Origin of the sequence: Staphylococcus sp. FSL W8-1270, assembly GCF_038007165.1 — a bacterium.
GTDB classification, from domain to species: domain Bacteria; phylum Bacillota; class Bacilli; order Staphylococcales; family Staphylococcaceae; genus Staphylococcus; species Staphylococcus hominis.
Map to the genome: position 1 here is coordinate 403,701 of NZ_JBBOWQ010000001.1, position 57,671 is coordinate 461,371.

The 57,671-nt window shown below is 32.8% G+C and carries 53 protein-coding genes and 1 riboswitch (2 of these 54 cut by a window edge); of the genes, 34 read left to right on the plus strand and 19 right to left on the minus strand.

The annotated features are described in order from the left end of the window. From NSU06_RS01865 to NSU06_RS01900, 8 genes are all read left to right on the plus strand, one after another. Positions 1 to 6, plus strand: partial view of a hypothetical protein gene (locus NSU06_RS01865; protein ID WP_002488200.1) — the end only. 156 nt of this gene lie to the left of the window's left edge; only the last 6 of its 162 coding nucleotides appear in the window; its start codon lies beyond the left edge, outside the window; it ends in the stop codon at positions 4 to 6. Between the two features lies 1 nt (position 7). After that, positions 8 to 1,606: a gamma-glutamyltransferase gene (locus NSU06_RS01870; RefSeq protein WP_017175059.1), complete on the plus strand. Its 1,599-nt coding sequence runs from the start codon at positions 8 to 10 to the stop codon at positions 1,604 to 1,606. Positions 1,607 to 1,796: 190 nt separating this feature from the next. Beyond that, entirely contained in the window at positions 1,797 to 3,278 is a 1,482-nt protein-coding gene (xylB, locus tag NSU06_RS01875; protein ID WP_049420455.1) for a xylulokinase, read from the plus strand. Positions 3,279 to 3,521: 243 nt separating this feature from the next. Next, the gene (locus tag NSU06_RS01880) at positions 3,522 to 3,815 is read left to right on the plus strand and encodes a hypothetical protein (protein ID WP_049420454.1); all 294 of its coding nucleotides are present in this window, start codon (positions 3,522 to 3,524) and stop codon (positions 3,813 to 3,815) included. A gap of 388 nt (positions 3,816 to 4,203) precedes the next feature. Next, complete coding sequence (locus NSU06_RS01885; RefSeq protein WP_019835130.1) at positions 4,204 to 5,247, plus strand: PTS sugar transporter subunit IIC; 1,044 nt, start codon at positions 4,204 to 4,206, stop codon at positions 5,245 to 5,247. A gap of 2 nt (positions 5,248 to 5,249) precedes the next feature. Next, positions 5,250 to 5,936, plus strand: coding sequence for a serine dehydratase beta chain (locus tag NSU06_RS01890; protein ID WP_017175055.1), 687 nt, complete (start codon positions 5,250 to 5,252; stop codon positions 5,934 to 5,936). A gap of 13 nt (positions 5,937 to 5,949) precedes the next feature. Beyond that, entirely contained in the window at positions 5,950 to 6,852 is a 903-nt protein-coding gene (gene sdaAA / locus NSU06_RS01895; protein ID WP_019835129.1) for an L-serine ammonia-lyase, iron-sulfur-dependent, subunit alpha, read from the plus strand. Between the two features lie 140 nt (positions 6,853 to 6,992). Continuing rightward, positions 6,993 to 7,196 carry a hypothetical protein gene (locus NSU06_RS01900; protein ID WP_017175053.1) on the plus strand — a complete coding sequence of 68 codons (204 nt, stop codon included), beginning with the start codon at positions 6,993 to 6,995 and terminating at the stop codon, positions 7,194 to 7,196. A 53-nt stretch (positions 7,197 to 7,249) separates the two neighbouring features. On the opposite strand, the gene NSU06_RS01905 is transcribed toward NSU06_RS01900, so the two are convergent. Further along, positions 7,250 to 7,747: a GNAT family N-acetyltransferase gene (locus NSU06_RS01905; protein WP_049414301.1), complete on the minus strand. Its 498-nt coding sequence runs from the start codon at positions 7,745 to 7,747 to the stop codon at positions 7,250 to 7,252. 148 nt (positions 7,748 to 7,895) lie between these two features. Between NSU06_RS01905 and srtA the strand changes: the two genes are divergently transcribed. Both srtA and NSU06_RS01915 read left to right on the plus strand, forming a co-directional pair. After that, the gene (srtA, locus tag NSU06_RS01910) at positions 7,896 to 8,501 is read left to right on the plus strand and encodes a class A sortase SrtA (protein ID WP_049382421.1); all 606 of its coding nucleotides are present in this window, start codon (positions 7,896 to 7,898) and stop codon (positions 8,499 to 8,501) included. A gap of 177 nt (positions 8,502 to 8,678) precedes the next feature. After that, on the plus strand, positions 8,679 to 9,488 hold the full coding sequence (locus NSU06_RS01915; RefSeq protein WP_049420452.1) for a Cof-type HAD-IIB family hydrolase: 810 nt from the start codon (positions 8,679 to 8,681) through the stop codon (positions 9,486 to 9,488). Between the two features lie 89 nt (positions 9,489 to 9,577). Here NSU06_RS01915 and NSU06_RS01920 read toward each other — a convergent pair whose 3' ends face one another. Beyond that, positions 9,578 to 10,570 (minus strand): D-lactate dehydrogenase, encoded by a 993-nt coding sequence (locus NSU06_RS01920; RefSeq protein WP_048679920.1) that lies wholly within the window; start codon positions 10,568 to 10,570, stop codon positions 9,578 to 9,580. A gap of 317 nt (positions 10,571 to 10,887) precedes the next feature. Here NSU06_RS01920 and NSU06_RS01925 point away from each other — a divergent pair, with 317 nt between their 5' ends. The 3 genes from NSU06_RS01925 to NSU06_RS01935 all read left to right on the plus strand — a co-directional run bounded on the left by NSU06_RS01925 (position 10,888) and on the right by NSU06_RS01935 (position 14,420). Then, on the plus strand, positions 10,888 to 11,556 hold the full coding sequence (locus NSU06_RS01925; protein ID WP_079335305.1) for an NAD(P)H-dependent oxidoreductase: 669 nt from the start codon (positions 10,888 to 10,890) through the stop codon (positions 11,554 to 11,556). Positions 11,557 to 11,686: 130 nt separating this feature from the next. Next, a complete protein-coding gene (locus NSU06_RS01930; RefSeq protein WP_049420450.1) occupies positions 11,687 to 13,180 on the plus strand; it encodes an aldehyde dehydrogenase family protein in 1,494 nt (497 codons plus the stop codon). A 331-nt stretch (positions 13,181 to 13,511) separates the two neighbouring features. Beyond that, entirely contained in the window at positions 13,512 to 14,420 is a 909-nt protein-coding gene (locus NSU06_RS01935; RefSeq protein ID WP_049420449.1) for a phosphate/phosphite/phosphonate ABC transporter substrate-binding protein, read from the plus strand. A gap of 64 nt (positions 14,421 to 14,484) precedes the next feature. On the opposite strand, the gene NSU06_RS01940 is transcribed toward NSU06_RS01935, so the two are convergent. The 3 genes from NSU06_RS01940 to NSU06_RS01950 all read right to left on the minus strand — a co-directional run bounded on the left by NSU06_RS01940 (position 14,485) and on the right by NSU06_RS01950 (position 16,946). Next, a protein-coding gene (locus NSU06_RS01940; RefSeq protein WP_131566158.1) for an IS3 family transposase occupies positions 14,485 to 15,626 on the minus strand; the annotation gives its coding sequence in 2 pieces (ribosomal slippage) (positions 14,485 to 15,356 and positions 15,356 to 15,626; 1,143 coding nt in all). Positions 15,627 to 15,729: 103 nt separating this feature from the next. Then, entirely contained in the window at positions 15,730 to 16,536 is an 807-nt protein-coding gene (locus NSU06_RS01945) for a VOC family protein (RefSeq protein ID WP_049420749.1), read from the minus strand. Between the two features lie 128 nt (positions 16,537 to 16,664). Next, positions 16,665 to 16,946, minus strand: coding sequence for a GNAT family N-acetyltransferase (locus NSU06_RS01950; RefSeq protein WP_019834964.1), 282 nt, complete (start codon positions 16,944 to 16,946; stop codon positions 16,665 to 16,667). A gap of 181 nt (positions 16,947 to 17,127) precedes the next feature. On the opposite strand from NSU06_RS01950, the gene NSU06_RS01955 reads away from it, so the two are divergent. After that, positions 17,128 to 18,084 carry a metal ABC transporter solute-binding protein, Zn/Mn family gene (locus NSU06_RS01955; protein WP_049420752.1) on the plus strand — a complete coding sequence of 319 codons (957 nt, stop codon included), beginning with the start codon at positions 17,128 to 17,130 and terminating at the stop codon, positions 18,082 to 18,084. Between the two features lie 60 nt (positions 18,085 to 18,144). Here the strand turns inward: NSU06_RS01955 and aldA are convergent, their stop codons facing one another. Beyond that, positions 18,145 to 19,569, minus strand: a complete 1,425-nt coding sequence (gene aldA / locus NSU06_RS01960; RefSeq protein ID WP_049418988.1) for an aldehyde dehydrogenase — start codon at positions 19,567 to 19,569, stop codon at positions 18,145 to 18,147. Between the two features lie 75 nt (positions 19,570 to 19,644). Continuing rightward, positions 19,645 to 20,730, minus strand: coding sequence for a YkvI family membrane protein (locus tag NSU06_RS01965; protein ID WP_017175041.1), 1,086 nt, complete (start codon positions 20,728 to 20,730; stop codon positions 19,645 to 19,647). A gap of 281 nt (positions 20,731 to 21,011) precedes the next feature. On the opposite strand from NSU06_RS01965, the gene NSU06_RS01970 reads away from it, so the two are divergent. Continuing rightward, on the plus strand, positions 21,012 to 22,796 hold the full coding sequence (locus NSU06_RS01970; RefSeq protein WP_019834968.1) for a cation:proton antiporter: 1,785 nt from the start codon (positions 21,012 to 21,014) through the stop codon (positions 22,794 to 22,796). A 53-nt stretch (positions 22,797 to 22,849) separates the two neighbouring features. On the opposite strand, the gene NSU06_RS01975 is transcribed toward NSU06_RS01970, so the two are convergent. From NSU06_RS01975 to NSU06_RS02005, 7 genes are all read right to left on the minus strand, one after another. After that, the gene (locus NSU06_RS01975) at positions 22,850 to 24,814 is read right to left on the minus strand and encodes a fructose-bisphosphatase class III (RefSeq protein WP_048762230.1); all 1,965 of its coding nucleotides are present in this window, start codon (positions 24,812 to 24,814) and stop codon (positions 22,850 to 22,852) included. A gap of 145 nt (positions 24,815 to 24,959) precedes the next feature. Continuing rightward, positions 24,960 to 25,571: a DedA family protein gene (locus NSU06_RS01980; RefSeq protein WP_002448460.1), complete on the minus strand. Its 612-nt coding sequence runs from the start codon at positions 25,569 to 25,571 to the stop codon at positions 24,960 to 24,962. 117 nt (positions 25,572 to 25,688) lie between these two features. Further along, entirely contained in the window at positions 25,689 to 26,687 is a 999-nt protein-coding gene (locus tag NSU06_RS01985; protein WP_019834970.1) for a HesA/MoeB/ThiF family protein, read from the minus strand. Next, on the minus strand, positions 26,687 to 27,454 hold the full coding sequence (locus NSU06_RS01990; RefSeq protein WP_019834971.1) for a thiazole synthase: 768 nt from the start codon (positions 27,452 to 27,454) through the stop codon (positions 26,687 to 26,689). The genes NSU06_RS01985 and NSU06_RS01990 overlap by 1 nt, the downstream gene beginning before the upstream one ends. 1 nt (position 27,455) lies before the next feature. Further along, on the minus strand, positions 27,456 to 27,656 hold the full coding sequence (gene thiS, locus NSU06_RS01995) for a sulfur carrier protein ThiS (protein ID WP_017175036.1): 201 nt from the start codon (positions 27,654 to 27,656) through the stop codon (positions 27,456 to 27,458). Next, positions 27,640 to 28,755 (minus strand): glycine oxidase ThiO, encoded by a 1,116-nt coding sequence (thiO, locus tag NSU06_RS02000; RefSeq protein WP_049382419.1) that lies wholly within the window; start codon positions 28,753 to 28,755, stop codon positions 27,640 to 27,642. The genes thiS and thiO overlap by 17 nt, the downstream gene beginning before the upstream one ends. Then, the gene (locus tag NSU06_RS02005; RefSeq protein WP_048679547.1) at positions 28,748 to 29,338 is read right to left on the minus strand and encodes a thiamine phosphate synthase; all 591 of its coding nucleotides are present in this window, start codon (positions 29,336 to 29,338) and stop codon (positions 28,748 to 28,750) included. Before NSU06_RS02005 ends, thiO begins: the two co-directional genes overlap by 8 nt. Positions 29,339 to 29,405: 67 nt before the next feature. Beyond that, a riboswitch (TPP riboswitch) is annotated at positions 29,406 to 29,515 on the minus strand. A gap of 347 nt (positions 29,516 to 29,862) precedes the next feature. On the opposite strand from NSU06_RS02005, the gene NSU06_RS02010 reads away from it, so the two are divergent. The 14 genes from NSU06_RS02010 (at position 29,863) to NSU06_RS02075 (ending at position 45,772) form a co-directional block, all read left to right on the plus strand. Continuing rightward, on the plus strand, positions 29,863 to 31,143 hold the full coding sequence (locus NSU06_RS02010; RefSeq protein ID WP_017175033.1) for an MFS transporter: 1,281 nt from the start codon (positions 29,863 to 29,865) through the stop codon (positions 31,141 to 31,143). Between the two features lie 177 nt (positions 31,144 to 31,320). Further along, positions 31,321 to 31,605: a putative quinol monooxygenase gene (locus tag NSU06_RS02015; protein ID WP_048679552.1), complete on the plus strand. Its 285-nt coding sequence runs from the start codon at positions 31,321 to 31,323 to the stop codon at positions 31,603 to 31,605. Positions 31,606 to 31,700: 95 nt separating this feature from the next. Beyond that, on the plus strand, positions 31,701 to 33,638 hold the full coding sequence (locus NSU06_RS02020) for an FUSC family protein (RefSeq protein ID WP_171991281.1): 1,938 nt from the start codon (positions 31,701 to 31,703) through the stop codon (positions 33,636 to 33,638). A gap of 72 nt (positions 33,639 to 33,710) precedes the next feature. Further along, positions 33,711 to 34,124, plus strand: a complete 414-nt coding sequence (locus tag NSU06_RS02025) for a DUF2188 domain-containing protein (RefSeq protein WP_048683330.1) — start codon at positions 33,711 to 33,713, stop codon at positions 34,122 to 34,124. Positions 34,125 to 34,279: 155 nt separating this feature from the next. After that, a complete protein-coding gene (locus NSU06_RS02030) occupies positions 34,280 to 34,981 on the plus strand; it encodes a GTP pyrophosphokinase (protein ID WP_049413692.1) in 702 nt (233 codons plus the stop codon). 123 nt (positions 34,982 to 35,104) lie between these two features. Next, positions 35,105 to 35,980, plus strand: coding sequence for an alpha/beta fold hydrolase (locus NSU06_RS02035; RefSeq protein ID WP_049413694.1), 876 nt, complete (start codon positions 35,105 to 35,107; stop codon positions 35,978 to 35,980). Between the two features lie 91 nt (positions 35,981 to 36,071). After that, complete coding sequence (locus NSU06_RS02040; RefSeq protein WP_049379288.1) at positions 36,072 to 36,794, plus strand: MerR family transcriptional regulator; 723 nt, start codon at positions 36,072 to 36,074, stop codon at positions 36,792 to 36,794. Between the two features lie 117 nt (positions 36,795 to 36,911). Next, positions 36,912 to 37,592 (plus strand): GntR family transcriptional regulator, encoded by a 681-nt coding sequence (locus tag NSU06_RS02045; RefSeq protein ID WP_049413698.1) that lies wholly within the window; start codon positions 36,912 to 36,914, stop codon positions 37,590 to 37,592. A gap of 22 nt (positions 37,593 to 37,614) precedes the next feature. After that, positions 37,615 to 39,153, plus strand: coding sequence for a gluconokinase (gene gntK, locus NSU06_RS02050; protein WP_049413701.1), 1,539 nt, complete (start codon positions 37,615 to 37,617; stop codon positions 39,151 to 39,153). A gap of 43 nt (positions 39,154 to 39,196) precedes the next feature. After that, positions 39,197 to 40,552 carry a gluconate:H+ symporter gene (locus tag NSU06_RS02055; RefSeq protein WP_049413704.1) on the plus strand — a complete coding sequence of 452 codons (1,356 nt, stop codon included), beginning with the start codon at positions 39,197 to 39,199 and terminating at the stop codon, positions 40,550 to 40,552. Between the two features lie 157 nt (positions 40,553 to 40,709). After that, the gene (gene galU, locus NSU06_RS02060; protein ID WP_049413706.1) at positions 40,710 to 41,576 is read left to right on the plus strand and encodes a UTP--glucose-1-phosphate uridylyltransferase GalU; all 867 of its coding nucleotides are present in this window, start codon (positions 40,710 to 40,712) and stop codon (positions 41,574 to 41,576) included. Positions 41,577 to 42,019: 443 nt separating this feature from the next. Further along, a complete protein-coding gene (locus NSU06_RS02065) occupies positions 42,020 to 42,415 on the plus strand; it encodes a (deoxy)nucleoside triphosphate pyrophosphohydrolase (protein WP_048762213.1) in 396 nt (131 codons plus the stop codon). Further along, positions 42,415 to 45,246, plus strand: coding sequence for a DEAD/DEAH box helicase (locus NSU06_RS02070; RefSeq protein ID WP_048762211.1), 2,832 nt, complete (start codon positions 42,415 to 42,417; stop codon positions 45,244 to 45,246). Before NSU06_RS02065 ends, NSU06_RS02070 begins: the two co-directional genes overlap by 1 nt. A gap of 334 nt (positions 45,247 to 45,580) precedes the next feature. Further along, positions 45,581 to 45,772 carry a hypothetical protein gene (locus tag NSU06_RS02075; protein ID WP_002448449.1) on the plus strand — a complete coding sequence of 64 codons (192 nt, stop codon included), beginning with the start codon at positions 45,581 to 45,583 and terminating at the stop codon, positions 45,770 to 45,772. Between the two features lie 155 nt (positions 45,773 to 45,927). On the opposite strand, the gene NSU06_RS02080 is transcribed toward NSU06_RS02075, so the two are convergent. Then, positions 45,928 to 46,209 (minus strand): DUF1413 domain-containing protein, encoded by a 282-nt coding sequence (locus tag NSU06_RS02080; protein WP_019834993.1) that lies wholly within the window; start codon positions 46,207 to 46,209, stop codon positions 45,928 to 45,930. A 156-nt stretch (positions 46,210 to 46,365) separates the two neighbouring features. Here NSU06_RS02080 and NSU06_RS02085 point away from each other — a divergent pair, with 156 nt between their 5' ends. After that, positions 46,366 to 47,061: an SDR family oxidoreductase gene (locus tag NSU06_RS02085; RefSeq protein WP_019834994.1), complete on the plus strand. Its 696-nt coding sequence runs from the start codon at positions 46,366 to 46,368 to the stop codon at positions 47,059 to 47,061. 125 nt (positions 47,062 to 47,186) lie between these two features. Beyond that, a complete protein-coding gene (locus NSU06_RS02090) occupies positions 47,187 to 48,419 on the plus strand; it encodes an acetylornithine deacetylase (protein ID WP_048762209.1) in 1,233 nt (410 codons plus the stop codon). Between the two features lie 56 nt (positions 48,420 to 48,475). Here the strand turns inward: NSU06_RS02090 and NSU06_RS02095 are convergent, their stop codons facing one another. Beyond that, the gene (locus tag NSU06_RS02095; protein ID WP_048762207.1) at positions 48,476 to 50,641 is read right to left on the minus strand and encodes an RNA degradosome polyphosphate kinase; all 2,166 of its coding nucleotides are present in this window, start codon (positions 50,639 to 50,641) and stop codon (positions 48,476 to 48,478) included. Positions 50,642 to 50,743: 102 nt separating this feature from the next. Next, a complete protein-coding gene (ppx, locus tag NSU06_RS02100) occupies positions 50,744 to 52,285 on the minus strand; it encodes an exopolyphosphatase (RefSeq protein WP_048762206.1) in 1,542 nt (513 codons plus the stop codon). Positions 52,286 to 52,500: 215 nt separating this feature from the next. Here ppx and NSU06_RS02105 point away from each other — a divergent pair, with 215 nt between their 5' ends. Beyond that, positions 52,501 to 53,319, plus strand: coding sequence for an SDR family oxidoreductase (locus tag NSU06_RS02105; protein ID WP_017175010.1), 819 nt, complete (start codon positions 52,501 to 52,503; stop codon positions 53,317 to 53,319). 387 nt (positions 53,320 to 53,706) lie between these two features. Here the strand turns inward: NSU06_RS02105 and NSU06_RS02110 are convergent, their stop codons facing one another. Continuing rightward, the gene (locus NSU06_RS02110; RefSeq protein ID WP_064207332.1) at positions 53,707 to 54,783 is read right to left on the minus strand and encodes a M42 family metallopeptidase; all 1,077 of its coding nucleotides are present in this window, start codon (positions 54,781 to 54,783) and stop codon (positions 53,707 to 53,709) included. A gap of 163 nt (positions 54,784 to 54,946) precedes the next feature. Here NSU06_RS02110 and NSU06_RS02115 point away from each other — a divergent pair, with 163 nt between their 5' ends. Next, positions 54,947 to 55,405: a DUF1307 domain-containing protein gene (locus NSU06_RS02115; RefSeq protein WP_445684197.1), complete on the plus strand. Its 459-nt coding sequence runs from the start codon at positions 54,947 to 54,949 to the stop codon at positions 55,403 to 55,405. A 53-nt stretch (positions 55,406 to 55,458) separates the two neighbouring features. Here NSU06_RS02115 and NSU06_RS02120 read toward each other — a convergent pair whose 3' ends face one another. After that, entirely contained in the window at positions 55,459 to 57,039 is a 1,581-nt protein-coding gene (locus NSU06_RS02120; protein WP_048762202.1) for an FMN-binding glutamate synthase family protein, read from the minus strand. A gap of 183 nt (positions 57,040 to 57,222) precedes the next feature. Here NSU06_RS02120 and lnsB point away from each other — a divergent pair, with 183 nt between their 5' ends. After that, positions 57,223 to 57,671, plus strand: partial view of a CPBP family lipoprotein N-acylation protein LnsB gene (lnsB, locus tag NSU06_RS02125; RefSeq protein ID WP_340779232.1) — the 5' portion only. Its footprint extends 334 nt past the window's final position; the window shows 449 of its 783 coding nt (coding positions 1-449); the start codon lies at positions 57,223 to 57,225; its stop codon lies off the right edge, out of view.

Genomic DNA, 57,671 nt, shown 5'->3' on the forward strand with positions numbered 1-57,671 from the left:
AAGTAGTATGAATATCTATAATAAAGTGACACTATCAGTCATTTTAGTGATTACAATTTTAATCTCATTTATATTTTATTTTTTTAATAAAGAAGATAAACTTGATAAAGATGATCTATATGAAAACAAGATTGCTAACCGTAAATCAGCAACCTCTGATGAGCAAAAAACGTATGGTGTCGCTTCAAACAATGCTATCGCAACACGTGTAGGTAATAAAATTATTGAAGATGGTGGTAATGCAGTTGACGCAGCGGAAGGTGTCGCTTACGCGCTTGCAGTAACAGAACCTCATTCATCTGGATTAGGTGGTGGCGGCGCTACACTTACATACGATGGTAAAAATGGTGAAGAACCTCGCATGTATGAATATAAAACAACATCTTCATTTAATTACAAAAAGGGAGATAAAATAGGGACACCCGGTTTTGTACGCGGTTTACATGATATGCATGAAAAAGAAGGTAAAATGGATGAGAAAAAAATCTTAAACTATGTCATTCCATTAGCTGAAGATGGCTTTGAAGTAGATTCAGAGTTAGAACGTAGCTTGAAATTATTTGGTTCTGACATTGATCGAAACTCTCCCTTCTTTAAAGGCAAGCGTACAGTTCGTGAAGGTGCAATTGTAAAACAACCTGCTTTAGCAAATACTTTAAAGAAAATTCGAGATAAAGGACCGGATTATTTTTATAATCATATTGGAAAAAGTTTATCTAAACAATTAAAAAATCAACTCACTGAAGAGGATTTTAAACAAGTAAAGACAGAAGAAAAGAAACCTATTAGTACAAAATATTTAAACAATACTGTTTATGCTGCATCTAACCCATTAGGTGGAATCTTAATGGAACAAGGTTTGAAGATTGATGAAAGCGTAAATTCTGCAAATGATCGTACAGATTATATTACAGGGATTGTCAAATCTCGTGATATTATGTATCGAAATAGAGATATTGTTAATGGCAAAGAATCTAGTAGCAATACCTACTTGTCTCAAGATTATTTATTAGATAAGATTAACGGTATCAATTTTGACGAACAAGGTAGTGACTTCAATACACAACGTATTGATAACACAAGTACAACACACTTTGTAGTGATTGATAAGAACGGTAAGTTAGCAAGTACTACAAATACATTATCAAGCTTCTTTGGAACAGGTAAATATGTTAAAGAAGGTTTTTATATGAACAACTCGCTAACAAACTTTTCAACAGATCCAAACAGTCCAAACTATGGTGAGAAACATAAAGCACCACGTTCTTATACGTCACCTACTATTATTGTTGGACCCGACTTCTATATGGGTATTGGTTCGCCTGGAGGAAATAAAATTCCAACGATTCTTAATGAAGTCATTGTAGATTATTTAAGAGGAAATGGGACGTTACAAGAATCTATTAATAAGCCACGTTTTTATAATGATGGTGGAACAATCTTCTATGAAAATGCTATGGATGATAATGATGTCAATATTTTCAAAAGTCTAGGTTTTGGTGTAGAAGAAAAACGTAACGATCCTAACTTTGGTAGTGTTCAAGGTGCGGTTTATAACAAGCAAGATAGAACAGTGGAAGTTGGACAAGATGTAGGAAACAGATAATAAAAAGGGACAAAAATCAATCGGTTTTTGTCCTTTTTTTATTTACTTAAAATAAGTATTGAAATAATTATTTAAAACGCTATCATAAATACATAGATAGCTAAATTTAATTTATATATAATAGAAAATATAAAAATAATAAATTGTCATTAATATAATTATATGAATAGTGATATAAAGGGTGAGTCGTATGAAAGAAGCAGTATTAGGTATTGATCTTGGAACTAGCGCAGTTAAAATTATTGCGGTAAATCAATCAGGCCATGTGATTACTTCAACAAGTGTGCCTTTAAATTTAATACAATCCCAACCTGGATATAGTGAACAAGATCCAGAGGAATGGTTTAATGCAGTTAAAACAGGCATATATCAGTTAAATCATTCTGATGAAATGAAATTATATAAAGTGAAGGGTATCTCATTCTCAGGGCAAATGCATGGGCTAGTAGCTTTAGATAAAGAAGGTCACCCTGTACGACATGCTATTCTTTGGAATGATACACGTAATTCAGAACAATGTAAGCAAATTAGATCGGTTTATGGAGAGCGATTAAATGGAAATCCGATTCTTGAGGGTTTTACACTTCCTAAGATGATGTGGGTAAGTACTCATGAACCTGAACTATGGAAGAAAGTAGATGTGTTCGTTCTTCCTAAAGATTATGTACGTTATCGTTTAACAGGTAAGATTCACATGGAATATTCTGACGCTGCAAGTACGCTTCTTCTTAGTCCAGAAACGCATGATTGGTCAAAAGAAGTTGGAGATACATTTGATATAGGAGATGTTTATCCATCACTTGTGAAATCCACAGACGAAGTTGGAATGATTCAAGGCCCCTTAGCGAGTGAACTTGGTTTTACATCTCCAGTAAAAGTATTTGCTGGGGGTGGAGATAATGCCTGTGGTGCCATTGGTGCAGGTATAATCAATGATAATGATACATTATGTAGTATTGGTACTTCTGGTGTAATCGTAAACGTAGAAAAAAGTAATCAAACGCAGTATAAAAATAATATACATTTTTTTGATCATAGTGTTCCAAATACATATTATGCAATGGGAGTAACGTTGGCTGCAGGATATAGTCTTAATTGGTTAAAGAGAACATTTTTTGATAACGATACGTTTGATGAAATTGTTAAACAAGCGAGTACCTCGTCAATAGGTGCAAATCGTTTATTATTTGCGCCTTACCTAGCTGGTGAGCGTACACCACATGGCGATGCATTTATTCGAGGGAGTTTCATTGGTATTAGCGGTAACCATTCTAAATCAGACTTTGCACGAGCGGTACTAGAAGGTATTACCTTTTCTTTATATGATTCAATTCAATTGATGCGAGAAGCGGGAAAAGAAATTACACATATTACTTCAATTGGTGGAGGGGCAAAAAGTGAATTTTGGCTTCAAATGCAAGCTGATATTTTCAATGCATCTATACGTAAATTGAAGCATGAAGAAGGACCAAGTATGGGGGCAGCAATGATTGCGGCGTATGGATTACAATGGTTTGATTCTTTTGATGACTGTGTAGCACAATTTATAGACGTTGAACATATATATGAACCAAATTTGCAACGACACCAACAATATGAATCTTATTACAATATTTATAAACAAATCTATCAACATACACATCAACTTACAGAAGCATTATTAAAGATTTAAAGCGTTTAGCCCATGATTATTTAGAAAGAAACTCGAAGAATCAGATGACAAAGTAGGGACAGACATCGTTTTTATGTCCCTACTTTTTTAATAGTAAATTCCGATTAACATTCCTTTTTATAATTAAAATATTATATTTATGACAAATATATTGACAAAAATCTAATATAGATATTAAATAATATATATAAATTCCTCATTCCAAATAACACTATCTGTTAAGTATGGAAAGGAGTGATAGTTATGAACGATACTCATTTCATTGATCAACTATCACACGTAAATATGATTGAGACCCTTTATTTAAATTCTAATGATTTAAAACCCTCTATGAATCTTTTCCTAAATGTATTATTTAAACGATTATTACTAGAATATTATGTATACATTCGTACAATTTATAATAAGTATGCATGTTTAGAAATGCCATTTCTATCCTTTCAACTTTTTTCCAATCATTTTCATGATTTATGTTATATCATGTATACACTCATCGATACGCAAAATATAACAACTTATTCTAACGTTTTAGAATAGTAAAACGATATAGTTAAGTATGTTTGTGTGTATAAGAGATCCACCCCATTAAGAAATAGAGTGAGTAAGAAAACAATAAATAATTGATAAAATTCAATCAAGTGGTGAACATTCATATTACTAAAAGATGTATTATAACTGAGTGTATTTATAAACATCTTTTTCAGTAGAAGTGAGTATATTTCTCGTTTCTACTGTTTTTTTATGAACAAAATTAATATTTTGCGTCTAATTTTTTTTACATGAAAATTAAATTCGTTAAAATACTTAAAATGTGAATTATTTCACAAATAAATTTTAGATTTACTGTATTAGGTGTTGAAAACGTTTTCCAAGGGGTGTACTATGACATTGGCTAGGAAATTAGAGAGAAAGAGGTTATCGGGAAATGAATATTATTTTAGGCGTTGGGACTCTTGTATTAGTATTAATTGTAATGACACTTTTCTTAAACTTTGCACCATATGGAAAACAAGGATTACAAGCACTGTCGGGAGCAGCGTGTGCAACTTTCTTGCCACAGGCATTCTTAAGTTATGCGATAGGTGGCGTTTTCCATATTCACTTCTTCCAAGTGATTGGAGATTTAGCAGGGAGTTTAGCTGGCGTTGCAGTAGGAATTTTGACATGTGTTAATTTAGGTATTTCACCAGTATTTGCAGTTATCGTTGGTTTAGTATTACATGATTTTAAATTATTACCAGCATTTATTGCAGCGTATATTATTTCATTTGGTATTAAATTTATTGAGAAAAAAGTACCAGAAGGTTTAGACTTAATTGCAGTTATTTTAATTGCTCCAGCCGTTGCATTTGGCTTAGCAACAGTCATTAGCCCAGGAGTAATGGCTGTATTGCAACAAATTGGTGGTGCAATTACTGCTGTAGGAGACAGTCATCCATACGCTTTAGCAGTGATACTTGGATTAGTCATTCCAGTTACAGGTATGACACCATTAAGTTCAATGGTACTGACAAGCTTATTGGGTTTAACAGGTGTACCAATGGCAATCGGTGCATTAACTTGTACAGGCGCTTCATTTGTTAACTACGTGATGTTTAGTAGATTAAACATTGGTGGTCCATCTAAAGCATTTGCAGTTTTTGTTGAACCGCTCACTCAAATTGATTTAATTGCTAAATATCCATTACAATTATATGGAACAAATGCCTTGATTGGTGTAGTAAATGCATGTATTGTAACATTTAGTGGACTAGTAATAAATGTAAAAGGTATGGCTACACCAATTGCTGGTGCAATTGTATTGTTTGGCTTTAATACACCTATGAAAGCAGTAATTACAATCATTGCTGTAGCAATTTCAAGTATCATTTTGGCGTTCGCGATCAGTACATTGATTAAAAAATTCAATCTCATGGATTTATCTATCAAATTACCATCTAAACAAAAACAACCTAAGGAGAGTGTTTAAGAATGGCTACTAAAAAAAGTTATGACTATCAAAGTGCGTTTGATATTATTGGACCAGTCATGATGGGACCTTCAAGTTCTCATACAGCTGGAGCAGTAAAAATAGGGAATGCTGCTTTTAATGTACTCGGAGGCATTAAACCAGAAACATTAGCAATTCATTATTATGAATCATTCGCAAAAACACACCAAGGGCATGGTACAGATTTAGCAATTGTAGGTGGTGCAATGGGTTATAGTACGTTCGATAATCGAATTAAAGATTCATTAACTATTGCTAACGATTTAGGTATTCATGTTGACATTATTGAAGAAGATGGAGAAAGTATTGGAGAACATCCAAATTGTGCTTATTTAATTGCTGAAGCAAATGGACGTCATATTGAAGTGATTGGTAATTCTATAGGTGGCGGTACCATTAAATTGAGAAGAATTAGTGTTGAAGGTATAGATGTTAACTTTAATCATGGCTTACCCATTTTAGTCATGGATGGATCTAAAAATAAGTCGGAAGTGAATCATTTCTTAAATGAAGTAAACGAACTTGGCGTAAGTATAGACGAAGAATTGGTTGAAACAGATGATGATAATAGTTTAGTTGTTTTACCGTTAACAAAAGCAATCAAAGAATCAACATTAAATCAAATCAAAGAAAAATATAATCACTTAAATATATCCTATATAAAATAAAGGAGGATTAAAAATGTTCGATTCAATTAGAGAAACTATAGATTATGCTGTTGAAAACAATATGTCATTCGCGGATATTATGATTCAAGAAGAAATGGAATTATCAGGTCAATCACGTGATGAAGTTAGAGATTTAATGAAAGAAAATTTACAAGTCATGCGTGATGCTGTAGTTAAAGGGACTACAGGAGATGGGGTAGAAAGTGTCACAGGTTATACGGGACATGATGCAGCTAAAATCCGTGATTACAACGAGAATTATCATGCTTTATCAGGCCATGAAATGATGGAAGCAGTTAAAGGCGCTGTAGCAACAAATGAAGTCAATGCAGCAATGGGGATTATTTGTGCAACACCGACAGCTGGTTCCTCCGGTACGATTCCGGGCGTATTATTTAAATTAGAAAAAACACATGGTTTAACAGAAGATCAAATGATTGATTTTCTATTTGTTGCATCATTATTTGGACGTGTGGTTGCAAATAATGCGAGTGTTGCTGGTGCAACGGGAGGTTGTCAAGCAGAGGTAGGTTCAGCATCAGCTATGGCAGCAGCAGCTGCAGTATCTGTCTTTGGTGGTGAACCAGAAGCTTCGGGTCATGCGATGGCATTAGCTATTAGTAACTTATTAGGCCTTGTGTGTGACCCAGTGGCTGGACTTGTTGAAATTCCATGCGTCATGCGTAATGCCATTGGTTCAGGAAATGCATTAATTTCAGCTGATTTAGCTTTAGCTGGTGTGAAAAGTAGAATTCCAGTCGATGAAGTCATCGAAGCGATGGACAAAGTAGGGCGAAACTTACCTGCACAACTTAGAGAAACTGGACTAGGTGGTTTAGCAGGTACACCAACAGGAGAAGCCATTAAACAAAAAATCTTTGGTAATGCAGAAGACCCAGTCAATAGTTTTTCATAACATTTAAAATCCTAAACCATTCTTGAATGACAACATATTCAAGAGTGGTTTTTTTACGCCTTAAATTATCAGAAAATTTCAAAAAAGTAATTGCAATATTTCACTTTTGGATATAAAATAACTCAAAAGGGGATGATGATATGCTTAGATTATATCTCTTATTTTTAGCCTTCATCATTAATACAACGTTAACACGTGTATGGACGATCGAAGGAACTTGGGAGAATCTTTTACTTCAATCAATGTCCATGAGTATAATGTTTGTATTTCTTTTTTACTATGTGTGTTTTATGCTTGAAAATAGAAAACATGAAAAAATAGATAGCCTTAGAGATGAAGAATAAACAAAAAAGTCGAGACAGTTATGTGAATAACAAGATCTCGATTTTTTTATGAGTTATTTATCCGTATTTAAATCATATTGATAGAAAGCTAAATCAAGCCAACGTTCAAATTTATAGCCTACGTTTTCAATCGTACCAGCATGTTTAAAATTGAATTTTTCATGAAGTTTAATACTTGCTTCATTTGATGCATCTATGCCTGCAACTATAGTGCGATACTGGCGGTGTTTAGCATCATCAATTAAATGCTCGAGTAAATGTGATGCCACGCCTCTTCCACGATAATCTTTATTTACATATATAGAATGCTCAATAGAATATAAATAGGCTGGCCAATTTCTAAATTGACCATACGTGGCAAACCCAGCAACTTTATTATCTATTTCAAATATAAATATAGGTTCGTGTGCAAGCACTTTTGTTTCGAACCATGCTTCTCGTTCATCAAGACTTTGTGGATTATAAGTATATACAGCCGTTGTATTCAGTATGGCATCATTATAAATATTTAATATATCAGGTAAATCTTTACGTTCTGCTTTTCTAATCATGATAAGCACCTACTTATAGTATTTATTGTTAATTTAAGCACTTGCATGAAGTTAAATCAAATATATGTCATATAATCTAACATTTTATTTAGAAAAATAAATGATATACTATGAATTAAGAATTTTAAAATTAAAGGAGTACTACTTAGTGAAAAATTGGACAAATCGACTCATGACCATTATTGGTGTGATTTTGATATTAGTAGCAGTATATTTATTTGCGAAACCATATATTGATAATTACTTACATGAAAAAGATAATGACGATAAAATAGAACAATATGATAAAAATGATAAAAGCAATACATCAAAAGAAAAACCTACGATTCCAAAAGATAAATCGAAAATGGCAGGGTATATCAGTGTACCCGATGCGGAAATCAAAGAACCTGTTTATCCTGGTCCTGCGACACCTGAACAACTTAATAGAGGTGTAAGTTTTGCAGAAGGTGATGAATCACTTGATGATCAAAATATTTCTATTGCAGGACATACATTTACTGATCGTCCACATTACCAATTTACAAATTTAAAAGCAGCAAAAAAAGGCAGCAAAGTTTATTTTAAAGTTGGAGATGAAACTCGAGAATATAAAATGACAAGCATTCGAGATGTAGATCCTGAAGATGTTCAAGTATTGGACGAACATAAAGGGGAAACTAATCAACTGACATTAATAACGTGTGATAATTATAATCAACAAACAGGCGTTTGGGAAAAAAGAAAAATTTTCGTAGCTAAACAAATTAAATAAATATTTTAGTTGACCGCTCATCTTCTCATTGATGAGCGGTTTTTATGCATAAAATTTTATTCTTTGTATGTAATTTCTAAATGTGAATATAGTTTCACTCTTCAAGTACTGACTTCAATCCCAATCATAAGGTGGATATAATGGACGATGAAAAGTATTGTAAGGGGGAAACCACTCATGATTAGAGCCATTGCAGTAGATATGGATGGGACATTTTTAGATACAAATAAAGAATATGACAAAGCGCGCTTTGAGATAATTTATCAAGAATTAAAACGAAGACATATTGAATTTATTGCAGCCAGTGGTAATCAATATGCTAAGTTAAAGTCTATTTTTGGAGAGCGAGACATGTACTTCATTTCTGAGAATGGTGCAGTGATTTATCATGGTAATCAATTGTATAATTACCGTAGTTTTGATCAAACCATATATGAAAAAGTAGTGAATTATATTCATCTTGATCAACATATCGACGAATTCATTGTATGTGGACTTAAAAGTGCATATATTTTAAAAGATACGTCAGAAGCCTTTAAAAAGGATGCCCATTTTTATTATCGTCAATTAGAAGAAATAGATACATTTCAACCTTTACCTAATGATGCATATGTGAAGATTGCATTAAATATTAATCGTGAGACACATCCCACTTTGGATACAGATTTAGAAACAAAGTTTAAAGAAGAAATTAAACTGGTTTCAAGTGGCCATGATAGTATTGATATTATTATGCCTAATATGACAAAAGGCCAAGCGTTAAAACGTTTGTTAAAAAAATGGGAAATGTCACCATCTGAATTAATGGCATTCGGTGATGCTAACAATGATAAAGATATGCTAGAATTTGCAGAGCATAGTTATGTTATGGCAAATAGCCATGATCAATCATTATTTGATATTGCAAAATTTATAGCGCCAAGTAATGATGAACAAGGGGTACTTCAAATTATAGAAGAAAAAGTATTAAAGAGTGAGACAGAATAATTCGTCGTCTCATTCAGTAGTCGACTACTAACACATAAAAAAGGCCTAGGACATCATAAGTTGTCCCAGGCCTTTTTATATATTAAATCTTAGTTTAATTGAGTGTCACATTTACCTGTGTTAATTACAGATAATGCAGCATTTAATCCACCTTCAACTAAGTTTCTAACTGCTTCATCTGAGAAGAAAGCAATATGAGGTGTCACTAAGATGTTTTCATTTTCAATTAATTCAAGTAACGTTTTATCTTCAATTTCTTTACCTGTCCAGTCATATGTGAAGTAATCAGCTTCATTTTCATATGTGTCAATGGCAGCACCGTATAAAGTACCATTATTTACAGCATTAATTAAAGCTGGTGTATCAATAACAGCACCACGAGCGGCATTTACTAATACAGCGCCTTTTTTCACTTTGCTAAACATGTCAGCATTGAATAAGTGGAAGCTTTCTTTGTTAGCAGGTACATGTAAAGAAATGATATCAGCATCGGCAATGGCTTCTTCAACTGAATCTTTATATTCTAAGAAATCTAATGAGTTGTTTGGATATGCATCATAGCCTACTACTTTTGCGCCAAAACCAGCATAAATTTTACCAGTTGCAGCACCAATACGGCCTGTACCGATAATTGCAACAGTCATGTTTTTAACAGGTGTAGACATGATAGGTGCAGCCCATTTGAAATTATGTTCTTGAACGCGTTTTTCAATTGCAGGGAATTTACGTACTAATTGTAAAGCGATTGATACTGAGTATTCAGCAATTGTTTCAGGTGAATAACTTGGTACGTTAGAAATTACAATATTGTGTTTTTTTGCAAGATCTAAATCATACATATCAAAACCAGCAGTACGTTGAGCGATTTGTTTAATACCGTATTTTTCAAGTTTAGGATAAACAGAATCTGATAATTTACCGAATTGCATTGTAGTTACGCCATCGAAACCTTCTAATTGATCTACTGTGTCTTCGCTTAAAATTTCTTCAGAAGTAACAACTTCTACATTGTGTTCTTTACCCCAATTTAAAGCGTCTTTTTTTTCGTAATCACGAGTTCCGAAAAACATAATTTTTGTCATTAAAATAACCCCATTTCATTTTGTATAAAAAAGTTAAAATTTAATAAATACGTAAGACTAAAGTTAAAGTAAGAGATTTGGTACAAAATCATTAAATATTATCTCTAACAAAACTTACAACCCTATTATATTGTGAATTAGTTCACAAATCAATTAAAAAGGATTTTTTATTTTGTATAATGTGAAATTATATACATAAAATATCATTTAAAATGAAATATTACAACTTAGAATTAGACAAATCATTTTGAGCTAATTATTTTGGCTAAAATAGTTTGTATTTTATAATTTGAGTAAGATTTTTAATAGAGGAGTGGATGACTATCAATCAGATTCAAAATACCATTATAGATGCGTTTAAATTTAGATTTGCTACTAAGGAATTCGATACAACAAAAAAGATAAGTGATTCTGAATTTAATACCATTCTTGAAGCAGGACGATTATCTCCTAGTTCGTTAGGCCTTGAGCCTTGGAGATTTCTTGTGATTCAAAACGAAACGCTGCGTGAGAAATTAATACCTTATAGTTCTGGTGCACAAAAGCAACTTAAATCTGCCAGTCATTTTGTACTAATTTTAGCTCGTAAGAATGTAACACAGACGTCTGATTATGTACAGTCATTTATTAGAGGGATTAAGCAGTATGAAGAGAGCACCATTCCAATGTTTGAAGATAAAGTACAGGGATTCCAAACACGTTTTCATATTAATGACAACGCTAGAACCATTTTGGATTGGGCGTCTAAACAAACCTACATTGCATTAGGTAATATGATGACAGCAGCTGCATTAATGAATATTGATTCCTGTCCAATGGAAGGTTTCGATTTAGATGGCGTAACTGAGTTATTAGAACATGAAGGAATCATTGATAGTAATCAGTTTGCACCTTCAGTTATGGTAGCTTTTGGTTACAGAAAAGAGAATCCTACAAAACCTAAAACACGTCAACCACAAGAAGATGTAATTGAATGGTTAAATTAAGCATAGTTTTGTAAAAAAAGGGTAAATAATAAATATACAAAACGTATCAATGATGAAGTGAATTTAACATTACTTTATAGAGAGTTACGTTATGATTTATTTATAAACAAAGAAAGAGGGATGAAAACGTATGGCAAAAGTAAATGTTAGAGATTTTTTAGATGAACAATATGATTTATTTATAAATGGCGAATTCCAACCAAGTGAAAGCGGAGAAACACTTACGGTAACTAACCCAGCAAATGGTGAAGAATTAGCTAAAGTTGCTAAAGCAAATGAAAAAGATGTTGATAAAGCAGTGCAATCAGCACATGATGCATTTGATAGCTGGAGTAAAATTTCTAAAGCAGAACGTGCAGATTATTTATTAGAAATTAGTCGTCGTATTGAAGAAAATAAGGAACATCTAGCAACAGTTGAATCACTTCAAAATGGTAAACCTTATCGTGAAACTTCAACGATCGATATTCCTCAAGTAGCTGAACAATTTAAATATTTTGCAGGAGTATTAACGACTGATGAAGGTTCGGTTAATCAAATAGATAATAACACTATGAGTTTAGTTGTAAATGAACCTGTGGGAGTCGTAGGTGCAGTAGTAGCATGGAACTTCCCAATCTTACTTGCATCTTGGAAATTAGGTCCAGCATTAGCAGCGGGTAATACAGTGGTAATTCAACCTTCTTCTTCTACACCATTAAGCTTAATTGAATTAGCTAAAATTCTTCAAGATGTGTTACCTAAAGGTGTAGTCAACGTCATTACTGGTAAAGGTTCAGAATCAGGTGATGCGATTTTCAAACATGAAGGTGTAAATAAATTATCATTCACTGGTTCAACTGATGTAGGCTATGGTGTTGCTAAAGCAGGTGCTGAACGTATTGTGCCGACTACATTAGAACTTGGCGGTAAAAGTGCTAATATTATCTTTGATGATGCAAATTTAGATCAAGTCATTGAAGGCGTTCAATTAGGTATTCTATTCAACCAAGGTGAGGTATGTAGTGCCGGTTCACGCTTATTAGTACAATCATCTTTATATGATAAATTATTACTAAAATTAAAAGAAGCGTTCGAAAATATTAAAGTAGGTGACCCATTCGCTGAAGATACAAAAATGGGTGCACAAACTGGCCCAGAACAAATTGAAAAAATTGAAAGTTATATTAAATTAGCAGAAGAAGATGACAAAGCAAATATCTTAACGGGTGGACATCGTATTACTGATAATGGTTTAGATAAAGGCTATTTCTTCGAACCAACAATCATTGAACTTTCAGATAATAGTCATAAATTAGCACAAGAAGAGATTTTTGGACCTGTTGTTGTTGTTGAAAAATTCGAAGATGAAGAAGAAGCAATTAACATTGCTAATGATTCAGAATATGGTTTAGCTGGTGGTGTCTTCACTACAAACTTACTTCGTGCATTAAATGTTGCAAAAGCAATTCGTACTGGACGTATTTGGGTTAATACGTATAATCAAATTCCAGCTGGTGCGCCATTTGGTGGTTATAAAAAATCTGGTATCGGCCGTGAAGTTTATAAAGATGCAATTAAAAACTATCAACAAGTTAAAAACATCTTTATTGATACAAGTAATGAAACAAAAGGCTTATACTAATTAAAATATAATTAAATAGTTTAATAAATGTTTTGAAATGTCGACAAAGGTGTATACTTTGTCGGCATTTTTTTATGAAGTATGATTAAGAAATAGAAAAGTATGACGGATTTTATTTTGAAGTTGTATAGTCCTCTTGGTAACCCCAATTCAACTTATATGAAGGCTTTCTGATGAAAATCTAAATATTAAGATCTTCAAACTGAAATCAAAATTTAATATAAATTGTATTTTCAATTTAAATATTGGTGGTTAATATATTATAAATACGTCTTTATATTTTAAGTTTGATAAAGTTTAAATACATTATATATTTTGAAAAGGAAAAATGATGAAACGTTTAAAATTTTTAGTTATTTATTTAGTTATTACAATTATAGTAAGTGGTTGTTCAAACATTGACAATGTAAAGCATCCTAAAGAAGTATATACACCTAAGTCATTAACTGTTGGGTTTATCCCATCTCAAAATGCTCAAATTCTTAACGCTAAAGTAAAACCTTTGCAACAATTATTATCTGATGAGCTGGAGGTTCCTGTAAAAGTACATATAGCAACAAATTATAATACAATGATAGAAGGATTGAAATCGAAAAAAATCGATATTGCTTTTATTTCTCCTGTTTCTTACACATTAGCTCATGATGCTCATGCAGCAGATGTATTGTTAAAGTCAAAAGGTTACCTAGTAGATAATAAAGGGAATCAAACACATCACCTTGTAGATTACTATCGATCTCAAATTGTGGTTCGTAAAGATAGTAATATTAATCATTTAAAAGATTTGAAAGATAAGAAGATAGCATTGCAAGATGTGGAATCAACGTCAGGATATATTTATCCTTTAGCAACATTAATGGAAAAAGGAATAAAAAAGTCTGATATTCAAATTCAACAAGTGAAAGGTCATGATCAGGGATTAATTGCATTATTAAATCATGATGTAGAAGCTGTTGCTACATATCAAGATGCTCGGGCAGATTTAAAAAAAGATGATCCCGATATTTATCAAGAAACTAAAGTGATTTATCGTACAAAGAAAATTCCTAATGATACCATTTCAGTACGTAATGACATGAGTAACAAATGGAAAAATAAAATTAGTCAAGCATTTATTGATATCAGTCATACAAAAAAAGGTAAACATGTTATTAGTGATATTTATGGTCATCAAGGTTATGAAAAAGCAAAAGATAGTGACTTTGATACTGTAAGAAAATATCGAGATATTGTAGATTAAAAAAAGATTGGATGATTGTGGCACTGAACCCCCTTAAACGGGAACTTAATAAAAACACTATGTTCTAGGCTGCTAATTCTCTGTATTTTACAGGGGATAAGTAGCCTAGTTTTTGTTGAATTCGATTATTATTATAGTTTTTAATGTACTTTTCGACAATATCTATTACAATGTGATTAGGGCTATTAAGCTCATTGTTGATGTAGAAAGTTTCAGACTTTAGCGAGGAATGGAAACTTTCTATCGGGGCATTATCGGCAGGTGTTCCCTTTCGGGACATACTTCTGATAATGCCTTTTTCTTCGCATAATTTATAATAAGCATAGGATGTATAAACACTGCCTTGATCACTATGTAATATACACCCCTCGGGTATATCGATTTGATTTAATGTATCATTAACTAAACTTTGGTCTTGTTTATCATCTATTTTATACGCCACAATTTCTCCGTTATAAATATCCATTATCGAAGATAAATACAACATAGAATGACCAAATGGTAAATAAGTAATATCGGTTGTTAATACTTCTATGGGACAACTCGCTTTAAATTGTCTTTGTAATAAATTGTCTGTTTTGTAATATGGTTTACCTATTCTTGTCGTCTTTTTAGGTCTAACTCGGCAGTTCAATTGATGTTCCTGCATAATTCTCTGTACTCTCTTATGATTAATTGGTGATGTATAACACTGATTAATCAAAGCTGTAATCTTACGATAACCGTAGGTATAATTATTAGCTTCACATAATTCAATGACTTTTTGTGTTACGGTATCATTTTTATAGGTTTTGTTTTTCCATCGGTAATATGTTGATTTAGGTATGTTTAATACTTCTAGTATCAATTTGATTGAATATTTTACTTTTAATTGATCCACTAAATCTATGACTACTGCTGGTACCACTTCCTTTCCAATGCCTTGTACTTTTTTAAAATATCCAATTCTATATCTTTTCTCTTATTTTCTAATTTTAATCGTTCTATTTCTGACAATTCTTCTAATCCTTTACCGTAGGTATATTGTTTCCCAACGTGTTGTGAAAATCTATAACTTTCCTCATTTCGATACCATCGCCACCAAGTTTCCACTTGTGTTCTATTTTTAATATTTAATTCTTTCATAATTTCTTTTGTCGAAAAACCAGCTATTTTCATTTCAACTGCTTTATACTTTGTTTCTACTGAATAAGATACTCTTTTCATAGAAAAAACACCTCCGCATGATTCATTTTAATATGAATTCAACGAAAGTGTTTTTATATCATTCCCACTAATTGGGGTCAGTCCATTGTCATCCAACCTTTTTTTAATCAGGAACCACACTTACATCTCCATGAACAGTCACACTAAACCCTTCAGGTGATGTTAAATTCGTTTCTTTAGCGTGAGGTTGATAGATATCAATATGTGTTAATCCATAAGTGTTCTTATTGTCTGGATTCACTTGATTAGATTGCCATGTATTCACAGCAATGTGATGATGATAGTGTTGTGTAGAAATAAATAAACTTTGAGGGAGGTTTGAAATATGTTCAAAACCAAGTTGATCAATATAGAATTGACGAGCCTCCATCAAATTATGTGTTTTTAAATGGAGATGTCCTAGTTTTCCATCTGATGGAAAACCTTGCCAACCCTTTTCAGTACGATGTGAAATTAAATCTTGTGCATCAACTTCAAGGGTATCCATTTTAATAAAGCCATTCTCCCATTCCCAACCACTAGAAGGGCGATCTTGATAGACTTCAATACCATTACCTTCTGGATCATTGAAATATAGCGCTTCACTTACTAAATGGTCACCGCCACCAACAGGCTGATTTAAACGACTCATATGATATAGGAAGTTAGCTAAGTCTTGTCGTGAAGGTAATAAATAAGCGATATGAAAAAGGCCAGCTTCTCTAAATTCAGGATGACGTCCATGATTTAAAAGATGAAGCGTTAACGTGTGACCATGTTCTCCAACATTAAAAATGGTTTGTGTGTCAGTTTTCTTTTTAATAGAAAAGCCGAGTACTTCAGAATAAAAGTGATTCATTTTGTTTAAATCTTTAACATTTAAAGTGACGTTCGTCACTTGCATTGCTTCTTTTGAATGAAATGTAGTCATGTATCATTGCCTCTCTTTTTTATACTAAGTATATTAAATATACTAGAATGATTAATAGGAAACAAGATAAATAACTTAATTAAAAAAATCCTCTAGAGAATGATTCTCTAGAGGATTTTATTTTACTCTTATCCTAAATAAACATCTTGGTAACTATCATTTTTTTCTAATACATCTTTTGCAAATGGACAAGAAGCGATAATTTTTAAGTTGTTTTGACGAGCATGTTCTACAACTGAATCAACTAATTTAGTTCCTAAACCTTGACCACCTAATTCATCAGATACACCAGTGTGATCGATTTCAATTTCATTGTTATCTACTTGTTTGTAAGTGATTTCTGCTTTAGGATTATTTTCGTCTTCACCTACATAAAATTTATTGTTACCTTGTTTAATTTCTTCAGCCATATTACTTCACTCCTTATATAATGTCTTAGTATTATTTATCACATTTTCGCTAAATTAAAACATTACATAAATAAAATTTAGAATATAAAAATTATAAAATATTTAATTACAAAGTCATTGCTTTTTTATAAAAGAACAGATATAGTTGAGAACGAAATTATTACGTTTTGGAGGGGTTTGTGTGAAGAAGATGATCGCATTCATCAGTTTAATGTGTTTGTGCCTCATATTAGCTGCTTGTAGTACAAATCGCGATATCACTCACAAACATAAAAAAGTAACAACTGGGAATAAATTAAAAATTTATACCACTGTTTTTGCGTTTGAAAGCTTTACAAAACAAATTGGTGGTAAATATGTGGATGTAGATACGATTTATCCACCGGGTGCTGATATGCATACATATGAACCTAGTCAACGGGATATGATTAATATTGCAAAAAGTGATTTATTTGTTTATTCAAGTGATCATCTTGATCCAGTAGCGGCTAAAATTACAAAATCAATGAATAATAATGATATGAAATTGGCAGTCGCAAATAATTTAAATAAACAAATCCTTTTGAATGAAGATGATGATCACGATGAACATGGACATCACCATAAAGCAACATCATATGATCCTCATGTTTGGCTTGATCCAATACTAGACCAACAATTCGCAAAGAAAATTAAAGATGATTTAGTTCATAAAGATCCTGCGCATCGTAGATATTATGAGCATAACTATAAACAATTAGTTGAAGATTTAAAACAAATTGACCATACATTATCTAACATAACGACGCATCCTAAACGAGATAAAGTAATTATTTCTCATGATTCATTAGGATATTTAGCGCGACGTTACCACTTCGAACAAGAAGGGGTTAGTGGTATGAATAATAAAGAGCCAAGTCAGAAAGACATCTTAGCGCTCATTAATCAAATAAAAGACACACATGAACCGTATATTTTATATGAACAAAATATTTCTTCAAAAATAACCGATGTGATTCGTAAAGAGACCCAAACTCAACCTGTAAATTTTAATAATTTAGCAGTATTGTCTCAATCTCAATCAGAAGATCAAACACTCACTTTTCAATCCATTATGAAAAAAAATATTCAAGCCCTCGATAAAGCATTAAACAAATAAAAAGGAGAGCAAGAAAGAGTGGCGTTACATTCTTTCTTGCTCTCTTTTTTTATTTTTAATTTACCATCTAATATAACTTACAGTTGTATTGTAATATTCTTCAAAACCATGAATACCGTCTGCACCACCAAGGCCAGATTCTCTCCAACCTGCATGATAACCATTGACTGCTTCTTCTGCCTCACAGTTCGCATACACTTCTCCAAATTTTAAACGTTCAGTAGCTGTCATAATTTCTTTTAAGTTTTCAGAGAAAATATAAGATGATAGACCTGCATTAGTATCATTTGCCATATCAATAACGTCATCAAAGTTTGTATACGTAGTTATAGCAAGAACAGGACCGAAAATTTCTTCTTTAAAAGCACTATCAGTCGTTTTTACATGATCTAAAATTGTAGGAGCGTAGAAGAATCCTTCACGATCTAATTTATAGCCACCTAATACTAAATCTGCGCCATGTTTTACTGCTTCTTGAACTTTATCATCAATACTATCTAATTGTTTTTGATTAATGATTGCACCATAGTCAGTGTTTTCATCATATGGATCTCCAACTTGAAGCGCATCCATTTTATCTTTCACTTTGTTAATAAAGTCATCATGTACATCTTCATGAACAAAGATACGTTCTGGACATGTACATACTTGACCAGCGTTATTAATACGTGCAGTAACGATATAATCAACAGCTTTATCTAAGTCAGCGTGTTGTGTGACAAGAACAGGCGCATTTCCACCTAGTTCTAAGTTAAGTTTTTTAATGCTGTCAGCTGCGTTTTTGAATACAGCTTTACCTGCTCCCATACTACCTGTTAATGAAACAAGTTGAATATCTTTATGAGTTGCCAATTGTGTTCCAACTGTTTCGCCAGTACCTGGAACGATTTGAATAAGACCAGCTGGAATAGTTGAATCACGGAAAAGTTCAGCGATTTTTAATGTTAATAATGTTGTTTCTTCACTTGGTTTGATAACGACAGAACAACCCGTTACAATAGCTGGAATCACTTTACGCATAAGCACTAAAATTGGAGCATTCCAAGGTACAATACCAGCCGTCACACCGATTGGTTTTTTTGTCAGTTGAATAGTTTCATTTACTATACTATTTTGTAATACTTCACCTTTGTTACTCATACTTAAACTTGCCATATAATCAATGAATTCTATTGATTTATCAATTTCACCTTTAGCTTGTACTATTGTTTTACCTTGTTCTTTAACGTATAAATGAGCAATGTCATCTTTATGTTGTTCAAGTAAAGGAATTAATAATTTTACATGCTCAGCACGTGTAGGAGCTGGTACTTTTTCCCATTCAAGTTGAGCGTGTTTAGATTTTTCAATTGCGTCGTTTACCTCTTCTTCAGTAGCGAATGTAATCGTATCGATTGTTTCTCCCGTAGCAGGATTAATCACGTCCATTGTTTCGTTTGACTTACTTTCTACAAATTCATTATTAATAAATAGTTGATTGGTCATTAACGACACCTCCATACCTATTATTCCCGTAAAGTATTAAATTTAATCTATAAAAATAAAAGATTCAAAAGGAGATTAATGTGCTCCCTTTGAACCTTCTTTTTTTGAATATTTAAAATGTCTAACCCCTTTATATAAAATAGGAATGAGTAGAATAAAGCCAAATAACCCCATAATTGGAAATACTTTGCCAATGAGTGAAATAAAGCCGATAAATGTACAAATGAACGTCACGATTGTCATGACGATAATAAGTACAAAATATTGTTTTGAAAACGGTGTTGTGAAACGAGAGGCGAATGCGTACATTAAGCCTACAATAGTATTATAAATAACTAGAATCATAATAATAGACATGATAGTTCCCAAAATAGGTGAGATATGTCGTGCCAATAATAAGGTTGGAAGCGCTACGGATTTAATATCATTAAATTTTGTAATTAAGCCTAAATTAATCATTAAAAGTAAAAATGTAATAATGACGCCACCAATTAATCCACCCCAAATAGAAGCACGTTGGTCATGTAAACGTCCCCCCATTACACTTAGAAAACTGAAGGCAGCAGCAATTTGTAAACTGGCATAATTGATACCATCAAACCACCATCCAAGTGAAATAGATGATTTATGCTGTGCATATTGATTTGCACTTTCAAAGTCAAGATGGCCAGTTGCAAGATAATATATCGCAATAATTGTGACGACGATAACTAAGAAAGGTGTAACGATACCTAGTACTGCAATTAAACGATCAAATTTTAAAAATAATGTAACCAAAATAAGACTTACGAGAATAAGTGAACTAAGCCAATAAGGTAAATGAAAACTTTCTTGAATTGTAGATGCACCGCCCGCGCTCATAATAATAGCGAGTGAAAACAAAAATAATGTTAGAACAATATCAAATAATCGAGCAATCATAGGATGCAAGTAGTAATGAATGGATTCTGAATGATTATGTGATTTTATGTTGTAACCAGTATTTAAGACGAACATACCGCCAAGTGTGATGATTAATCCTGTAATAATAATCCCTAATACACTGAATTGACCGTTACTTGTGAAAAATTGGAATATTTCTTGACCCGTAGCAAAACCAGCACCAACGACAACACCTACAAAGGCAAATGCTACGATCATCGATTCTTTTAAAACTTTCATTTTTAAAAATCCTTTCTAAATCAAACACATGAGAATATATTAATCTATTTTAAAGGACATTTTGTTAAAAATAAATATTAAAGTTTACTTGTAATGAACATTGTATTTCTCAAAAATACATTCGAAAGAATTTGTATAAATTTTAAGTTATATGGGGTATATAATAGTTTATAGTTCTCATATAAATGTTATTAAAAAATGTAATAAATATACTATACAGTATTCAGTAAAATTTGATAGGATATTGCAATATATTCAATTTAAATAAGGAAGGTGTAGATATGTTATTTGATTTACCTGTAATGCTAGTTATTGTGTTATTTCTTGCATTAGGTATTTTCAGTCAATGGTTAGCAAATCGAATTAAATGGCCTTCGATTGTAGTAATGTCGATTGTTGGTTTATTAGTGGGACCTATATTAGGACTAGCAAATCCTGAGCATACGCTAGGTTCAGAGGTATTTAGTCCAATTGTATCTCTTGCGGTGGCAATCATATTATTTGAAGGAAGTAGTAATTTAGATTTTAGAGAATTAAAAGGTATTTCTAAGGCGGTTATACGTATTATTACGATAGGAGCCACAATTGCATGGGTGCTTGGCGCCATTGCCTTACATAAAATTTTAGGTTTTCCTATTTCTATCGCTATTGTTATGGGAGGATTACTTCTTATTACTGGACCAACAGTGATTCAGCCACTGTTAAAACAAGCCAAAGTTAGAAACAGTGTAGATACTGTCTTACGTTGGGAAAGTATTATACTTGATCCACTTGGTCCAATACTAGCATTAGCTGCATTTTATGTGTATCAAATAATTGGACAAGGTTTTGGATTCCAATTACTCTTTATATTTATTTTTAAAATGTTGGTTGTAGCATTAATTGGTTTTGGTGCTTCATTCTTCTTCAATTGGCTCATCCAACGCGATGTCATACCACAAAATTTAATGCCTTCTATTCAGTTGGTGTTTATATTGCTCGTGTTTAGCATCTGTGACCAAATTCTCGATGAATCTGGTTTATTAGCAGTAACCATTTTTGGATTAATGATGGCACGTTATAAACGACATGATTTAATTTATAAAGAGTCAGATCATTTTATTGAAAATATGTCTTCTATTCTAGTTTCAACGGTGTTTATTTTAATTACATCATCATTAACACCATCTGTATTGATGAATGTATTATCATGGAAGCTTGTGATTTTCTCACTTGTCATGATTGTGTTAGTACGTCCAATTGCGGTTTTATTATCTACCATTGGTACTGAAATCACTAAAAAAGAGCGTGCGCTTGTAGCCATGATGGCACCAAGAGGGATTGTTGTATTAACTGTAGCACAATTTTTCGGTGGATTATTCTTAAACGATAATATGAAAATGGCATCTTATATTACACCGGTAACATTTGGTTTAGTATTTATTACCGTAGTCATATATGGTTTTAGCTTTACACCAATAAGTAAAATGCTTGGTTTAGCAAGTACTGAACCTCCAGGTGTCATTTTAGTAGGTGAGAGCGAATTCTCTTATCACTTAGGTACACAGTTACAATCGCATGGTATTCCAGTTATGGTGTTTAACTTGTTTAGTAACACTTCTGATAAAGCTGAAGAACTCGGTTTTGAAATTTTTAAAGGAAATTTATTATCAAGTAGTGATCGTATGTATGCAGACTTAATTCGCTATAACAAATGCTTATTAATGACTAAATCATTTATTTTTAATAGTCTTGCATTTAATGAGTTAGTTCCAGAATTTGGATTAAATAATGTAAATATGATGCCAGTATCATTTACAGATGATCAAGCACGTAATAATTTAAATGGACCGCTTCGTAATCATATTTTATTTGATGAAAAGCATAGTCCAAGATGGTTTGACAATGTGATTACTAATCAAAATATTGTCGAAGTTCCAGCCTCTTCATATCATGATATTACAGATAAAGATATGATTATTTATCACATTAGTGACGATAAAGAAGCAACATTCCATAGGAGTACAAAATCAATGGATGAATATGACAATGGAACATATGGTATTTTAAGAAACGTATATCAATAATAAAAGCGCCCGGCGACCGTTCATTTGAAATGTCGCCGGGCATTATTATAGGTTTATTTTAAATATCTGTCGTGCATTAATAATTTTAACATGCGAATTTGTTCCATAATGTCTTTACCGACATTCGTATCTCTAATTTTTTTACGTTGTAATTCTTCATCAACGACACGTCGTACTGATAGTTCATCAGCACCATCAGATAAGACATTCTCTTTAGAATCAAAGAATTGGTGTGCTACAAGTTGCATACCAAATGAATTGTAAAGTAATGTGTAACCTGCGATACCTGTAGTAGATTGATATGCTTTTGAGAATCCACCATCAATGACTAACATCTTACCATTGGCTTTAATAGGATCTTCGCCATCGATTTCTTTTACTGGTGTATGTCCATTGATAATACGACCTTCATCAGGATTAAGTCCGAAATCTTTTAGCATTTTGCGAATCATATCTACATCTTCACGTAAGTAATAATACGGGTTTTTCGGTTCTTTATGAGACGCTTTATCTTCAATGAAGTAGCGCTCAAATGTAGTCATGGCACGTTTACCAAATAAAGAACTATATTTACCTGTCCATAAATACCATACAAGATCCGTAGATAAATCATCTGTTTTCTCTTTGTCGTTAAATGCTAAGCGTACGTGACGTTCAAAGACATCTAATAAATCACGGCCTTTATGTTTTACACCTTCAATTTCAAAAGCTTCCATTTCACCATGATCATCTACAGGAATGCAACCATGAATAAGAAGATTACCATTATAAGGGAGGTATAATTTACCTTTTTGCATTAGAAAGGCCATATGACGTTTTAATTTTTCAGATTGTTGGAAAGACAGTAATAATTTATTAACAACATCTTCTTCTTCTGGTAATAATGTTGCAGGATCTTTAGGATCCACAGTACTAAAGCAAGTATCTTTTAAAGGATACGTTTTACCATAAATTGTAATTTCGTTTGTATCATAATTTATTTTTTCTAAAACTAAACGGTCTTCCATTTCAAAACTTGGTCGACGTTTAATAATTGGCATTTCAAGCTTAAATTGAATCATTGCAATGGCTTGGTGAATCTTAGTGATTTGTGCTTCTTCGTGTTTAGATAAGCCCACTTTTTTATCCGGACGTTTTTTCGGTTTGAACGCTGGGTTATCACCATCGTAATGTTTTTCAGCTAAAGTGAGGAGGGGCCTTAAATTAATACCATATGCATCTTCAATAATATCTAAGTTATCGTAGCGTGCACATATACGTAGTAAATTGGCTAAACACACTTTAGAACCTGCATAAGCTCCAATCCAAAGTACATCATGATTACCCCATTGAATATCAACAGAATGGTAGTCAATTAATGTATCCATAATTTTGTCAGGTTCTGGACCACGATCGTAGATATCACCCACAACATGAAGATGATCGACGACAAGACGTTGGATGGTATACGATAATCCAATAATTAAATCATCTGATTGCTCAAGCTCGATAACTTGATTTAAGAGTGTTTCATAATACGATTTTTTATTATTAAATTCGTTATTTTTATAAAGCAACTCTTCAACGATATATGTATACTCTGAAGGTAAGGCTTTACGTAGTTTTGAACGCGTATATTTTGAAGAACAATACGTGATTAAATCAATCAAACGTTCGATTGTTAAGATATACCATTCATTTAACTCACGTTTTGAATTAAAGTCATTCTTAATGAGCTTTAATTTTTCTTCTGGATAATACACTAGCGCAGCTAAATCATCTATTTCTTTTTGGGATATATTACCTGCAAAGATATCGTTAATTTTAGCACGGACATTACCAGAGCCATTTCTTAATACGTGTTGGAACGATTTATATTCACCATGAAGATCGCTGACGAAGTGTTCAGTACCTTTTGGTAATTCTAAAACGGATTCTAGATTAATAATTTCTGTTGCAAGTTTTTCAGGACTATCAAATTGCTGAGATAGTAAATCTAAATACTTTTTCTTTAATTCACTTTCCGTAGATTGAGACATTTGATTTCACTCCTGTATGGGAAATTTATTAAATAGTAAGCTGAGTAATAAAACCGCTTACATAAATTATCGTTAAAAAGCATCACTTTTTCAACAGTGATGCTTAAATTGTTGTAAATTTAATTTGAAAGTAAAAGTAATGTACTTATTTAGCGTTATTTTTTTTGAAGAATAGACGATAGAGTACATATAGAATAATAATGATCAGAATCACATACATAAAGTAAGAATAGGTATGAATACCAGACATTAATACGTCGAAACTATCGCTAAGAAGACGACCAAGTAAAATTAAGGCAAAGTTCCAAATCGTTGTACCTAGTAATGATAACATCGTAAATGTTGCAACGTTCATTTTATTGATACCTGCTGGAATAGTGATTAATACACGTAAAACAGGAATGAAACGACATAATAGCACTGCCCACGCACCATAACGTTTAAACCAGTCGTTCGCACGTTTCACATCATTTCCTTTAAGTTTGAACCATTTACCATATTTATCAACAAATCGATAAATACTTTCTTCTTTAATTAAACGACATAAATAATACAAAATAAGTAAACCAATAAATGAAGCGATTGTTGAAATAATAAATAAAACTAAAATTGAAAGACCTGATTTAACTGACATTAAACCTGCAAATGTTAATATAATTTCAGAAGGAACAACAGGTAAGACATTTTCTAATAAAATAAGAATAAAAATGGCTGCATAACCCCATTGGCCTATAAAATTGGTAATAATTTGTTCCATTATAAAATTAAAAATCCTCCGTTATTAAACATTACTCGAATAAAAAATTCATAGTAAATTCATTATATAAGAATTTACTATGAATTGCTTGTTATAACTTTATAAGGATTGTACAACTCATTTTAAGGACTTTAAATATTGATGATACAATTGTTCTGCTTCATTATCATCTTCAACGCCATAAACATTCATTCTACCATCTTTGAATAAGGTGATTTCATAATTACCGTCTTTAATTAGTTTTGCAAATGAGGTTGATTTTACAATATCACCTGGGAAATGTTCAGCATAGTCAAAAGCAGTAGGTTGATATCTAAATAAATAGGTTTTTCCACATAAGCTTTCAATCTTCTGTTGTTGTTTCGTTTCTAATAATTCGTAATGAGCTTTACCACATACGTCACATTCAGCATCTTTTAAAACATCGATATTCATTGCTTTATAATCAATGTTAAATGCATCAAGAGTAATTAACTTATGAGAAAATCCATGACCAGATAAATAACGAATCGCTTCTGTGACCTCATAGCTTGCTACTTGTGTAATCACAGGTGGTAATACGCCGTTAATAGCACAACTCTCTGCACTGGTTGGAATTTGTTTTAATAAACATTTCAAACAAGGTCCTTTGAAATCAATGCCGTAAACGGTACCTTTACTGCCTACAGCAGCACCATACACCCACGGAATATGATGTTTGTGACAGGCTTCATTAATAAGATAACGAATTTTGAAATGATCCATACCATCAATGACAATATCAGGATTGACGGCTTTTAAAATATCCTCAATAGTTGTAGAGTCAATTTCTTGATAATAAGTTTGAACATTTACATTTGAATTAATGTGTTCAATCTTTTGTTTAACTGCGTGAACTTTAGGGACCATATGATGAGCATCATCTTCAGTATAGAGTGCTTGGCGATGTAAATTAGATAATTCAACGATATCCATATCGACAATGGCTAAATGATGTGCACCCATACGTGCTAAAAGCTCCGCAACGTGACTTCCTAACGCGCCTGCACCAAGTATTAAAATGGTTGCATTGGAGAGGGCAGTTTGGCCATCCTCTCCAAATGCATGGTAACGCAATTGACGGTTATAGCGTTGCATTATAAGAATCCTAAACCTTCAGTAGGGCTTGATGCTTGGGCTGTATATTTTACTGGAATACGTCCTGATTCATATGAGAGACGACCTGCATGAATACCAAGTTTCATTGCTTCAGCCATTTTAACAGGGTCTTTTGCACCTGAAACTGCAGTGTTTAAAAGAATAGCATCAGCGCCTAATTCCATCGCATGACACGCATCTTTTGGTGAACCAATACCAGCATCCACAATAACGGGAACATTTGAATTTTTAATAATGTAACTTAAATTAAGTTGGTTATTAATACCACGTCCAGTACCAATTGGAGAAGCAAGTGGCATTACAGCATGAACACCTAATTCTTCTAAACGTTTCGCTAATACGACATCATTAGAAATGTAAGGACATACGATATAACCTTTTTCTAATAACACTTTACATGCTTCATATGTTTCAAATGGATCAGGTAACAATGTTTCATCGTCACCAATCACTTCGACTTTAATCATGTCACATACGCCAGCATGTTTTGCAATTTCAGCGATACGAATCGCTTCTTCAGCAGTTTTAGCGCCGGCTGTATTTGGAAAAGTAATAAAGTCTTTAAGATTAATATTTGCTAATGGATTAGGTAAGTTTTTATCATATAAATTCATACGTCTTACAGCAAAAGTCAGCACATTCGCTTCTGCTGCTTCAATCGCTTTTGTTTGCGTAGCTTCATCTTCAAATTTTCCTGTACCTAATAATAAACGAGATTTAATTTCTAATGGTCCAATGTTAAACATTTTATCCGCCTCCAACAAATTCTAATAATTCTAATCGATCATCTTCACGTACTGTATGTTGATCGTAGTCTTCTTGTTTAATTAAAGTTTTATTATGTTCGACAATGACACGTTTAGGATCTAATTCAAGAGATTCAAGTACAGATGTAATAGATTGTTCTGAATCAAAATTGAATGTGTCCCCATTAATGATACACTTCATGATTTAACCTCCTTGAAGCACTAAATGATTCATATCGACGCGGTTTAACACCGGTGAGTATCCAATTGGCGATATCACGACCAATAATAGGCGAAAGTAAAATACCGTTACGATAATGACCAGAAATCACATATAAATCTTCATCAATACGGTCCATTATCGGTATTTCTCCTTCAGTATATGGACGGACACCAGACCATTGTTTAATGACTTTGCCGTGTGCGAGTTCTGGTATACGTTCATTTGCAAAGTGGTGTAACCAAGAGATACCATCGTCTGTATTACCAACTGAATAGTTATCAAACTCGCTTGTGGCACCAATTAAGAAACGATTTGGATATTTTGGTACGATGTAACAGCCATTGGTCATAAATACGGTTTCTTTTAAATCCAAATGATCATTTTCAATCAGTAAGACTTCACCTTTTACACCGACTACATCTCTAGGTAATGAGTATTGAGTTAATAATTTAGATGTCCATGCGCCCGCTGCCACAATGACTTTCTTAGCTTGTAATGTGCCTTGTGACGTTTCAACATCGTAGTACCCATTTTGGCGATGAACAGATTGTACCTCTGTATTAAAATATCGCTTAATTTGACGTTGCTTTAAAGATGTAAATAAAGCTTTAGTGTAGTGATTGGCATTAATTTGTCCATCTTGTGGAATGTAAATAGCCATTTCACTTGATGTTACTGTACCATTCGTTAAATGAGTAAGTTCCTCATCTGAAAGAACAATGACGCTAGAATCTAAACCGCTTAAAAATTGATACTGCTTTTCTAAACTTTCAACATCTTCAGGACGATTAGCCACTTTAATTAATCCTGAATTTTGAAACTGAATATCAATACCTGTCTCATCTTCTAAATCTTGACATAATTGTGGAAAGAGACTTCGTGATTCAAGAGCAAGCCTAAATAAATCAGTATCTTCAGTAAATTCATTTTGAGCACCTAACATACCACCTGCTTTATATGATGCGTGTTTACCTGGCACGTCACGATCGATAAGTGCAATGTCAAGGTGAGATTGGCTTAATTGTCGCGCAATAGACATGCCAATCACGCCCGAACCTATGATTAAAACATCATGCATCTTTCAACCACTCCTTTCGCAACAGTTCAATTTGTTGTAAAGATGCGTTCATAAAAAAAGAAATCGCACAAATTCCTTTAAAACCATGAGGTAATTGAGGAATCGTTTTTTCAGTGATACCTCCAATGGCATAAATGGGAATAGGAATCTCTAACACACGTTGAATCTCTGCTTTTGATCGAGGCAATTGATTAGGTTTTGAAGGTGTCTTAAAAATGTGACCAAAAAAGACATAATCAAGATCGTGTTCATAAGCTGCTTTAACAGATTCAATTGAATGTGTAGACATACTTACTTCAATCTCTGGATGCGTTGATTTATAGCTAAATGCATCTTCATCCATTTCTCGAAAATGAATATGAGAGAGGTGAAGTTGTTCAAGTAAATGTACATCACTATGAATAATGATTTTTGATTTAGGGAATCCTTTTTCTATAAGTGATGTTAAAAATGAAGACAAATCACTTGATGACATGGGAGTACGAAACAATAACCCATCTATTCCATCCGAGATATCAAGAAAATGTTGTACATCATCATTGGTTAAATCTTTATATTTCGTTATCGCTATAAAAATGAACATCACTCCTTATTAAACAAAAAACGCTATTTCCCTGCAGTAGGGAAATAGCGTTTTGTTTAACTTTACGATATCCTAGTCGCCACTTTCCTACGCCAGTACAAACTGGATCAGGTTCCAGGAATTATAAAGTTCGTTCTTTACTCTCAGCCTTAAACAAAGGCACTTCCAGTGGATCGTTTATTCAGTTGTGTTTAAAATAAACATCAGCATTTTTGCTTCATTTTTATTCTACAACCTTTTTTAATAGAGTTCAAATACAAAAATAAATTAGATTTATAGTAATATATTTTTTAATCAAGAAACCACGTTTTATATAGCCATGTATAAATTAAATAAAAAATATTCAAAAAGTAATTGTAAACGTTTACAAAAACTGTTAATATTATAAAAAATATATCAGAAAGCCTATGAGATGAGGCTCGAAAGGCGGTTGGAAACAACAGGGAAAGACGTGATTGGGAGTTTTCATTGTCAACGTATAAGTAGAATCAACACAATTTTAAAGGGAAGCAGGAAAAATAATTATGGTACAAAGACAAAAGAAAAGTAAGGTTCGTTGGTATTTCGCTATCGCATTCTTTATTATTGGGGTTATTGCATATATGGATAGATCTAATATCTCATTTATTGCACCTCAAATGATGGAAGATCTTCACATGACAAAGCAACAATTTGGTTTATTAGCTTCATTCTTCTCACTGGGTTATGCATTGATGCAAGTCCCTTCAGGTATGTTAGCAGAGAAGTTTGGTCCGCGTAAGATGATTTCAATCGCATTATTATGGTGGAGTGCATTTACAATTTTAACGGGAATGATTAAACATCATGGTCTATTATATTTAGTACGTTTCTTATTTGGTATCGGAGAAGCGCCAATGTATCCATCTAATGCAGTATTCAATTCAACTTGGTTTGCTAAAGATGAAAAAGGGAGAGCATCGAGTGCGTTGTTAGCAGGATCATATTTCGGTCCAGTATTAGCACCAGTAGTTACCATCGCAATTGTTAATGCATTTAACTGGCAAGCTGTATTCTATATTTTCGGTGCGGTTGGTATTGTGATTGCAGCACTTTGGGCAATTATTGCTAAAGATTTACCTGAGCAACATCGCATGGTCAATGAAGCAGAAAAACAGTATATCATGCAACATCGTGATTTAGTAGAAACAACTAAATCCGTAGCACCTTGGAATCAATTTTTTAAACGCATGAGTTTCTATGCTATTGCAGGGCAATATTTCGTAGTTCAATTTGTTATTGCTCTATTCTTAATTTGGTTACCTACTTATTTAACTGAGCAATATCATGTACAATTTAAAGATATGACAATTAGTGCTTTACCATGGTTTATTATGTTTATTTTAATTTTATCTGCGGGTGCGATTTCAGATAAAATTTTGCATAGCGGTCAAAGTCGTTTTGTAGCGAGAGGGTTAATTGCAATTGTTGGCTTTATCGTATTTGCTATCTCCATCTTCTTTGCAGTTCATACACAAAACTTATATGTGACCATCTTTTGGTTATCACTTGGCTTAGGTGGTATGGGTATTTCAATGGGAATGAGTTGGGCAGCAGCAAATGACATTGGACGTAACTTTGCTGGTACAGTATCGGGTTGGATGAACTTATGGGGAAATATTGGTGCGTTAATCAGTCCGTTTTTAGCAGGTGCATTAGTATCATCACTTGGCTGGACAATGACATTCCAATTATTAATTATTCCAGCGGTGATTGCAGCTGTATTATGGTTCTTCGTGACACCAGACAAACCATTAATTAAAGACGAAAGTAGACATATTAAATAATATTTATACATTATCTACAAAAGTAAAAGCTTGGGACATCATCAGTTGTCTCAGGCATTTTTAATATATTGACTATCGATGACTGAATTGAAAATCAATGCGGCCTTTCTTCTTACTATCGTTTTCTTTTTATAATAGACGGGTAAAACGTTATAATTATATTTGGAAGGTGATTATATGATTATTATTAATGCGAAGCTTAAAATTAAAGAAGATGTGCGTAGTGACTATTTAGATTTAATGAACAAATTAGTTCAAAGTTCACGTCAAGAACCAGGAAATACATTTTATTCACATTATGAAGATGTAGCCGAACGTAACACATTCGTTGTTGTTGAAAATTATAAAGACCAAGAAGCGGTTCAAGCACATAACCATTCAGATCATTTCAAAGCATTTAGTGAAAATATAGGAAAATATGTCGCTGAAGAACCTGTCATTGATGTAGCAGAAACAAAATAATAACTAAACTTGCCTTGTCTAAGTGATATTTGTGCTTAGGCAAGGCGTTTTTCATGTTATGATAAGATGTATGAAAAATGAAAGGAAAGATAGTAGTGGGACATGTGATTGCTTCATTAATAAGGTTTGATAAGCCTAAAATTAATCTATGGAAAGGTATACGCCAAGGATTATTAATGATTATCCCAACATTGATAGGGTATTTACTAGGACATTTTAGTTTTGGTCTACTCGTAGCAACCGGAACTTTGGCACATACTTATGTATTTAAAGGTTCAGCACAATCAATGTTAAGAACAGTCATTATTTGTACGTTATCCTTTACCATTTGTATGATGCTTGGAACATTAACTGTCAATCAGCCAGTTCTGTACGGCGTATTATTATTAATCGTTACTGTCATTCCATTCTATGTATTTAATGTGTTAAAAATTGCGGGTCCTTCATCCACATTCTTTTTAGTTACATTTTGCTTATCCAGTAACTTACCTGACGCTCCAGAACAAGCACCGATTCGTGGCTTAGCGATTTTTATTGGAGGAATGTTAGCGACATTAGTCGTCATTTTAACTATTGTATTCCAAAAACAAAAAGCTGAAGATCGAGCGATTACCTCTGACTTTCAGACGATTAATAATTTAATGCATCACTTTAATGATGCTGAAAAATTTAAAGACATTTCACAAGACACAGTAACGAAATTTAAAAATTCAGAGAAACTATTGATTACATCGACTACTGCGATGAGTGAAAAGTTAAGTTCTCGCTTTGAAAAGTTATTGCTTCTGCATACATCAGCCCAAGGAATTTATGCCGAGTTACTTGAACTAAATGAAAAAAATATTCGTCCCATCCCTCAAGAACTGATTGAGATGATGGATATGATTACAAGAAATGCCTATAAATTATCTTCAAAACGAGAAAAATGGACGAAAAAAGTCGATGTGGATAAACCATTTGAAAGTCTGATGCAACACATACTTAAAATAGATGAAATTGCGCAATTACAACCGGAACAAATAGAATCTGAAGCGAGTATTCGTAAGCCATTATATAGTAAACGTATCGTTCAAAACTTAACACTCGATTCCATTATTTTCCGTAATGCATTAACGTATGCTGTTATTATGGGCGCGGCTATTTTTGTATCGTTATTTTTCAATATCCAACGCTCATATTGGATCCCATTATCCGCTCATACAGTATTATTAGGATTAACGACGATTCGGATGTTAGACCGTTCATTAGCACGGGGTCTTGGAACAATTGTAGGGACCTTACTTCTATCAGCCATACTCTTTTTCCAACCTCATTTAATTGTCGCAGTCATTTTAATGGGGCTGTCTGCTATGATGACAGAAGGATTTGTCGCAGCAAATTATGCTTTTGCAGTTATTTTTATTACAACACAAGTCATCCTGTTAAATGGTTTAGCCTCTGGTAATTTATCCATTGATATTGCGTATACACGAATTGTTGACGTATTGATCGGGATTGTGATTGCGGTCATTGGTGTTTTAATCATTAATCGAAAAAATGCGTCAACCATGTTACCTACTGTGATTGCAGAAGTGGTACGTAAAGAAGCGGTTATTTTCCAATATTTATTTTCAGAAAATAAATACCAAGATACAGCACGTGATAGAACAGAAAGTTTATCATTATCTGTAAAAATGAATAACATGACACAAGTGTACAATTCAGCTAATGGTGAATTATTCTCAAGTAAAGAGGCCATTCGTTACTATTATCCAAGTATTTTTGCCTTAGAAGAAATTAGCTTTATGTTAATGCGTGCAATGCAAGACAAACAACGTCAACGCATTTCAGAAAAACAAATGGGAGAATATCTTGTCACATTTGAAAATGTAGCAAAACATTTTGAATTACGCGGTAGTCTTAATGAAAAAGAATTGACGGATTTACCACAGTATAATTATTTAAAATCTGCCTTAATGAAGTTACAAGATAATTGTGTAGCAACACGTAAAGACGTTGATCATACAAATCATCAGAAAACGGTGGACGCTTAATATCAATGTATGACGTTTCATTATAGCATAGGGTGGTAAAGCTTACTAAACACTATAGAGGAGCGTGACATCATGCCTTGGACAATGAATGATTATCCACAAACTTGGAAACATTTAGATGAATTAGAGCGTAAAAAAGCAATTGATATTGCAAATGCGATGTTAAAAGACGGCTACAAAGAGGGAGACGCTATTCCTATTGCAACAAAACAAGCAGAAGAATGGTACAAAGATGCCAGTAAAGAAGAATTAGAAGAATTAAAACATAAACATATTACTCAACATCAAAAAGATCCATCAGCACGACCTGAACTTAATGATGAAGATGTTCATGTATATTATGAAGATCATGAATGGAAAGTCAAAACAGAAGATGCAAAACAAGCGTCTGATACATTTAGTACTAAAAAAGAAGCAAAACAACGTGCTAAAGAAATTGCTGATAATCGTGATACACAAGTGATTGAACATAAAAAAGATGAATAATGTATAAAGTCCGAATAGCAATTAAATCTGCTATTCGGCTTTTTTTATGACTAAATGACTCAGACTAAATGAGTAGCGTAAAGTCTAGGTTATCATTTTTAGTTCACTTAAGAGTTAGATATAATATACAGTGATGATTAAAGGAGGCAACAAATATGTACGTAGAGAGAAAACCATCATTGTACATTGAAGAGTTACGCAGTGAATTCAAAGAAAATATTAATAAGTTTAAGAATGGAGATGAAGCATTCGATAAACTCGTGGGTTTCGTAGAACTCGATCATTTATACTCTTCTGCATTAAAAGAGATTAGTACAAAATTAGATATTTTAGATGACAATTTTAATCATATTTACAAACATAATCCAATTCATCATATGGAACGTCGCGTCAAAGAAATGACGAGTTTAGTTAAAAAATTGCAACGTAAAGGTTTAACTATAGATGCAGAAACAGCGAAAACCAATATTTTAGATATCGCTGGTATCCGTGTGGTGTGTAATTATCTTGAAGATATTTATGTGATTGAGAAGTTATTATTAAAACAAGAGGACGTTAAATTACTTAAACGTAAAGATTATATTGAACATCCAAAAGAAAATGGTTATCGCAGTCTTCATATAGTCGTGTCGATTCCAGTTTTTCTAGCCGATAGAGTAGAGGCTACACCAGTAGAAATTCAAATTCGAACAATAGGTATGGACATGTGGGCAAGTTTAGAACATAAAATTCGTTATAAAAATAATACCAATACTGAGGACTATAAAGATAAACTTAAAGAATGTGCAGTAGAAATCTCAGATGTCGAAGCAAAAATGCAAACCATTCACTCAGACATTCAAGATAAAGATAAATAATTTAGTCATATAGCGAAACGATAGAAACGTATAGCTATTGTTTCGCTTTTTTATGTAAGATAAAATGATATATTTTTATGATAAAATAAATGAATAGTAATATATATTTTTTGGAGTTTTAAAATGATTGAGCAGAATTTTAAGTCACAACGATATGAACTAAAACAATTTAAGGGTGAACACATTGAAGTCGCATTTGCCGGAAATAGGGATGCAGATAAAACCATCGTATTTATACATGGAGCAATGATGACATATCGCATTATGTTGTTGTTTGAACCTTATTTTAGAGACAACAACCTGATTTTTGTTAATTGTCCAAGTAGAGGCGAAAGCTCTAACATTGTAAGAGAACAACATACGTTAGATGATTATTCTGAGCGTATCAATGATGTGCTTTCACAAGTTATAGAAACATACGGTATTAAAAATTTAGTTATCATAGGTTATTCTATGGGAGGGATGATTGGCACACGCTTATTAAAATTTAATACTTTACCTATTTCACATCTAGTTTATTTAAATAGCGCCGCACGTATTACACCAAATCAAAGCATGTTGTCACGTTTATTTACTTCAAATAGTAAAAGAGATCATTTTAAAGATGAGATGATTGCTTTTAAAAATTTACCGCAATATATTTTGAAAAAATCTTTTCATAACAAAAATAATAGCATTCGTAATTTATTTTCATATATTGCACCCATTAAAACAATTATTACAGATATCATTTATTCTACAAACGCAGATTACCTTCCAGATATAGAAGAAATAGAACAATTTCCTAAACTTTTATTTATTTCAGGTGAAGATGACGAAATCATTCCTTACACGGATTCACAAGAAACAATGAAAATGTATAAAAAATATGGCGGTGAAGTAAATGAAGTCATATATTCTGGTATCGGACATATCGACTTTCCTGCTGTCTTGGATAATCTGCCTAATGGCACAATAGGTATTATTGACCACATTAAACAGTGGATTCAAGAAGAATGAGACCACCGGCAGACTTCATAAGCAAATGTTAAAATAATACTTGCTTATGACGTAGCGTCATTAGCTATGTTAACAGTAGGAGGTGAATGATATGTCACACTATACGATTGGAGAATTGGCAAAACAGAGTAAAGTCACGATTCGAACACTACAATATTACGATCGAAAAGGATTACTTATAGCTCATCGACAAACAGACTCTAATCGCAGATATTATACTGACGAACATGTAAAGCAGCTTGAACTGATTTTGGTATTAAAACAATTAGGATGTACGTTAGATGAAATAAAGACATTACTTGATGAAGATACAAATATGAACACGCTTAAAACATTACTTTCATTGAGAAAAGATGCGTTACATTCAAAAGTAGAGATGTACAGTCATACATTAAATCAAATTGAAAAAGTCGAAACATACATTTCTGAGCAGTCAAGTGCGCCTATTAACCATCTTACTGATATTGATGATGCTATGAAACAAGAATATAAAATAACATACTTTAGAAAAAAGATTTGGATAAGTGTTGGCATCTTAGGGATCATACAATATAGTGGTTTGCTATTAAGTCTATTAAGACGTTCAATTAAGCCATTGATTGTTATATTACCCATCTTAATCACATATGCCATTGTGCTGACAGCAATATATTTAAAAAAGGTGTTATATCTGTGTCCGAATTGTCACCATACATTTAAACCTACATTAGGTGCTTTCGTAAAAGCGAAACATACACCTAAAACAAGACAATTAACATGTCCTAACTGCCATCAAACACATTATTGTATCGAAGTATACCAAAACGAATCGTAATAAACACCTGGCTTATCATGAGCTAGGTGTTTTAAATTACAAAAAAGTAAGCGCTTGCAAAATTTGAAATGGTGTATTACTATACTTGTATACAAGTTAACGTATTGAGGTGAAAAGATGGAACAACATTATCCGAAACAATGGAAAAACAGAATGACTACAGGGGAAAGTATCGCTGCGGAACTTAGGTTTCAGATTGTTAATAGTACGCTTGAACCCGATACATTACTAACTGAAAATCAAGTGGCTAAACAATTCGATGTCAGTCGCTCTCCAGTTAGAGATGCATTTAAATTGCTGCAAACGAATCAACTCATTCACCTCGAACGTATGGGTGCAAGGGTTCTTGAATTTGGTGAACAAGAAAAGAAAGAATTATATGATTTGAGATTAATGCTTGAATCCTTTGCATTTTCAAAATTAAAGCATATTGATAGAAAAAAAGTGATTAAAGAAATGAAAAAACATTTAGAAATGATGAAAGTCGCTGTTCAATTTGAAGATGCTGAATCCTTTACGCAACATGATCTTCAATTTCATGAAGCATTGATTCATGCCTCTCAACATCATTATCTTCAAACATTTTGGAATCATTTGAAACCCATTGTAGAAGTGCTTGTATTATGTTCAATGAGAGAGCGAATGAGAACAAATAAAGAAGATTTTGATAGAATACACCGTAACCATTCGATATTTATAGAAGCGGTAGAACGTTATGATACGGATGCGTTAAGAGAAGCGTTTCATTTAAACTTTGACGATGTAGGTAAAGATATTGAAAGCTTTTGGTTACAATAAATAGAAGGAAGAAGGAATACATATGAAATACATGATTGGAGTAGATATTGGAACAACAAGTACGAAGTCAGTACTTTATGATGAACAAGGTCAATTTATTACAAAGCATCATATTGGCTATCCTTTACATACGCCAAATGTTGATGTTTCAGAAGAAAATCCTGATGAATTATTCGATGCCGTATTAATGACAGTCAAACATGTGATTCGCGAATCTGGGGTGCATAAAGAAGATATTAAATTCATTTCTTTTAGTGCGCAAATGCATAGTTTAATTGCATTAGATAGCCAACACGAGCGCTTAACTGAAAGCATGATTTGGGCGGATAATCGTGCGAATCGATATGCTGACTTGATAAATGAGCAATATGGGGGACATGACATTTATAAACGCACAGGTACACCCATTCATCCTATGTCACCACTCTCTAAAATCTTTTGGATGAAACATGAACAACCAGATATTTATCAAAATACTGCAATGTTTGCGGATATTAAAACATATATTTTCTATCAACTTTATGGAAAATACGTGATTGATCACTCTATGGCTTCAGCAACAGGTATGTTTAACTTACAACAGTTAGATTGGGATCAAGAAGCACTTGAATTACTTGGTATTTCAGCCTCTCAATTACCTCAGCTTGTACCAACGACACATATTTTAAAAGGGATGAAAAAACGTTATGCCACATTGATGGGTATTGATGAAAATACACCGGTTGTAGTTGGCGCAAGCGATGGCGTGTTATCAAATTTAGGCGTCAATAGTTATAAAAAAGGGGAAGTTGCAGTCACAATTGGGACATCAGGTGCGATTCGTACAGTTATTGATAAGCCGCGTACAGATTATAAAGGTCGCATTTTCTGTTATGTCTTAGATGAAGACCATTATGTGATTGGTGGACCGGTCAACAACGGGGGTGTCATTCTTCGATGGTTAAGAGATGAATTACTCGCCAGTGAAGTTGAAACAGCAAAACGCTTGGGAGTGGATCCTTACGATGTGCTTACTAAAATAGCGAGTCGTGTTAAGCCAGGTGCAGATGGCTTAATTTTCCATCCGTATCTTGCAGGAGAACGTGCACCCTTATGGAATGCGAATGCGCGTGGCTCATTCTTTGGCTTAACATTGTCACATCAAAAAGAACACATGATACGCGCTGCACTTGAAGGGGTGTTGTATAACCTTTATACCGTCTATTTAGCACTTATCGAAGTAATGAATGAAACACCAAATACGATTAAAGCAACAGGTGGCTTTGCGAAAAGTGAAGTATGGCGTCAAATGATGGCAGATATTTTTGATACGGATGTCATCGTACCAGAAAGTTATGAAAGTTCTTGTCTAGGTGCGTGTGTCCTTGGTTTAAAAGCATTGGGAGATATTGAAGATTATTCAATTATTGAAAATATGGTTGGCACGACTTATGCACATCAACCGAACCAAGATACAGTAAATATGTATCAACAACTTGTAACGATATTCATAAACTTAAGTCGTACGCTTGAAGATCGCTATGAAGAAATTGCAGATTTTCAACGTAAACATATGAATTAATCGACGTATTTAAATAAATGAAACATTAAAGGGGAGAAGACAAATGGGAACAATATGGACACTAGCAAGTGTGGTCATTGGAATCGTATTACTACTGACACTGATTATTTTCTTAAAACTAAACACATTTATTTCATTAATTATTACATCTATTGTAACAGCCATCTTATTAGGCATGCCTTTAAATAAAGTAATGGAAACGATAGAAGCAGGTATGGGCGGCACCCTAGGTCATATTGCACTGATTTTTGGATTAGGCGCGATACTTGGTAAATTGCTGGCAGATGGTGGAGGCGCCAACCGTATTGCGGATACACTGATTGATACATTTGGACCAAAACATGTTCAATGGGCAATGTTGATTGCAGCCTTCATCGTTGGTATTGCATTATTCTTTGAAGTAGGATTAGTATTACTCATTCCACTTGTTTTTACAATTGCTAAACGTGCGAAAGTGTCACCACTGAAACTAGGATTACCTATGGTAACAGCATTATCTGTGACACATGGTTTTTTACCACCACATCCTGGTCCAGTAGTTATAGCAAAAGAATTAAAAGCGAATATTGGACATGTGTTACTATATGGGATTATTATTGCCATTCCAGTGACACTCATTGCAGGTCCAATCTTTAATAAATTTGCACAAAAACTCATCCCATCTGCTTATACACGTGAAGGGGATATTTCAGCACTTGGTTCACAAAAAGAATTTAAAGCATCTGAAATGCCAAGTTTTGGTTTAAGTATACTCACTGCTGTATTACCTGTTATTTTAATGTTATTATCAACGGTTGTTCAATTAGTGACTGGACATGAAACTGCTAAAAATCTGTTTGAACAAATCATTTACTTTATCGGTACAGCAGGTACAGCGATGTTAATTTCAGTCATCTTTGCTATTTTTTCAATGGGCTTACATAGAGGAAGAAAAATGGATGACATTATGAAATCTGTAACGAATGCTATTTACCCAATTGGGATGATGATTTTAATTATTGGTGGTGGCGGTACATTTAAACAAGTTCTCATTGATGGTGGTGTAGGGGATACGATTGCTAAGCTATTCGAAGGTTCAACTATGTCACCTATCTTACTAGCATGGATTGTCGCTGCAGTATTACGTATTGCACTAGGTTCAGCAACAGTCGCAGCAATTTCAACAACAGGTATCGTCTTACCATTATTACAACATTCAGATGCCAATGTGGCACTTGTCGTACTTGCCATTGGTGCAGGGAGCGTTATCTTATCACACGTTAACGATGCTGGATTCTGGATGTTCAAAGAATATTTCGGATTGACTGTGAAAGAAACATTCTTAACTTGGTCATTACTTGAAACCATCATTTCAGTATCGGGCATCATCTTTATCTTATTCATTAGTTTATTTGTATAACTTATTAAAGAAGTAAGAGAGAAATCATTGAATTTCAATCTTGCTTCTTATTTTTTATATCATGGAAGAATACAGTCAATCGCTATGAATGACAATAAAAGAATGATAAACTTACTTATAATATAAAAGACAGAATGCGCAAAGGAGATATTCGAGTTTGAAACAGATAAAGAAAGCCATCATACCTGCGGCTGGTTTAGGGACACGTTTTTTACCAGCGACAAAAGCCATGCCTAAGGAAATGCTTCCTATTTTAGATAAGCCAACGATTCAATATATTGTTGAAGAAGCGGCACGTGCAGGCATTGAAGATATTATTATTGTGACTGGTAAACATAAACGTGCGATTGAAGATCACTTCGATAATCAAAAAGAACTAGAAATGGTCCTTGAAGAAAAAGGGAAAACAGACTTACTAGAAAAAGTACATTATTCTACAGATTTAGCGAATATCTTCTATGTACGCCAAAAAGAACAAAAAGGATTAGGACATGCCATTTATACTGCGCGTCAATTCATTGGTAACGAACCGTTTGCAGTATTATTAGGTGATGATATCGTAGAGTCTGAAGAGCCAGCAATTAAACAATTAATGAATGTATATGAAGAAACAGGACATTCTGTTATTGGAGTGCAAGAAGTGCCTGGAAATGTGACTCACCGTTATGGCATAATTGATCCATTAGAGAAACAAGGTCGTCGCTATGAAGTGAAACAATTTGTTGAAAAACCTGAACAAGGTACAGCACCTTCTAATTTAGCGATTATGGGACGTTATATTTTAACGCCAGAAATTTTCGATTATTTAAAAACACAAAAAGAAGGCGCCGGTAATGAGATTCAATTAACCGACGCGATTGAACGTATGAATAGTGCTGTTCCAGTGTATGCATATGACTTTGATGGTGATCGTTATGATGTTGGAGAAAAATTAGGCTTCGTTAAAACGACAATAGAATATGCGTTAAAAGATCCTAAAATGAAAGATGAACTCGTAACATTTATTAAACATTTAGGATTATAATAATTAAAGTGCCTAAGACATTGAAGAACAAGTGGTTATTCTTCAATCTTCTTAGACACTTCAATCTCATCAAAACTAAACCTAAAAACAGGACACACCCTATTTTCCGCTAAGGCGTGCCCTGATTAGAGAAGGTATAAATTGTCGACAAACACTTCTCTAATCATAAATCCTCAACATCCCAGAAAATTTTTTTCTGAGAAACTTTTCCTCAGCGTCTTAGGACTTCTCCTAAGACATTTTTATTATATAATATAAAATTTGAATATCATAGATGTTGCAATAGCAATAATTCGACTAATAATATCACTTTTCGAGAAAATTAAGATTTTCTTGGATAAGTGATATTTTATTTTTAAAGAAACTCAATTCTAGTATATTATTGATGAAAAAGCGAAGTTTGATAAAATTATAATAAATAAACTAAAACAGAGGTGTTATTTATGAAAAAAAATATTAACGTTGTTGGTGCAGTCATTTATTCAGAAAATAAAATCCTATGTGCACAACGTAATGAAAATATGAGTTTACCTCTAAAATGGGAATTTCCAGGTGGAAAAATAGAAAAGGGAGAAACAGAAGAAGAAGCTTTAATTAGAGAAATAAACGAAGAAATGAAATGCGATTTAACTGTAGAAAATAAAATAATAGCAGCTGAATATGAATATGACTTTGGGATTGTTAACCTTACAACTTATAAATGTACATTAAATAATGAAATGCCAACTTTAACAGAACATAAAGAAATAAAATGGTTAGAACCCGATGAACTTGCTAAATTAGATTGGGCGCCTGCTGATATCCCAACTGTAGAAATAATCGTTAAAGGTAAAAATTAATGGAAGACAAACTAATATTAAATCTAAATCAGTCCTTAAAAAAAGGATTTATTGATAAAAACCTGACAAATGAAAGTAATTTAACTCCTAAGTTACTTGTAAATAATAAAAATCAAAACGTGCTTACTTCTATTATTAATGAATTAGAAAAATGTTATTCTTTTTTTATATCTGTAGCATTTATAACAGAAAGTGGTTTGGCAAGTTTAAAAGCTATATTCAATGATTTAAATCATAAAGGGATCAAAGGTAAGTTAATCACTTCTAATTATTTAGGTTTTAATACACCTAAAATGTATAGAGAATTATTAAAACTAGAAAATATAGAAGTTCGATTAACTGATGTAGAAGGCTTTCACGCTAAAGGATACATATTTGACCATGAAGATTACTCTTCAATGATTATAGGAAGTTCCAACTTAACATCGACTGCTATGAAAATAAATTATGAACATAATATTTTATTATCTACTCATAAAAATGGAGAGTTAATTTATAATTTAAAAAATCAATTTGAAGTGCTTTGGGAAAATAGTATAAATCTAAATTCTCAATGGGTTAATGATTATGAAGAAACATTTGAGTCTAAATTATATAAAGATTTTCTGAAAATAAATAGAGAACAAAATCATCTGGTTAATCGTTTTAAAAAATCTAATGAAATCCAACCTAACATTATGCAAGAAGAAGCATTAATGTCTTTAAAAAAACTTAGAAATTCTGGAGAGAAGAAAGGATTAGTAATTTCAGCAACTGGAACAGGTAAAACGATTTTATGTGCCTTAGATGTTAGAAACTATAATCCTCAAAAATTTTTATTTATTGTTCATAATGAAGGTATTTTGAAAAAGGCAATGAAAGAATTTAAAAAAGTTTTTCCGTTTAATCAAGAAACAGATTTTGGTTTTTATACTGGTAAATATAAAGATATCGAATCAAAATATCTTTTTGCAACAATTCAAACATTGTCTAACAATAATAATTATGAGATTTTTGATAAAAAAGAATTTGATTATATTGTTTTTGATGAAGCTCATAGAACAGATGCGTCGACCTATCAGATTATAATGAATTATTTCCGACCTAATTTTATGCTTGGTATGACTGCTACACCTGAAAGAACTGATGAGGGAAATATTTTTGAGTTATTTGATAATAACGTTGCTTATGAAATTAGGCTACCTAAAGCTTTAGAAAGTGATATTTTATGTCCGTTTCATTATTTTGGAGTAACTGATTACATTCATAATGGTGTAACAAGTGATGATTATACTGAATTAAAAGATTTGACTTCAGATGAAAGAATAAAACATATTATTGAAAAAACAAATTATTATGGATACTCAGGTAGTCAGTTAAAAGGACTTATTTTTGTAAGTCGAAAAGAAGAAGCGATCGAAATAGCTGAAAAATTATCTCTTAATAATATTCCGAGTAAAGCTTTAATAGGTTCAGATACTCAGAATAAGAGAACAAAAGTAATAAATGAATTGATTAATGGAAAAATCAATTATATTGTCACTGTTAATTTATTTAATGAAGGAATAGACATTCCAGAAGTTAATCAAATAGTGATGCTAAGAAGTACTCAATCCAGCATTATATTTACTCAACAACTTGGAAGGGGCTTAAGAAAAAGTTCAGAAAAAGAGTTTGTAACGATTATCGACTTTATTGGAAATTATGAAAATAATTATTTAATTCCTATTGCTTTATCAGATAATCAATCTCATAACAAAGATGACTATCGAAAATTTCTGACTGAACCTAATAAATTAAGTGGTGTGTCAACTATTAACTTTGAGGAAATAGCTAAAAAGAAAATTTTCAAATCAATTGATCATGCTAATTTAAATAGTACTAAAATAATAAAAGAAGCATTTGAAAACGTAAAAGAAAGAATAGGTAGAAGACCTATGCTTATGGATTTCATTACTCAAAATTCTATTGATCCGAAAGTCATTATATCTAAATTTAATAATTATTATTTATTTTTGAAAAAGTATAATTATATTGGGGAAATTTTTAGGAAAGATGCTGTAAAAAATCTAACTTTTTTATCAAAAGAATTACTACCAGGCTTGAAAAAATCTGATTATGAAGTCTTAGAGAATATGATAAAAGGAAATGATTATTCGCTAAAATCTGAGGATGATATGAAAACTTCTTTAAATATTTTGTCGTTAAATTACTTTGGTAAAAATGAAAAAGAAAGGTATGGAAGTCCAATTGTAGATCCTAATACAAAAAGACTAAGTAAAACTTTTTCTGAATATCTTAAAGACGAAGATTATCGATCATTTGTTTTTGATATTTTAAATTTGGCAAAGTATTATAATGAAAAAATTCAAAATTCAGGGAATGACTTAATTTTATATAATCAATATACGCGCTTAGACTTTCTTAAATTAGTCAATTGGAGAAACGATAAAAAAAACATGGCAAATAATATATATGGATATAGAGTGCTTGATGGATATATACCATTATTTATTACTTATCATAAATCAGAAGATATAGATGATAGTATAAAATATGAAGATCATTTCTTAAATCAAGAAGAGTTGGCTTGGGTTTCAAGAAAAAACGTATCTTTAAAGAATAAAGAAATAAATCAAATTATTAATCATAAAGAGGACGGTAAGACAATATATATTTTTGTTAAGAAAAATGACTCTGAAGGCTCGCAGCATTATTACTTAGGAGAAGCTGAGTATATGAAAGGTAGCGCAAATGAGACAACTAATGTCACAGAAGATAAGATTGTAACTATGAATTTTATAATGAAAACTCCAATTAGGGATGATATTTATAGATATTTAGTAAATTAAATAGCGATTTATCGTTAGTTTTAATTAAATTAAATAAATTGAGTGAATATGTATTTAAACTTATTTTATCACTAAATATTTTTTAGAAAAGAAGCATAAGATTTAATGATTTTATGCTTCTTTTTTTAATTAATTAGCAAAGAATTTGAAGGAATTGAAATTTTTTCTATTCCCTAACATACTTGTCATTTAAATTCAACTTACATGTGAAAAAATGAACAAACAAATTTTTAAATTATTGAACTATTTGTGAAAATCATCACATATCCCTTTTAAAATAAAAAAAAGCGTGTATGATAAGAATTGTAAGGAATAAGTAATTGGAGTGATACTAATGAGAAAGGTAATAGAAGGCGTTATTTTTTCTGAAGAAGGTAGCTACGATATTTATTTAAAAACAGGCGTAAACCAAGGATTAATTAGTGATATAAAAGATGGATATATGACAATTGATTCAATGTCTTATTTAGATGCTGAACGTTTATACTTCTATGGTCTCGAACGTAAAACACTAGTTACAAATTAAAATACAGAATTGAATGACCTCCTATAACATTCATGAACGTATAATATCATGCCCTCGTTGGTGAGCAATCGAGGGCATACCCTAAATATACCCCCAATCATTTTTGGATAATGTGTTAAAACCCACATCTCACTTCCCTTGATGTGGGTTTTTTATTATAAAGATTTAAAGTTGTTCTTCACTTCGTTATATTGATACTCTTGATTATACAATTTGAACTTATAGCCATCTTCACTAGAAAAAGGCATTCGAATATTTAGAATGTGATCCATTCGTGCAATAAATTCTCTTTCTTGACGTGTGCGTTCTTTGACACTCATGTTTAACCATTCTTCTTTAGTAAATAAATCTTCGAAACGAAATGAAAAACTTGTGCGGCCTACTTTTTGACGTAATGCTTGAACTAATGGACTAAAATCTTTCGCAATCACAGACATATTCTATTCCCCTTTATTTATAGTAATATATATCTTCACTTTATTACGTTTACTTTTAAATTACAATCTATAAATGAGACTTTAAATTGATACAGACGTTTATTTATAGAGAATTATGGAAATTGAATGAATAAACAACAATAAAGGATGATGAATATGGCTAAATTAACAGATAAAGTTGCGATTATTACAGGTGCGAGTAGTGGAATTGGTGAAGCAACAGCCAAACGACTTGCTGAAGAAGGCGCTAAAGTTGTGCTAGCTGGTCGTAGTGATGAGAAGTTACAACGTGTTGCAGAACATTTGAATGAAGGAGACTACCTTATTACACCAACCAATGTGATGTATCGTGATGACGTTGATGCGCTCGTAGAAAATGCGATTGCTAAATTTGGAAAAGTCGATATCTTTGTCAATTGTGCAGGCATTAACTTATCTTCTAAAATCACAGATTACAAAGTAGACGATTGGGATAAAATGGTTGATACGAATATTAAAGGGTTATTATATGGTCTGAATGCCGTACTTCCTCATTTTGAAGAACAATCTAGTGGTCATATTGTCAATATGGCATCTATTTCAGGCTTTGAAGTTAATAAGACAAGTGCATTATACAGTGCAACGAAATCTGCTGTATTACGTATCGTAGAAGCTTTAGAAAAAGAGCTTGCGCGAACAGGCATTAAATCAACAAGTATTTTACCAGGAATGGTAGATACGCCTATGACAGAAGGATATGACTTTGGTGATAGAAAGAAATTAGATCCTGAGAATATAGCTGATGCGGTGATCTATGCAGTGACACAACCTGCACATGTGAATGTTAATGAAGTCATCGTTCGTCCAGTTTAAATCTAATGAGAATAAGAGCGTTTCTTGCCTATGGTAGGGAACGCTCCTTTTTTATCCGTCAATATGAGTGTTGAAATGTTACACTTATATTGAAAGATAATATAACTTAAAAGGGTGATAAAGTAATGGAACAACGTTTATTTGAATTGCTAGATGTATTAGTCAAATATAATACGGAGAGTCCTCCTGGACGTAATACGGATCCTTTACAAGATGAGATTGAGCACATATTAAAAACACTAAACTTTGATATTCAACGTGAACATTTATATGAAAATGATAGTGTTATCGTCGCAACATTAAAAGGGGAAGATGAGGATGCACCTAAATTAATTCTCAATGGTCATGTAGATGTGGCAAATGTGGACGATGATTCTAATTGGCAATATCCACCGTTTCAATTGACTGAAAAAGAGGGATGGCTATATGGTCGTGGTGTGAGTGATATGAAAGGCGGTATGGCCTCGCTGTTTTATGTGCTTGAAAAACTACATCAAGAAGGACGACGACCTAAAGGAGATATTGTCGTGCAATCTGTAGTAGGAGAAGAAGTGGGTGAAGCGGGAACAAAACGCGCATGTGAAATCGGTCCTCAAGCAGATTTAGCATTAGTATTAGATACAAGTGAAAATATGGCACTTGGACAAGGCGGGGTCATTACAGGGTGGATTACTGTTAAAAGTAAGAATACCATTCATGATGGCGCACGTAGTCAAACGATTCATGCTGGCGGAGGTTTATTTGGTGCGAGTGCAATTGAAAAAATGACTAAAATCATTCAAGCACTGAATGAACTTGAACAACACTGGGCAGTAATGAAACATAGTCCTGGGATGCCACCAGGTGCGAATACAATTAATCCAGCAGTTATTGAAGGGGGACGTCATCCTGCTTTTATTGCTGATGAATGTCGTTTATGGATTACGGTTCATTATTTACCGAATGAAAGTTATGACGACGTTACAAAAGAGATAGAAGCGTATTTAAATCGTGTTGCAGATGCAGACATTTGGTTGAGAGAGAACCCGTTACAGTTCGAATGGGGCGGTGAATCAATGATAGAAGATAAAGGAGAAATTTTCCCAAGTTTTACGATTCCATTAGAACATCCCGGCTTTAAACAATTACAAGATGCGCATTATCACGTTCATCATAGCGAAATGAAACATGGTATGAGTACCACAGTGACAGATGGAGGTTGGACAGCTCATTTTGATATTCCAACCATTTTATATGGTCCAGGTAGTTTAGAAGAAGCTCATAGTGTGGATGAAAAGATAGAAGCACAAGAACTTCAAACTTATAGTGATGTGTTATATACATTCTTAAAACACTGGTATGAACATCCTGAGAAATAAATTAAAAAGCCAAGTCGTGCTTATGAATGACACGACTTGGCTATTTTATAGTCATATTATTTTTTTAATGTTTTTCGAAGACGATTGACCCAGCTAGCTCTTCTTTTGGAAACGACGGGCATTCCTGAAGGCTGGGTTGTCTCCTTTTTTAGCTTTTTACCATATTTAACTGCTTCTTTCATCAAGTAAGCTTGTGAATTTAATGGTGATAAATCATTTTGAACGTAATGATAATCACCATATTGATCTTGATAACGTCCTTTTTGATTATCAGATAATTGTAAATTCATAAAGTCTACAAGACGTTTACCGATTTCTTTATCTTCTACAGGGAATAAGATTTCAACACGTTTAATCATGTTACGTGTCATTACGTCTGCAGATGATAAATAAATACGTTCGTCACCATTATTGTAGAAGTAGTAAATACGAGAGTGTTCTAATAGACGACCTACAATACTGACAACTTCAATATTTTCGCTGACCCCTGGAATGCCTGGTTTTAGGCAACAGATACCGCGAATAATGAGTTGAATTTTAACACCCGCTTGAGATGCTTCAAATAATTTTTCAATGATGGCCTTATCAGTTAAGGAGTTCATTTTCATCATAATTTTACCGTTACCATGTTGACGATGACTTGCAATTTCTTTATCAATGCGATCAATAAAGACGTCACGAATATCGAATGGTGCGACAATTAATTTATTATATTCAGGTTTAACTGAGTAACCACTTAAATAGTTAAAGAAATTAATGGCATCTTCAGCAATTAATTTATCTGTCGTAATCACACCCATATCTGTGTATAGTTTTGCAGTTTTATCGTTATAGTTACCTGTACCTAAGTGTACGAATGAAGTTAATTCGCCACCGATACGTTTAACGACAAGAGCAATTTTACTATGGGTTTTTAAATGGGTCATACCATAAATAACGTGACAACCTGCATCTTCTAACATACGTGCCCAATGAACGTTATTTTCTTCGTCGAAACGCGCTTTTAATTCTACAAGTACAGTCACTTGTTTACCATTTTCAGCCGCTTCTTTTAAGCTTTTAATAATGGGTGAATCTTTACTTACACGATAAAGCGTTTGTTTAATCGCAATCGTGTTAGGATCTTCAGCTGCTTCACGAATAAAGTCTACGATAGGCTCAAATGATTCGTATGGGTGATGGAAAAAGACATCACGTTTTAATGCAAGATCATACACATTATTGTTACCTAATGAACGTGGAATTTGTGGTGTATATTTATCATATGTTAAATATTTCAATTTATGGGATAGATGGTCAACTAAGCCAAAGATAAATGTTAAATCTAAAGGTCCATTAAGTAAGTAAACGTCTTGTTCATCCACTTCTAAAGTGTCTGTTAACCATCCTAAATCTTCGATAGACGCTGTACGATTGTCGACTTCTAAGCGTACAGCAGAACCACTTTTACGTTCTTTTAAGAAGCGTTCAATTTCGATAAGTAAGTCTTCAGCACCATCTTCATGAATCGTTAAATCAGCATTTCGAGTAATTCTAAATGTAAAGGTATTTAATACTTCATAGCCTGTAAATAAGTGATTAATGAAGTGTGTAATGACATCTTCTACCATGACTACATATTGTTTTGAACCTTCATTATAAGTTAAAAATCTAGGGATAAGAGATGGAATTTGAACAATCGCTGAGTTAATGGCATCATCTGTATCGATATCTACGAAGATATTTAGACTTTTATTATTTAGTTTTGGGAAAGGATGGTATGCATCTATACCAAGTGGTGTTAACGTTGGTAAAATCGTGAGTTTAAAATCTCTTTCTAACTTGCTTAAAATAGAGTCAGATAAGTTTTCTGGTTTACACATAACAATGTCATAATTGCGTAATTCTTCGATAAGTTCGTTATAGCGTTCATATTGTATATTGACATATTTTTTAGCTTTTTCTTGAATCGCATCTACTTGTTCTTGTGGTGTCATTTGTGTTTTGTTTTCAGGTTTATCGAATCCCATTTTTACTTGGTCTTTTAAACCAGCCACACGCACCATAAAGAATTCATCTAAGTTCGAACTAAAGATAGATACGAAATTTAATTTTTCTAATAGTGGATTGTTGTTATCATAAGCTTCTTGTAATACACGATAGTTGAAATCTAACCAACTGAGTTCGCGATTATTATAGTACTTCGGCAAGCTAATATCATAGTCTCCCAATTGAGTTTGCATATTCAAAATACACCTCGTCATTTCTTCGATTATCAATCTTTCTATTTGTAAAAATATATAGTCTATGACAGAACTATCTACCTATAATATAGCATACAAATTTTAAGATTTTGTAAAGACAATGGATACTGATCCTTTAAGAATCTTTTCGATATGCTTTTTCTGTCTTAATGCTTGATATTTCTCAGCAATCGGTTCACCTTCAGTATAATGTACGGTCAGTTCATAATCGTCATTGCCTTTTTTCGTTTCTTTTAAACTCACGTCTTGAACAAAGCTAGTTTGTGAAATATTTAAAGCATTCACAAATTTAATAATGCCACCTAGTGCTTGAATTGTTTCAATTTCCTTATTACTGAACCAATCTGTTTCTTTACAATAGAAATTAAGTAAAGATTTATTTTTAAAACTTGCTAAAAGGGCGAGTTTAACGCGATCTTTATGTGTATAACCATTAATCATTGAGTTCGCGATAATATAATACGTATGTGGAGAACTTGAATCTGAATCAATAAATCTACCTAAATAATAAATATAGGTCGCTTCTTCAAAGAGACGTTGCTCTGTGTCATTAATCTTTAAATCACCTAAATCAAGTAATTGTTTTAATAAAGATTGTGCTAATTTTAGACGACCTTGTGAGCTATGTTCTTCGATGTGATAATCATGGGCTAAGAAATAAATCGATTCTTTACGCACATTATTTTTGTCAAATACATCTGGATAGCGTGAGCGAATTTGTTTAATAATATAACCTTCACGTAAGCCATTTCTTGAAAATGTGAATTGCTTCGCATCTATTTTTTTATAAAGTGTCTTAAATACTGACACCGCTGGAAGAATAATATCTGCACGATCGCGACTTAATCCATCTAGGTTATTTAACTCATCACGTGAACTTTTACGTATAACGTTGTACACTTCATCAATATCTTTATCTGACATTGTATAATTGTGTACACCACTTATAGGATAAGCGTGTTCGGATTGATGAATACGTGCTACGTTACGTGCAGAACCACCGACGCCGACTAATGCAACATCTTGATCTTTAAGCCAATCTAATGTACTAAATTGTTGAGATAGAAATTTCTCCATATCTTTGATCGCGCCTTTATCATTGTGATCTTTGCCATCAAAGAATTTATGTTTTAATGTTACTACACCGAAAGGAAAACTGTGTGATTCAAATAATTCTTTATCCTTAAATAAAGTAACTTCAGTTGAACCGCCACCGATGTCTACAGATACGCCATTTTCAATTTCCGTAGTATGAGTAATAGCATAATAACCATAATATGCTTCGTCTTTTTCAGGGATAATTGAAATTTCAATATCAAGTTCATCTTTTACTTTTTTAACAATGTCATCCTTATTCTCAGATTGACGAATTGCTGCTGTTGCGATAGGATGTAATTCTTTTACGTTAAATTTTTCAGATACAGATTTAAAACTGCGTAATGCTTCAATGAGTACTTTAATACCTTCTTGACTCATTTTATTTTCTTTTGTCAAATATTGACTCAAGCGAGCAGGCGTTTTAATGTTGAGCAATTCATTTAATCCTGCCTCTTTGCTAAATTTAAAGATAACTAATCTAATCGTATTCGAGCCAATATCTATTAATCCTATACGTTCTTCCATCATGGCCTCCTAAGTCTTTCAATACTTCCTATTATAGTTTTATTTTACATGAATTTTATTAATAGAAAAAGATACGAATCATATTTACATTTCTTTGGATATAGAAAAGAATTCAAATGTAAAACGATTTCATTTTTAGTATCACGTTTAATCTAAACTGTTTAGTGGAAGAATAAGGTTGTATTAGAAAACATGTTCACTAGGAGTGTGACAAGATGAGACGTTTAGAAAATAAAATTGCAGTCATCACAGGTGCAAGTACAGGTATTGGACAAGCATCGGCAAAAGTGTTAGCGCAAGAAGGAGCACATGTCTTAGCACTTGATATTTCAGATGAATTAGAAAAAACTGTAGATGACATTAATCAAGAGGGCGGTAAAGCGACAGCTTATAAAGTTGATATCTCTCAAGATCAACAAGTGAAAGATTTTGCTGAGAAAGTTAAACAAGACTATGGTCACATTGACATTATCTTCAACAATGCAGGTGTAGATAATGGGGCAGGACGTATTCATGAATATCCAGTTGAAGTATTTGATAAAATTATGTCTGTCGATATGAGAGGTACATTCTTAGTAACGAAATTCTTATTACCATTAATGTTGGATAATGGAGGTTCAATCATTAATACAGCTTCATTCTCAGGACAAGCAGCAGACTTGTATCGTTCTGGTTATAATGCTGCTAAAGGTGGCGTCATTAATTTCACTAAATCGATTGCGATTGAATATGGACGTGAAAATATTCGTGCGAACGCGATTGCACCAGGTACCATTGAAACACCGCTTGTAGATCATTTAGCTGGTACATCTGAAGATGAAGCGGGTAAAACATTCCGCGATAATCAGAAATGGGTCACTCCACTTGGTCGTTTAGGACAACCTGAAGAAGTAGGTAAATTGGTTGCTTTCCTAGCATCAGATGATAGTTCATTTATTACAGGTGAAACGATTCGTATTGATGGTGGTGTGATGGCATACACTTGGCCTGGTGAAATGTTAAGTGAAGATAAATGGAAACATTCTGTAGAATAAATCATAATAGATATATTAGCGTTTAAGTGTGAGAGATGGCTTCAATGTGAAGCTGTCTCTTGCTTTTTATGTATTTAGATAAATTACCATATTTTATAAAAATGTTATAATGTTGTTGTCGTCTTTCCCTTAGACGGTCGTACGTTTAAAGGGGGTGAAGTTATGACGTTAATATTTGTACTCGTTATCGCACCTATATTAAATAGGTGGCTCAATATATTGTTTGATTATTGGTTTGAACAATATAAGAATAAAAAAGACGGCAGATAATCCAATACACAAAGAACCCCTAGTCTAGGGCAATAGACTAGGGGTTCGTATCGTTATGACGTTAATACTCGTTAATGTGATATTAACATAAGTAGATGTAATATTTCAATATTCAAATTACCATTTGATTTGATTGTACGTTTGGTCATTTAAAGAACGTACAATTTCAGTGATTAATCGTACTGAATTTTCATAATCATCTGTATGGAGAACAGATACATTTGAGTGCATATAGCGTAATGCTACACCAATGGCAATTGTTGGAATACCATCGTTAGCAACATGGATACTACCAGCATCTGTACCACCGCGTGGTGTTGTATCCCATTGAACCGTAATATAATGTTTTTTTGCCACTTCTTTAATATGTTGACGTAAGCCTTGATGTGCCACATTTGAAGCATCCATTAAAATAATGACTGGACCGTCACCAATGGCTGTATCACTACCATATTGTGCCATTCCAGGTGTATCGTATGCGACCGCAACGTCGACTGCGATAGCTAAATCGGGGTTGATTTTATTTGCTGCGACTTTAGCGCCACGTAAACCAACTTCTTCTTGTACAGTACCACCTGCATATAAATTAATACCAATCGATTCATCTTTAAGATTGTTAAGTACGTCAATAGCCAGTGCACAACCGTATCGATTATCAAATGCTTTGGCAGTTAAATATTTACCATTTGCAAGTTGTTCAAACTCACTATAAGGTGTAATCATATTTCCAATTTCAATACCGTATTGTTCAGCATCTGCTTTACTTCTAACACCAATATCAATAAACATGTCTTTGATATCGATAGACTTTTTGCGTGCGTCTGGTTCGAGTACATGTGGAGGTTTAGAACCAATGATACCTCGTATCTCTTTACCATCGTCAGTCGTGATGGTTACTTTTTGAGATAACATCACTTGGCTCCACCAACCGCCAATAGGTTGAAATTTAATAAACCCATTATTGTCAATTTTAGTAACGATGAATCCAATTTCATCTAAATGACCAGCTAACATTAATGATTTAGATCCCGTTTTACTTTCCCTTTTACCAAAGATACCACCCAAACCATCTTCGATAATCTCATCACTAATCGGTGTTAAATAGTCTCGCATTTTTTCTTTAACTTGGTATTCATAACCAGCGATACCATTAACATCTGTTAATGTTTTTAGTAATTCGATAGATTCTTTCATACATTGAGTCCTCCTAAAATGTTGTTAAGTGTATTGTAGCATGGATAAAATGAATTTTATGAACAATAGTTTATCATATCTATGCAAATTAAATGTATCCCATTCATAGTTGGTAAGTGATATAATTTGTTTAAAATTAAAGATGGGGAAGTAGATGAGCATAATGAAAAAAGTCTTAACATTATTTGTGTTGTCAGTGTTAAGTGTTTGTATATTAGGGGCTTGTAGTCAATCACGTTCAAAAACATACGAAGGTGATATTGATGGTAAGCATGTTCTTACAACATTAACTTATAAAAAAAATAAAGTGATTAAACAATCAACTGTCAGTACTTTAAAATATGATGATCTGGGAATGTCTAAACAAGAAGGTGAAAAATCTTTTAAAGACTATCGTCCATTAAAAGGGGAAAAGGGCGTAACATATACGCTAAGTAGTAGGCATCAAAAAATAGTTGAAAACATAGATATTGATTATAACAAAGTAAACTTAAAAGACGTTAGTCGTTACTTTGCATTAGCACATTATTCTAAAAACTATAAAAAAGTGACAATGGATGGTACGGTCAAAGAACTTAAAAAAATTGGATTCAAGAAAAAAAGCAATATGAATGAAGAATAATAAAAAAGTGAGACAACCTTTCGATGATATAGATTGTCTCACTTTTTTGTTGACTATTGAATAAGTTTTAATTTATAACTTGCGATATCTTCAATATGTCCATTTTTTCTTTTAATCACAATATGATCTTCTGTAATTTCATTTGGACTTTTAACACCTACTGCAGCTGCAACATTAAATAATCCCTCGTGTAAACTCGTCACATAGTTTGTGACACGATATTGCTTTTCTTCAACAATTAAAGCCTTTTCTTTTTTAGGATCCGTTGTTGCGACGCCAACTGGGCAAGTATTTAAATGACATTGTTGGCTCATAATGCAACCAATGCTGATCATCATACCTCTTGCAATATTACATAAATCAGCACCAAGTCCAAGTGCAATGGCTATTTTATCTGGTGTAATAAGTTTTCCAGATGCGAATATCTTCATATATTTGCGTGCATCATAACGTTCTAAAACACCAGTAACGATTGGAAGGGCAGTAAAAAGTGGGAGGCCAACACCATCTTGTAATTCTTGGAAAGTTGCCCCTGTTCCACCTTCACCACCATCAACAGTAATAAAGTTTGGATAAATATCTAGGTTAATCATTTCTTGAACAAGGGCTTCAACTTCATCAACTCTGCTTACCACAATTTTAAAGCCCACAGGTTTCTGACCGAGTTTTTGCAACTTAGCTACAAATTCTAATAACTCTTTTGGATTATTAATGAAATCGAAGCGGTTAGGTGAGTTGATTGTCTTATAGGGTTCGATATTACGAATTTTAGCAATTTCTTCTGTAACTTTATTGCCCTCCATATGACCACCACGTGTCTTAGCACCTTGTGCAAGCTTAATTTCAAATGCTTTAACTTCTTTATGGTTTGCCACATTTAAGAAAGCTTCTTCACTAAAACCACCGTCTTTATCTCTCACGCCGAATAAACCTGGTCCAATTTGATAAATAATATCGCAGCCACCTTTAAGATGATATTCAGATAATCCACCTTCCCCTGTATTCATCCATGTGCCAGCACGTGCAAGTCCTTGAGATAATGCAGTAATCGCGCGCCCACCTAATGAGCCATAACTCATACCAGATTGGCCTACTAAACGTTTGACTTTAAAGGGATGTGCTAATTCTTCGCCTATAATAACTGCATGATCATCTGATAAATAATAAGGATCGATGTGTTTATTCTCACGATGTTCTTCACGCTTAAACAATCGTTCATTATCGATTGAATAAATAAATGTTGAAATCATTGAATGGTTATCAATTTGAAGTTCTGACTTTTGTAATGGAAACATAGCGTTTCGAATATAAAAGCCTTCTTCATAGTTTTTTTCTGTACCAAAACTAGTCATTCTTGAATGATATTTACCTGCTAAAACGATATCAGTATATTGATTTCTTGAAAATGGTTTTCCTTCGGTATCATTTGCAAATAAATATTGACGTAATTCTGGTCCTATTTTCTCTGAAAAGTAACGTACTCTGCCTAATACAGGAAAGTTACGTAACACACTATGTTGTTCTTGTCTTTTATCTTTGAATAAAAGATATAACCCAACCATTAATATAGAAAGTAACACCATAATAATAAGAATATTAACTATAAATTGCATGACAGTAAGTAAAGTTGTCATGCCCATCCCCCCTCAATTCTCTTTATACTGTAAATCTTACATCAAAAAATTTTATTTACAAATATAAATAAATAGATTTAATATTTATCTTTAAATATCAAATTGTGGAAAAGTTAGAATCTCTTATGACAATAATGTTTTTAAATGATAAAGTACTATATGCGTAGATCGTTGAGGTGATATATGAAAAAAGAAAAAGATGTGATCACACAAGTGGTATCAAAAAATCGATGGAGTAGTCCTAAAATAATAAAAAAGGATTTTCTACTCATTCCTTTATTTATCTTTTTCCAAATTTTAACGCCTATTATTATTGTTTTTGGCGTATTAGGTGTGACGGCTATGGTTACCCAACAACCACCGCCATCTTATTTATATAATGTGATGCTAAGTCTAAGTTTTGTGATTGCCCAATTTATTGTGTTAGGATTATTTTTCACATTACATAAGTTTTATATTGCGAATGTTGTACGACGACAATATCGTATTGCGATTCATCAGTATTTGAAATTTATGATCATCATCGTAATGGTTAATGTGATGTTATATTATGGTTTTAATGCATTGGCACACATATTACCGCATCCTTTTGGCTATGTAGACACACAAGCACAACGTCGTTTAGAAGGATT

Excerpts from the sequence above, each read along its gene's own strand:
- NSU06_RS01870 (WP_017175059.1), top strand. The coding sequence starts at position 8 with ATGAATATCTATAATAAAGTGACACTATCAGTCATTTTAGTGATTACA.
- xylB (WP_049420455.1), top strand. The coding sequence starts at position 1,797 with ATGAAAGAAGCAGTATTAGGTATTGATCTTGGAACTAGCGCAGTTAAA.
- NSU06_RS01880 (WP_049420454.1), top strand. The coding sequence starts at position 3,522 with ATGAACGATACTCATTTCATTGATCAACTATCACACGTAAATATGATT.
- NSU06_RS01885 (WP_019835130.1), top strand. The coding sequence starts at position 4,204 with ATGAATATTATTTTAGGCGTTGGGACTCTTGTATTAGTATTAATTGTA.
- NSU06_RS01890 (WP_017175055.1), top strand. The coding sequence starts at position 5,250 with ATGGCTACTAAAAAAAGTTATGACTATCAAAGTGCGTTTGATATTATT.
- sdaAA (WP_019835129.1), top strand. The coding sequence starts at position 5,950 with ATGTTCGATTCAATTAGAGAAACTATAGATTATGCTGTTGAAAACAAT.
- NSU06_RS01900 (WP_017175053.1), top strand. The coding sequence starts at position 6,993 with ATGCTTAGATTATATCTCTTATTTTTAGCCTTCATCATTAATACAACG.
- NSU06_RS01905 (WP_049414301.1), bottom strand. The coding sequence starts at position 7,747 with ATGATTAGAAAAGCAGAACGTAAAGATTTACCTGATATATTAAATATT.
- NSU06_RS01915 (WP_049420452.1), top strand. The coding sequence starts at position 8,679 with ATGATTAGAGCCATTGCAGTAGATATGGATGGGACATTTTTAGATACA.
- NSU06_RS01920 (WP_048679920.1), bottom strand. The coding sequence starts at position 10,570 with ATGACAAAAATTATGTTTTTCGGAACTCGTGATTACGAAAAAAAAGAC.
- NSU06_RS01925 (WP_079335305.1), top strand. The coding sequence starts at position 10,888 with ATGACTATCAATCAGATTCAAAATACCATTATAGATGCGTTTAAATTT.
- NSU06_RS01930 (WP_049420450.1), top strand. The coding sequence starts at position 11,687 with ATGGCAAAAGTAAATGTTAGAGATTTTTTAGATGAACAATATGATTTA.
- NSU06_RS01935 (WP_049420449.1), top strand. The coding sequence starts at position 13,512 with ATGAAACGTTTAAAATTTTTAGTTATTTATTTAGTTATTACAATTATA.
- NSU06_RS01945 (WP_049420749.1), bottom strand. The coding sequence starts at position 16,536 with ATGACTACATTTCATTCAAAAGAAGCAATGCAAGTGACGAACGTCACT.
- NSU06_RS01950 (WP_019834964.1), bottom strand. The coding sequence starts at position 16,946 with ATGGCTGAAGAAATTAAACAAGGTAACAATAAATTTTATGTAGGTGAA.
- aldA (WP_049418988.1), bottom strand. The coding sequence starts at position 19,569 with ATGACCAATCAACTATTTATTAATAATGAATTTGTAGAAAGTAAGTCA.
- NSU06_RS01965 (WP_017175041.1), bottom strand. The coding sequence starts at position 20,730 with ATGAAAGTTTTAAAAGAATCGATGATCGTAGCATTTGCCTTTGTAGGT.
- NSU06_RS01970 (WP_019834968.1), top strand. The coding sequence starts at position 21,012 with ATGTTATTTGATTTACCTGTAATGCTAGTTATTGTGTTATTTCTTGCA.
- NSU06_RS01975 (WP_048762230.1), bottom strand. The coding sequence starts at position 24,814 with ATGTCTCAATCTACGGAAAGTGAATTAAAGAAAAAGTATTTAGATTTA.
- NSU06_RS01980 (WP_002448460.1), bottom strand. The coding sequence starts at position 25,571 with ATGGAACAAATTATTACCAATTTTATAGGCCAATGGGGTTATGCAGCC.
- NSU06_RS01985 (WP_019834970.1), bottom strand. The coding sequence starts at position 26,687 with ATGCAACGCTATAACCGTCAATTGCGTTACCATGCATTTGGAGAGGAT.
- NSU06_RS01990 (WP_019834971.1), bottom strand. The coding sequence starts at position 27,454 with ATGTTTAACATTGGACCATTAGAAATTAAATCTCGTTTATTATTAGGT.
- thiS (WP_017175036.1), bottom strand. The coding sequence starts at position 27,656 with ATGAAGTGTATCATTAATGGGGACACATTCAATTTTGATTCAGAACAA.
- thiO (WP_049382419.1), bottom strand. The coding sequence starts at position 28,755 with ATGCATGATGTTTTAATCATAGGTTCGGGCGTGATTGGCATGTCTATT.
- NSU06_RS02005 (WP_048679547.1), bottom strand. The coding sequence starts at position 29,338 with ATGTTCATTTTTATAGCGATAACGAAATATAAAGATTTAACCAATGAT.
- NSU06_RS02010 (WP_017175033.1), top strand. The coding sequence starts at position 29,863 with ATGGTACAAAGACAAAAGAAAAGTAAGGTTCGTTGGTATTTCGCTATC.
- NSU06_RS02015 (WP_048679552.1), top strand. The coding sequence starts at position 31,321 with ATGATTATTATTAATGCGAAGCTTAAAATTAAAGAAGATGTGCGTAGT.
- NSU06_RS02025 (WP_048683330.1), top strand. The coding sequence starts at position 33,711 with ATGCCTTGGACAATGAATGATTATCCACAAACTTGGAAACATTTAGAT.
- NSU06_RS02030 (WP_049413692.1), top strand. The coding sequence starts at position 34,280 with ATGTACGTAGAGAGAAAACCATCATTGTACATTGAAGAGTTACGCAGT.
- NSU06_RS02035 (WP_049413694.1), top strand. The coding sequence starts at position 35,105 with ATGATTGAGCAGAATTTTAAGTCACAACGATATGAACTAAAACAATTT.
- NSU06_RS02040 (WP_049379288.1), top strand. The coding sequence starts at position 36,072 with ATGTCACACTATACGATTGGAGAATTGGCAAAACAGAGTAAAGTCACG.
- NSU06_RS02045 (WP_049413698.1), top strand. The coding sequence starts at position 36,912 with ATGGAACAACATTATCCGAAACAATGGAAAAACAGAATGACTACAGGG.
- gntK (WP_049413701.1), top strand. The coding sequence starts at position 37,615 with ATGAAATACATGATTGGAGTAGATATTGGAACAACAAGTACGAAGTCA.
- NSU06_RS02055 (WP_049413704.1), top strand. The coding sequence starts at position 39,197 with ATGGGAACAATATGGACACTAGCAAGTGTGGTCATTGGAATCGTATTA.
- NSU06_RS02065 (WP_048762213.1), top strand. The coding sequence starts at position 42,020 with ATGAAAAAAAATATTAACGTTGTTGGTGCAGTCATTTATTCAGAAAAT.
- NSU06_RS02070 (WP_048762211.1), top strand. The coding sequence starts at position 42,415 with ATGGAAGACAAACTAATATTAAATCTAAATCAGTCCTTAAAAAAAGGA.
- NSU06_RS02075 (WP_002448449.1), top strand. The coding sequence starts at position 45,581 with ATGAGAAAGGTAATAGAAGGCGTTATTTTTTCTGAAGAAGGTAGCTAC.
- NSU06_RS02080 (WP_019834993.1), bottom strand. The coding sequence starts at position 46,209 with ATGTCTGTGATTGCGAAAGATTTTAGTCCATTAGTTCAAGCATTACGT.
- NSU06_RS02085 (WP_019834994.1), top strand. The coding sequence starts at position 46,366 with ATGGCTAAATTAACAGATAAAGTTGCGATTATTACAGGTGCGAGTAGT.
- NSU06_RS02090 (WP_048762209.1), top strand. The coding sequence starts at position 47,187 with ATGGAACAACGTTTATTTGAATTGCTAGATGTATTAGTCAAATATAAT.
- NSU06_RS02095 (WP_048762207.1), bottom strand. The coding sequence starts at position 50,641 with ATGCAAACTCAATTGGGAGACTATGATATTAGCTTGCCGAAGTACTAT.
- ppx (WP_048762206.1), bottom strand. The coding sequence starts at position 52,285 with ATGGAAGAACGTATAGGATTAATAGATATTGGCTCGAATACGATTAGA.
- NSU06_RS02105 (WP_017175010.1), top strand. The coding sequence starts at position 52,501 with ATGAGACGTTTAGAAAATAAAATTGCAGTCATCACAGGTGCAAGTACA.
- NSU06_RS02110 (WP_064207332.1), bottom strand. The coding sequence starts at position 54,783 with ATGAAAGAATCTATCGAATTACTAAAAACATTAACAGATGTTAATGGT.
- NSU06_RS02115 (WP_445684197.1), top strand. The coding sequence starts at position 54,947 with ATGAAAAAAGTCTTAACATTATTTGTGTTGTCAGTGTTAAGTGTTTGT.
- NSU06_RS02120 (WP_048762202.1), bottom strand. The coding sequence starts at position 57,039 with ATGACAACTTTACTTACTGTCATGCAATTTATAGTTAATATTCTTATT.